Origin of the sequence: uncultured Tateyamaria sp., assembly GCF_947487805.1 — a bacterium.
Lineage (GTDB): Bacteria > Pseudomonadota > Alphaproteobacteria > Rhodobacterales > Rhodobacteraceae > Tateyamaria.
This window is the reverse complement of the sequence record NZ_CANKXW010000002.1, coordinates 396,354-450,866: the sequence shown is the minus strand read 5'-3', so window position 1 is coordinate 450,866 and position 54,513 is coordinate 396,354. Positions and strand designations below refer to the sequence as shown.

The following is a 54,513-nucleotide window of genomic DNA, read 5'->3' as shown; positions in this document are numbered from 1 at the left end:
CCGAGGTAGGCATTGATGCCGCCCTCGCCGTACTGCGCCACGGGCGTTTGCACCGCTATAACACCGCACCGGATGAAACCTCCGAAACCGCGCTGCTGGAACAGGAATTCGCGGCCTATGTGGGGTCGCAATACTGTCTTGCCGTGGCTTCGGGTGGCTATGCCATGGCGACGGCCCTGCGTGCGCTGGACGTGCAACCGGGCGACAAAGTCCTGTCCAACGCCTTCACACTGGCGCCTGTGCCGGGCGCCATTTCGTCCGTTGGGGCGGTGCCGGTCTTTGTCGGTGTCACGCCGGATCTGACCATCGATCTGGACGATCTCGAGGCCAAGGCCGGGCAGGCCAAGGTACTACTGCTCAGCCATATGCGCGGTCATATCTGCGACATGGACCGGCTGATGGCGATCTGCGACGCGGCAGGCATCGCGGTGGTCGAGGACTGCGCGCACACGATGGGGGCCACGTGGAATGGCGTGCCGTCGGGCCGCTTTGGCGTGATCGGCTGCTATTCCTGCCAGACCTACAAACACGTCAACTCGGGCGAGGGCGGCTTCATCGTCACCGACGATCCCCATCTGGCGGCCAAATCGGTGATGCTCTCGGGCAGCTACATGCTCTTTGAACGCCACCTCGCCGCCCCGCCCAAAGAAGCATTCGACGACATCAAATACCACACGCCCAACATCTCGGGCCGCATGGACAACCTGCGCGCCGCCATCCTGCGCCCGCAGGTGGCCGATCTGGCCGCGCAATGCGCACGCTGGAACGAACGCTATTACGCGTTGGAGGACGGCCTGCGCGGCACGCCCGGCCTGACACTCATCGAACGCCCGCCCCAAGAGGTGATCGTTGGCTCTTCCATCCAGTTCCTGCTGCTCGACTGGGCCGCATCCGCGGTGCAGGACGTGATCGCCCGCTGCGGCGCGCGCGGGGTCGAACTGAAATGGTTCGGCGCGCCCGAACCCGTGGCCTTCACCAGCCGCTATGACAGCTGGCGCTATGCCCCGTCCGAACCCATGGCCGCCAGCGACCGGGTCCTCGCAGGGATCGTCGACATGCGCGTGCCCCTGACCTTCAGCCTCGACGACTGCCACCTGATCGCCCGCATCATCCGGAGCGAGGTAAGCGCGGTCTATCAAGTGGCGACCTAGGGAACGCCCGGCGGGCTGGTAAGATGTCCGCAGCGCGGACGAAGCCGACCTTCGCCGCTTTTGCACCAATGGCTGGTCTTGGAGTTCCTAGATTCGGCAGTGCTTTAGGACAGCGAATCTATCCAGCCCAAAAAATCATTCAACAGAAAACGAACGCCCTCATCCTGAATAACCAAGTCGGCCTTGGACTCTGTGAACCAAAGCGAACCAAGATCAGTCTCGCTATCAGCCAAAAGTTCTTCGCAATATGTGGCTAGTTCCCGTACAGCTTGATCGCCATAGCCTTGTCGAAAGTCTTCATAGATTTGGATGCGCCCGTCTAGGGTTTCGGCCCAACCAGGATAAACGACATCTAAGTCTTGATGAAATTGCAAGGTGAAGTCGTAGAATGATTTCGGCGGCGTCATGTCAGTCAATCCTTGGATAGGATGTGATAATGATAAATCCATCTGGCATGTCTGGGTCGTACTCTATGACGGATCCTACGCCAAATGTCTGCCTGAGCCGTATAGGGGATGAGGCACGCTGTGCGGTTCGGTATGCTTCAAAGCCTGTTACCGATCCGAAATCACTTGTAATGAAAGCTCTACGCAGCCTCCCGCTGGCAATTTCATTCACAACATCCGCGTTGCTAGCCAAGTTAGAGTTTGTCAACCTCTGTGCGGCTTCCAAAGATGGAAATGTTCCATGTCGCCACCGATACAGGGTGCCAAAAAGTGATCTCCCGCGTGGAGTGCTAACCGACCCAATGAGGAAAGCTTCACTTTTCCCGACATGTAGGCCAATGGTATGGCCCCCATTCGCTTCATGGATTGAAAGGTCTTGTGGGGGAACGCTGCCGTCAAAATCGGCTAGAATTACGTTGTCTTGAAGGGCTGGCGCAACTGGTTCCGCATAGCACCGGCAATTGTGCGCTTCGCCCGGATGCCCGCCTTCCGGCGGGTCGTCCCAGCGGAATACGCGGTCGTCATATGACGCATGGCTGTCACGCACTTTGGCATCGTCTTGTGAGCGCCAGATGTACTGTACAATCCCGAGGTCTTCCTGCCGGAGCTGGTTGATCAACCCTGCGAAAGCACGCAGAAGGCGATCTTCCATCGCAGTTCGGAGCGGATGCAATCGCTGCTGGTGGTTCTGGTATTCGCCGAAAATGCTCTCAAGGCGCACGTCCCACGCGTTAAGCGCCTCTGCCTTTGCATCCGATACATCCCGCAGATCACTTTCACTGACAGTTGGCACTGTATCGGGCAGGGTCAACGCGTTCAGGAGCATCCGGCTGTTTTGGGAAATCACCAGATCGAGGCGCTCGCCAAAATCGGCCCGCAAGGTGGAGTAGTTTGGGAACGTCGATTTGAGTGCCAGCCCTAGTTGGCGACCAACGATAAGGCCATCGCGCTTGGCAATAACATACTGGCCGTTGCCGCCATGCCTGAGGAAGTCTCCGAAACTGTTTTGCATGGAACCTCCGCGTATTTGCGGAGCAGTTTCCATTTCTACTTGGTTAAGGAAACCTGAGGTCACCGTTCGCCACGCTGTTACCGCAAGCAAGTCACCAAGTTCGCGTCGGAAACAGACCTTCATGCGATCCGCAGCATCCGTCGTTTTGGGCTCAAAGCGGACTTTCGCCGCGCTTGCTACCTGCTCAAACACGACAAGCAAACTCGCGCGACACATCAGCGCTGGACACACTCCGTCACGCGCTCTATAAAATGAACAAGTGTTCAATAAGTGCAGGGGAGGCACCAGAATGTTCACCCACTCCATGACCTTCGATCTGGGGGAGGACGCGAATGCGCTGCGCGAGATGGTGCATCGCTGGGCGCAAGACCGGGTCAAACCACTTGCCGCCGAAATCGACACGTCCAACACGTTCCCGCCAGAGCTTTGGCGCGAAATGGGCGAGCTGGGCCTTCTGGGTATCACGGTGGACGAAGACTATGGCGGGGCGGGCATGTCCTATCTCGCCCACACCGTCGCCGTCGAGGAAATCGCCCGCGCCAGCGCCTCGGTCTCACTCAGCTATGGCGCGCATTCCAACCTTTGCGTCAACCAGATCAAGCTGAACGCCACGCCCGCGCAAAAGGAAAAATACCTGCCGGGCCTTGTCAGCGGCGCCCATGTCGGCGCGCTCGCCATGTCCGAGGCCGGGGCGGGGTCGGACGTGGTGTCGATGAAACTGACCGCGCAAAAGCGCAACGACCGCTATATCCTGAACGGCACCAAATACTGGATCACCAACGGCCCCGACGCCGACACGCTGGTGGTCTATGCCAAGACGGACCCGGATGGCGGCCCGCGCGGCATTACCGCCTTTCTGATCGAAAAGTCGATGGCCGGGTTCTCGACCTCGCTGCATTTCGACAAGCTGGGCATGCGCGGTTCCAACACGGGCGAGCTGATCTTTGAAGATGTCGAGGTCCCCTTCGACAACGTGCTGGGCGAGGAAGGGCGCGGCGTTGCCGTGCTGATGTCTGGCCTTGATTACGAACGCGTGGTGCTGGCGGGGATCGGGCTGGGGATCATGGCGGCCTGCATGGATGAAATCATGCCCTACATGGCCGAACGCCGCCAGTTCGGGCAGCCCATCGGGTCCTTCCAGCTGATGCAGGGCAAGATCGCGGACATGTACACCGCGATGAATTCGGCGCGCGCCTATGTCTACGAGGTCGCCCGCGCCTGCGACCGCGGCACGGTCACCCGGCAGGATGCCGCCGCCTGTTGCCTCTATGCGTCCGAGGCCGCCATGACCCAGGCCCACCAGGCTGTGCAGGCCATGGGCGGGGCCGGGTTCCTCAATGACGCGCCCGTCGCGCGTCTTTTCCGCGACGCCAAGCTGATGGAGATCGGGGCCGGCACCTCCGAGATCCGCCGCATGCTGGTGGGGCGCGAACTGGTCACGGCGATGGGCTGATGCCTCGGTCCGTTCTCATCACCACGGCCACGCTTGTGCTGATTGCAGCACTTGGTGGCTATTGGCTGGGCCAGCGCCAGATCACGGCGGATGCGGCCGGGGTCATCGCGGCCGTCGCGCGCGTGCATGGGGGCGATCCTGCGGCCTGCGTCGGCTGGCCGGGCGAGGGCGCGGTGGTGATGCACGTCAACTGCGCAGGCGTGGTTTACGTGGTCGACCGCTTTGGCCGTATCACCCGCATGGCGGAGGAGGGCATATGAATATGGCCGCCCAATGCCTCGCCCATCCTGCCGACCAGACCGCGATCATCGACGTCACGGGCGCACGCCGCGACACCACCTATGGCACCTTGGCGCAGATGACCGACGGGCTGGCCCGTGCGCTGATGGCACGGATCGGCCCCGGCGACCGTGTCGGCGTATTGCTCAGCCAGACCCCATGGTGCGCCGCCGCCCATCTCGCCATCTGGAAAATCGGCGCGATTTCAGTGCCTTTGTTCAAGCTCTTCAAGCATGACGCGCTTGCCTCGCGCATCAATGATGCGGGACTGTCACTGGTTTTGACCGACGCCGAAGGTACCGCGCTGGTTGATGATCTGGCGACCTGCTGGGAGGCCGCGACTGCGGGCACCCCGGGCGATTACCTTCCCTATTTCGACGCCCAAACCGACACGCCCGCCGTTCTGATCTACACCTCCGGCACGACCGGCACCCCCAAAGGCGCGCTGCACGGGCACGGGGTTCTGGACGGACACCTGCCCGGCGTCACCATGAGCCATGATGCACTGGGCCAACCCGGCGACTGCCTGTGGACCCCTGCGGATTGGGCGTGGATCGGCGGGCTTTTCGACGTGCTGATGCCGGGCCTCGCCCTTGGCGTGCCCGTGGTGGGTGCGCGCATGGCGAAATTCGACGTCACCGACTGCGCCCGCATCCTGCGCGACGGCGGCGTGCGCAACGTGTTCTTTCCGCCGACAGCCCTGCGCATGCTGCGTGCTGCGGACGCGCATCTGCCCGGTTTGCGCAGCGTGGCCAGCGGGGGCGAGCCGCTGGGCGCGGAAATGCTCGACTGGGCCAGGCGCGCGCTGGGTGTCACCATCAATGAATTCTACGGCCAGACCGAATGCAACATGGTCGTCTCGAACCAGGCCTCAGCCTTTGCGCCGCGGCCGGGCTGCATGGGGCAGGCGGTGCCCGGCTTTGACGTGCAGGTCATCGACCGCGCGGGCAACATCACCGATGCCGAGGGCGACATCGCCGTGCGGCGGGGTGCGCCGTCTATGATGCTGGGCTATTGGAACCGCCCCGAGGACACGGCGCAGAAATTCCGGGGCGACTGGATGCTGACCGGCGACCGGGGCGTGCGCGAGGGTGACTTTCTGCGTTTTGTCGGGCGCGATGACGATGTGATCACGTCGTCGGGCTACCGCATCGGTCCGGCGGAAATCGAAGACTGCCTTCTGACCCACCCGGATGTCGCAACGGTCGGCGTGGTGGGCAAGCCCGACGCCCTGCGCACCGAAATCGTCAAAGCCTATGTGGTGCCCAAACCGGGCGCGCGCCCGGATGCCGACGCCTTGCGCGCACATGTCAAAGACAGACTGGCCCATTATTCCTATCCTCGTGAAATCAGCTTTGTGGATGCGCTGCCCATGACCGTGACGGGCAAGGTCATCCGCAAGGCGCTCAAGGCGCGCGCGGCGTCTGAAATTGGAGAACAGACATGAAACTGGCCTCACAGGCATTGCCATCCTCCGACGCGTTTCGCGCCAATCAGGCGGCCCATCTGGCGGCCCTGGACGAGGTGCGCGCCGCCGCCGACATGGCCGCAGCGGGCGGCGGTGAGGGGTCGCGCGCGCGACATCTGAGCCGGGGCAAGATGCTGCCCCGCGACCGTGTCGCCAACCTGCTCGACCCCGGTTCTACCTTTCTCGAAGTGGGAGCGACGGCGGCCCATGGCCTCTATGACGGCGCGGCCCCCTGTGCGGGCGTGATCGCGGGCATCGGGCAGGTCATGGGGCAGGACTTGATGGTCATCTGCAATGACGCCACGGTCAAGGGTGGGACGTATTATCCCATGACCGTCAAGAAACACCTGCGCGCCCAAGAGATTGCCGAACAGAACCACCTGCCATGCGTCTACCTCGTGGACAGTGGGGGCGCGAACCTGCCCAATCAGGACGAAGTGTTCCCCGACCGCGACCACTTTGGCCGCATCTTCTTCAATCAGGCCCAGATGAGCGCCAAGGGCATCCCCCAGATCGCCGTGGTCATGGGGTCCTGCACCGCCGGCGGCGCTTATGTGCCCGCGATGTCGGATGTGACGATCATCGTGCGCGAACAGGGCACGATCTTTCTGGCCGGGCCACCCCTGGTCAAGGCCGCCACCGGCGAGGTGGTCAGCGCCGAGGATCTGGGCGGCGGCGACGTACATACACGCTTGTCGGGCGTGGCCGATTATTTGGCCGAGGATGACGCCCACGCGCTGGCGCTCGCACGCAGAAGTGTCGCAAACCTGAACCTTTGCAAACCCAGCACCGTCACTTTGCAAAGCCCCGAAGACCCCGCCTACGACCCCGAAGAGATCCTGGGCGTCGTGCCGGGCGATCTGCGCACGCCCTATGACATCCACGAGGTCATCGCCCGCATCGTCGACGGCAGCCGCTTTGACGCGTTCAAGGCCCGGTTCGGCGAAACGCTGGTCTGCGGGTTTGCCCATATCAAGGGGGTGCCCGTGGGCATCATCGCCAACAATGGCGTGCTGTTCTCCGAGGCCGCGCAAAAGGGCGCGCATTTCATCGAGCTGTGCAGCCAGCGCAAGATCCCGCTGGTGTTCCTGCAAAACATCACCGGGTTCATGGTCGGCCAGAAATACGAAAACGAGGGCATCGCGCGCCACGGGGCCAAGATGGTGACCGCCGTGGCAACCACGTCCGTACCCAAGGTCACGATGCTGGTCGGCGGGTCGTTCGGCGCGGGCAACTACGGCATGGCGGGGCGCGCCTATTCCCCGCGCTTCCTGTGGTCCTGGCCCAATTCACGTATCTCTGTCATGGGCGGCGCGCAGGCCGCGGGCGTGCTGGCCACGGTCAAGCGCGACGCCATCGAACGCCAGGGCGGCAGCTGGTCCGCCGACGAAGAGGCCGCCTTCAAACAGCCCACCATCGACATGTTCGAGGAACAGGCCCACCCGCTCTATGCCAGCGCGCGGCTCTGGGATGACGGCATCATCGACCCCCGCCGCGCCCGCGACGTCCTCCACCTCAGCCTCACCGCCGCCTTGAACGCCCCCATAGAAGAGACACGCTTTGGCGTGTTCCGGATGTGACGGCGATGTTCAGAGGCAAGATCACCGACATGTTTACACTGCAAGACAAGGGCCACGTGCCGCAATTCACGCAAGTGGTCGGCGAGCCTGCCAAGGGAATGACATTGACGATCGCTCATCTGTCCTCCCGGGTGCTGGAGGTCGGCAAGAATTTCACTGACGGCCAAGTCGTCTCCGACCGGTCCTGCCTGACGGGTCAAACCATTGCCCCGTACTGCGTGGCACTGGTTGAATGGGCAGGCGCCAGACCGGACCCGAAAACAGTATGTGGCTCTTGGGCCGAGGGGGACACAGACCATGTTTGACAAAATCCTGATCGCAAACCGGGGCGAGATTGCCTGCCGGGTCATGGACACCGCCCAGGCCATGGGTGTGCGCTGTGTGGCGGTGTACTCGGACGCCGACGCAGGCGCCAAACATGTCGCGATGGCGGACGAGGCCGTGCATATCGGGGCCAGCCCGCCGGGCCAAAGCTACCTGCGTGGCGACGTGATCATCCAGGCCGCCCTCGACACAGGCGCGCAGGCGATCCACCCCGGTTATGGCTTTCTGTCGGAAAACCCCGATTTCGTCGATGCGGTCGCCACCGCCGGTCTGACCTTCATCGGCCCCTCTGCGCAGGCCATCCGCGCCATGGGCCTCAAGGACGCGGCCAAGGCGCTGATGGTCGAGGCGGGCGTGCCGGTCGTGCCCGGCTATCACGGCGCTGACCAATCCGACGATCTGCTCGCTACAGAGGCCGCGCAAATCGGCTACCCCGTGCTGATCAAGGCCGTCGCGGGCGGCGGCGGCAAGGGGATGCGGCTGGTCGAGACGCCGGGCGCCTTTGCCGACGCGCTCGACAGTGCCCGCAGCGAGGCGCGCAACGCCTTTGGCAATGCGGACGTGCTGATCGAGAAATTCGTGACGCACCCCCGCCATATCGAGGTGCAGGTGTTTGGTGACGGCTCCCGCGCGGTACACCTCTTTGAACGTGACTGCTCGCTCCAGCGTCGCCATCAAAAGGTGATCGAGGAAGCCCCCGCACCGGGCATGACGCCCGAGATGCGCGACGCCATGGGGCAGGCGGCGGTCAAGGCCGCCGAGGCCATCGGCTATGCCGGGGCGGGCACGGTCGAGTTCATCGTGGATGGCTCTGGCCCGCTGCGCACCGACGGGTTCTTTTTTATGGAGATGAACACCCGCCTTCAGGTCGAACACCCGGTGACCGAGGCGATCACCGGCGTCGATCTGGTGGAGTGGCAGTTGCGCGTGGCCGCAGGCGAAGGCCTGCCCATGAACCAGGACGCGCTGACCATCACCGGCCACAGCTTTGAGGCGCGGCTATATGCCGAGGACGTGCCTGCCGGGTTCCTGCCCGCCACGGGCACGCTGACGCAACTGGCCTTTCCACAGGCTGCGCGCGCCGACAGCGGGGTGCGACCGGGGGACGAGATCAGCCCGTTCTACGACCCGATGATTGCCAAACTGATCGTGCACGGGCCGTCCCGCGCCGTGGCGCTGTCGCGGTTGCGCCGCGCGCTGGCGGAGACTCAGGTGGCGGGCACGGTCACGAACCTCGCCTTTCTGGGCGCGCTTGCGGGCCATGCGGGCTTTGGCCGGGGCGAGGTCGACACCAGCCTGATCGCCCGTGACATCGATGCGCTGACCGCCGCACCGCAGGTCCACGCCGCCCACGCCGTGGCCGCGGCGATGGCCGCATCAGGCCTCGATCAACCGGGTCCCGCCGCCGGGTTCTCGCTCTGGCAGCCTCTGCGCCGTGCGGTGCCGCTGATGCGCGGTGACACGGTGCTTGACATACAGGTCGCGGTCGCAGGCCCCGACCTGCAACACTGGACCGTGGACGGCACCACAGTCGAGGCCCACCGCCGTCAGGGGCGCTGGTCGGTCGGCGGACAGCCGATGCCGGACGTGGCGGTGTCGGGCGGGGTCGCCACCGTCTTTGACGGCTATGGCATCGCCTTCGACATCGTCGACCCGCTGGATGTGGCCGCAACCGCCGCGGGCGACGGCAACGTGATCGAGGCCCCGATGCCCGGCCTCGTGCGCGCCGTCTTTGCCAAACCGGGCGATACGGTTGCGGCAGGCGACCGCCTCGCCGTGCTCGAAGCGATGAAGATGGAGCACGCCTTGCTCGCCGCGCGCGATGGCACCGTGGCCGAAGTGCTGGCGCAGGTCGGCGATCAGGTCACCGCCGGGGCCGCCCTGATCCGGTTGGAGGACGCCGCATGATCACCCTGCATCACTGTCCCCAGTCGCGGTCGATGCGCACGCTTTGGCTTTTGTTGGAACTGGACGTGCCGTTTCAGGTCGTCGAACACCCGTTCGACAAATCCCTGCGGCGGCCCGAGTTTCTGTCGCTCAGCCCCGCAGGTCGCGTGCCCGCGCTGGAAATTGACGGCGAACGCATGTTCGAAACCGGTGCCATCACCGAATATCTCTGCGAACGGTTCAGCCCGGACCGTCTGGGCCGGAGCGCATCCAGCCCCGACCGGATGGCGTGGCTGGTCTGGGTGCATTTCGCCGAAACCATCAGCCAGCACGCCGCGGCCCTGACCCAACAGCACGTGGTTCTCTACGAGGACCACATGCGCAGCCCCATCGTGATGAAGCTGGAAGCCGCGCGCCTTGCCAAATGCTACGACGCGATCGAGGCCCGCCTGTCCACCCCGGTGGAACAGCGCGATTACCTGCTGACCTCCGGATTTTCCGCCGCCGATATCAGCGTGGGGCAGGCGGTCTACATGGCCCGCCATTTTGCCAGGTTGGACAACCATCCCGCCACCGCGCGCTGGTTTGACCGGATCAGCGAACGCCCCGCCTTCCAAAGCAGCTTGCCCACAGCGGAAAGCAGGCTCTACGATCAGGACTATTATCCAGCCTGGGAGGCATAGATGTCAGACGCGGTCGAAATCTACGAGGTGGGCCCGCGCGACGGCCTCCAGAATGAACAGCACGAGATCCCGGTGGCCGACAAGGTTGCCTTTGTCGATGCCCTGTCCCGCGTGGGATTTGGCCGGATCGAATGCGCCAGCTTTGTCAGCCCCAAATGGGTGCCACAGATGGCAGGCAGCGATGCGGTGCTGGCGGGAATCACCCGCGCGCCGGGCGTGCGCTATGCCGCACTCACCCCCAACATGCGCGGGTTTTCCGATGCGCAGGCCGCAGGCGCCGACGAGGTCGCGGTGTTCGGATCGGCCAGCGAAGGGTTCTCGCGCGCCAATGTGAACGCAGGCGTGGACGAGGCCATCGACCGCTTTGCCCCGGTGATCGAGGCCGCGCGCAGCATTGACCTGCCGGTGCGCGGCTACGTGTCCTGCGTGGTCGACTGCCCCTATGACGGCCCCACGGATCCGGCGGCGGTGGCGCGCGTGGCCGACCGTCTCTTTGCCATGGGCTGCTACGAGATCAGCCTCGGGGATACGCTGGGTCACGGCACGCCCGACGCCATCGCCCGCATGGTGCTGGCCGTGCGCGAGGTCGTCCCGGTGGGGCGGCTCGCGGGCCACTACCATGACACCGGCGGGCGCGCGCTCGACAATGTCGACGCCTCGCTCAGCCTGGGCATCCGCGTGTTTGACGCGGCTGCGGGCGGCTTGGGGGGGTGTCCCTACGCGCCTGGTGCCGCCGGCAACGTCGCGACCGAGGCGCTGGCGGCGCATCTTGAGCGGCTGGGCTATGCCACCGGTCTCGATCTGGCCGCACTCAATGACGCGGCGGCCATGGCACAGCGAATGCGCAGCGCGGCGGGGCAGGGATGATGGGCGACACGATCCGCATCGACACTGACCCGCGCGGGGTGGCCACGCTCACCCTGAACCGGCCCGACAAGCACAACGCGATGAGCGCGCAGATGCTGCAAGAACTGACCGAGGCCGCGGCCATGCTGGGCGCGGATGACAGGGTGCGCGTCGTGGTGCTGACGGGGGCTGGCAAGAGCTTTTGCGCCGGTGGCGATCTCGACTGGATGCGCGCCCAGATGCAGGCCGATCCCGCCACCCGCGCCCGCGAGGCGGGCAAGCTCGCGCATATGCTCCAGGCGCTGAACACCCTGCCCAAACCGCTGATCGGCGCGGTCCAGGGCAACGCGTTCGGCGGCGGGGTCGGCATGGCGTCGGTCTGCGACGTGACCATCGGCGTGGACCACCTGAAAATGGGTCTCACCGAAACCCGTCTCGGCATCATCCCCGCCACTATCGGGCCTTATGTGCTGGCCCGCATGGGCGAGGGGCGCGCGCGTCGCGTGTTCATGTCTGCCCGTCTTTTTGATGCGGCCGAAGCGGTCGATCTGGGCCTGCTGGCCCGCGCCGTGCCCGCCGCCGATCTGGCCACGGCGGTCGAGGCCGAGGTCGCCCCCTATCTTGCCTGCGCGCCCGGTGCGGTGGCCGCGGCCAAGGCACTGGCCCGCAGGCTCGGCCCGCGCATCGACGAAGATACCATCGCCATGACCATCGACCAGCTGAAAACCCGCTGGGAAACCGAAGAGGCCCGCGACGGCATCGCCGCGTTTTTCGAAAAACGCCCCGCGCGCTGGATGCAGGGTTAGCCGCCCGTACCCGCGAAAAGGCCGCGCTGCGCACGCAGCGCATCCGACACGAACCGCGTGAACGCCGCAATGCGCGGCACCGCGCGCAAATCCGCATGGGTCAGCACCCAGATCGGCGCATAGGGAAAGAGCGGCAGCCCCGGCAGCCGACCCAAAGCGGGATTGGTATCGCCCAGAAAACAGGGCATCCGCGTGGCCCCGATCCCGGCTTCCACCGCGCCCAGCATGGCCACCATATCGTCCAGATGCATCACCACCTGCACATTCGGATAGGCGGCCCGCACCGCCTTGCCCGGCGGCTCCCAATGCACAAACCGCAACCAGCGCAGCCGCTTCTCCGGGTCCACGGCCAGCGCGGCAAGATAGTCGCGATGCGCAAACACCGCAGAGGCCTGCGCGGCCACCTGCCGCCCCACCAGATCGGGGTCGGGCGTGTCCGATATGCGGATCGCGACATCCGCCTCACGCTCGGCCAGGTTCAGCGCGGAATTGGCCCCGATCACCGTGATCTCGACCTCCGGGTAGGCGGCGACAAAATCCCCGAGAATCGCGGCCAGCCCCGCCTGGATGAGCAATTGCGGTGCCGTCACCGTCAGCGGCCCGGCTATGGACGCGTCGCGCGCAGCGATCGCACGGTCCAGCGCCGCACTTTCCGTCTCAAACGTCCGTGCAGTCTGGGCCGCATCCAGCCCCGCCTGCGTCGGCACATAGCCAGACGGGCGACGGTCAAAAAGCTGCGTCCCCATCGCCGCCTCCGCCGCCGAAATCCGCCGCGCCACCGTGGCATGGTTCACACCAATGGCGCGCGCTGCACCGCTCAGGCCGCCCTGCCGGACCGTTTCCAGCACGTATCGCAAGTCTTCCCAGTCCAGTTGCGCGGCCATCGCATCCCCTTGCTTGATCGTTTTTGCACAGGTGGGGTGATCATATCATCTATTTTTGGTCAGGTGCCAGACGCATAGCTTCACGTCATTCACAGTGAAACAAGGAGACGTGAAATGACCACGCACGCCGTTGCAATCCTGCAAGTGACCAACCCCGACAGCCTCGCCCAGTACCGGGACAAGGCCGCAGATGCGCTCGCCAAACACGGAGGGTCAGTGGTGCAGGCTTCGGCGGATCTGAAACAGATCGACGGAACCGCAGCCGCGCCGACGGTCATGGCGGTCCTGCAATTTCCCGATCGCGATGCCGCCGATGCCTGGATCAACGATCCCGATCTCGCCGACGTCCACGCGCTGCGGCGCAACAGCGGCAATTCGGACATTTACGTGCTCTGATCCCGGGCCCATCGCTTCGGATTTTCGCGGGCGCCGCCAACAATTGGTGCCCGCGTCAGGCCTCCTGATCCCGCCCTCACACGCCATCTGCGCAATTTTGTTTTGAAAAGACGCTAAATTAAGTTACTTTTGCTAACGTTGATAGGGCAACCATCCCGAAAAGCATACTTAACTTGATTGTGAGCGGCGCGCATGGCCTTGCATTCCATTGAATTCAGCAACCTCGCAGAATTTGACGCCTTGGCGCAGTCCATCGCGGCGCGGCTCAACTGTCAGGCCAGCCTGATCAGCGTGATCCATGACGACGCACTCTTTGCGCTGGGGCACTCGATGCCCGCCACGGCCGTCGCGAACCGGTCACTGCCCATGAGCGATACGGTCTGCGCCCGCACGATGGAGGCGGGGCATCCGCTGCGCATCGCAGACGTGATGGGCGATCCGCAATTCGCACGCCTACCGGCGGTCAAGGCGCTGGGCATCGGCTCTTATATCGGCGTGCCGCTGCGTCTGGAATCGGGCTCCGTGGTGGGCGCGCTCTGCGCCGTGTCGTCGGAACCACGGATCTGGCAGGATGCAGAGGAACAGTACCTCATAGCGGTCTCCGATCTGGCTGAAAGCAAGATAGAACGCCACGTGCTGCGCTATGAACAAAAGGCGCTCAGCGCCGCATTGGCCGAAAACGACGCGATTCTCAGCACACTGGCCGAACTTCAGGGCCGCGCCATGACCGTGCACAACAGCGATTGTGAACTGGTCTTTGCGAACGCCACCATGCGTGCCGATCTGGGCCTCAGCTATCAGGAATTGCTGGCCTTGCCCTGTGCGGCACAGCGCATCGTCGACAAAGGGCGCTGCGGCGGCGAGATCACGCTCCACCTGCCGGGCCGGGCCGAACATGTGCTGCATGTGGACATCGCACGCGAGAAAGACGGGCTGACATTGGCCGAATGGCGGCGATAGGGCGGCGCTGCGTCGAAATCACCCGGTCTTTTCCGCGACTTCACCCTTTCGCTTTATTGACCCTGCCGGATGGCGGGCGTAAACCCATGTCCAGTCAATCTTGCCACTTGACCTGGCGCGCCAGTGCCCGCGCCAAGAAAAGGAGCCCATCGTGGAAGAGATGTTGCGGGAGTATCTCCCCATTCTCGTGTTTCTGGCCGTCGCCATCGGCCTCGGTCTGGTCCTGCTGCTCGCAGCTGTCGTGATCGCCGTTCGCAACCCTGACCCGGAAAAAGTGTCCGCCTACGAATGCGGGTTCAACGCATTTGACGATGCGCGGATGAAGTTCGATGTCCGGTTCTACCTGGTGTCGATCCTCTTCATCATCTTCGATCTGGAAATCGCCTTTCTGTTCCCCTGGGCCGTCGCGTTCAAGGACATCAGCATGGTGGGCTTCTGGTCGATGATGGTCTTCCTCGGGGTCCTGACCATCGGCTTTGCCTATGAATGGAAGAAAGGGGCGCTGGAATGGCAATGACGGACACCTCCGGTCCCGCCTATGCAGGCGGCGACAAGGATCACGCGACCCAGGCGCTCAACGCCGAATTGCAGGACAAGGGGTTCCTGCTCACGTCCACGGACGACCTGATCAACTGGGCGCGCACCGGCTCGCTGCACTGGATGACCTTTGGTCTGGCCTGCTGCGCGGTCGAGATGATGCACACCTCCATGCCGCGCTACGACCTCGAACGGTTCGGCACAGCCCCCCGCGCTTCCCCGCGCCAATCCGACCTGATGATCGTCGCGGGCACGCTGACCAACAAGATGGCGCCCGCCCTGCGCAAGGTCTACGACCAGATGCCCGAGCCACGGTACGTGATCTCCATGGGCTCTTGCGCCAATGGCGGCGGCTACTACCACTACAGCTACTCCGTCGTGCGCGGCTGTGACCGGATCGTGCCCGTAGACGTCTACGTCCCCGGCTGCCCACCCACAGCCGAGGCGCTGCTTTACGGCATCATGCAGCTGCAGCGCAAAATGCGCCGCACCGGCACCATCGTACGCTAAGAGGACGCCATGACCGAAGCCCTGAACGAACTTGGCACCTATATCGAAGCCAAGCGCCCGGACTGCGTGTTGGCCTGGGACGTCACCCACGCAGAGCTGAACATCGACGTGGCCCCCGCCAATATCGTGGGCTTCGTCGACTTCCTGACCAGCGATTCCAGCTGCCGTTTCTCCACCCTCGTGGACATCACCGCCGTGGACTATCCCGGCCGGGCAAAACGGTTCGACGTCGTCTACCACTTCCTGTCGATGTACCAGAACCACCGCATCCGCCTGCGCCTGTCGATCCGCGAGGATGAAATGGTGCCCTCGATCGTGGACGTGCACCCGTCGTCCAACTGGTTCGAACGCGAGGTGTTCGACATGTTCGGCATCCTGTTCTCGGGCCACCCGGACCTGCGCCGCATCCTCACCGACTACGGCTTCCGCGGCCACCCGCTGCGCAAGGACTTCCCTACCACCGGCTATACCGAAGTCCGCTATGATGAGGTCGAAAAACGCGTGGTCTACGAACCCGTCAGCCTCGTGCAGGAATACCGCCAGTTCGACTTCATGTCGCCCTGGGAAGGGGCCGAATACATCCTGCCCGGCGACGAGAAAAAAGAAGCGGAGGCGAAGTAGTGGACATGCTCTGGTGGCTCTTGATCGCCGCGGCCAGCATCATCCCGATGTTCAAGCTGCTGCCCCATTTCGGGCTCAACCAATACTGGGCCGTGTTCTGCATCCTGCCCGTGGGTACCATCGTGCTGCTCTGGGTCATGGCGATGAAGTTGCAAGAGCTGGAGAAGCGGTGATGTGGTTTGAACTGATCGATACTGCGATTGCGGCTGCTGGCTTGGGGGTGGCGACGATCCCACTTTTTAAAAAAAACCTGCTGAGGTGCCGATTGGCACCGATTGAGGAGATGGACACATGATGGACGGCTCCAAATTCGACGACGCCCTCACGGGCGAACAGAAAATCCGCAACTTCAACATCAATTTCGGCCCGCAACACCCTGCGGCGCACGGGGTTCTTCGGCTTGTGCTCGAACTCGACGGCGAGGTCGTGGAACGCTGCGACCCGCATATCGGCCTCCTGCACCGCGGCACCGAAAAGCTGATGGAAAGCCGGACGTACCTGCAAAACCTGCCCTATTTCGACCGGCTCGATTACGTGGCCCCGATGAACCAGGAACACGCCTGGTGTCTGGCCATCGAAAAGCTCACCGGCGTCGAGGTGCCGCGCCGCGCGTCCCTGATCCGCGTGCTCTATTCCGAGATCGGGCGCGTGCTCAACCACCTGCTGAACGTCACGACACAGGCCCTCGACGTGGGCGCGCTGACACCGCCGCTCTGGGGCTTTGAAGAGCGTGAAAAGCTGATGATCTTCTACGAACGGGCTTGCGGCGCGCGTCTGCACGCGGCCTATTTCCGGCCCGGCGGGGTGCATCAGGATCTGCCCGACGACCTGATCGACGACATCGAGCAATGGGCGCATGAATTCCCCGACCTGCTCAGCGATATTGACGGGCTGCTGACCGAAAACCGCATCTTCAAACAGCGCAATGTCGATATCGGCGTCGTGACCGAAGAAGAGATCCAGCAATATGGTTTCTCCGGTGTGATGGTGCGCGGCTCCGGCCTCGCCTGGGACCTGCGCCGCGCGCAACCCTATGAATGCTATGACGAATTCGACTTCCAGATCCCGGTGGGCAAGAATGGCGACTGCTACGACCGCTACCTCTGCCGCATGGAAGAGATGCGCCAGTCGGTGTCGATCATCAAACAGGCCATCGCCAAGCTGCGCGAAGCCACCGGCGACGTGCTGGCGCGTGGCAAGATCACGCCGCCTTCGCGCACCGACATGAAAACGTCGATGGAATCGCTGATCCACCACTTCAAGCTCTACACCGAAGGCTTCCACGTCCCCGAGGGCGAGGTCTATTGCGCGGTCGAGGCCCCCAAGGGCGAGTTCGGCGTCTATCTCGTCGCGGACGGGTCCAACAAACCCTACCGTTGCAAGATCCGCGCACCGGGGTTCTTGCACCTGCAAGCGATGGACCACATCTCGACCGGCCACCAACTGGCCGACGTCGCCGCGATCATCGGCACGATGGACGTGGTGTTCGGGGAAATCGACCGCTGATCCGCTCTTTCATCTTGCCAAATAAACTCCCGCCGGAGGCTCCCGCAGTCTCCACGCTGATCAAGGGAAGACTTTAATGCTCCGCCGTCTCCACCCAGACCAACCCGACACTTTCGCCTTCACCCCGGCCAATCAGGCCTGGGCCGAGGCGCAGATCACCAAATACCCCGAGGGCCGTCAGGCCTCTGCGATCATCCCGCTTTTGTGGCGTGCGCAGGAACAGGAGGGGTGGCTGACCCGTCCGGCGATTGAACATGTGTCGGACATGTTGGGGATGGCCTATATCCGGGGTCTCGAAGTCGCTTCGTTCTACTTCATGTTCCAGTTGCAACCCGTTGGATCCGTTGCACATATTCAGGTTTGCGGCACCACGTCCTGCATGATCTGCGGCGCCGAGGATCTCGTGGCCGTCTGCAAGGACAAGATCGCCACGAAACCGCATCAGCTGTCGGACGACGGCAAGTTTTCCTGGGAAGAGGTCGAGTGCCTCGGCTCCTGCGCCAACGCGCCCATGGCGCAGATCGGCAAGGATTATTACGAGGATCTGACGGCGGCGCGCATGGGCGAGATTATCGATGAGCTGGCTGCCGGCCAGGTGCCCACGCCGGGCCCTCAAAACGGGCGCTATGCGGCCGAGCCTCTCAGCGGTCTGACCTCGCTCAAGGATTTCGACAGCGGCCACACCAAGTACAACGCCTCTGTCCAGCTGGCGACGGATATCGGCGACACGGTCAAGCGGATCGACGGCACCGAAGTGCCGCTGCTCGCCCCGTGGGGCAAGGCCAACGCCTCTCCCGAGCCGAGCAATGCCAATGACGCGCCTGCATCTGCGCCCGTGTCCAAGGCCCCGCCCAAAGAGGCGAAGTCGAAGGCCAAGCCCAAGCGCTCGGCCCCTCCGGCCGAAGAAAAGGTTGAGGCAAAACAGACGGATACGGCTGTCCCCGCGGGGACAAAGCCCGCATTGCTGACCGAGGCCCGCGCCGGTGGCGCCGATGATCTGAAGATGATCAAGGGCATCGGGCCGGGTCTGGAAAAGGAATTGAACGCGGCGGGCGTCTACCATTTCGACCAACTCGCGTCCTGGACGCCAGAGGAAGTTGCCTGGGCTGATCAGCACCTCGTGCGCTTCAAGGGGCGGGTCAGCCGTGACAATTGGGTCACGCAGGCGCAGGCTCTGGCCAGCGGGACCGAGACAGAATTCTCCCAACGTGCGAAAAAAGACGGTATCTATAAAGAGTAATAACCTCAAAACGGGAGAGGGATACCGATGGACAATAAACAGGGATCGATCAGCTGCGCACTCGGATGCTGGCTGGTTGCGGTGCTGGGCGGCGTGTTGGCCGCAGTGCTGTTGTGGGTTCTGGGCGGCTGGACATTCATGCAGGGCGTCTTCGCCGCTGTGGTGGTCGCGGCTGTGGCAGGGCTGCTGTTGAGCTGGATCATGTGCCGTCCGCTGCCTGCGGCGGGCACGGCGTCCGTTGGTGACAAGGACGACGCGACAGCGCGGGCGGATGCCTCGCGTGCCGCGGCAGAGGCGCGATCGGCAGAGGCGGCCGAAGCAGCGGCTGCGCAACCTGCGGCGGCGGCACCCGTGGCGGCACAGGCCCCCAAAGCAGAGAAGCCGACACCGAAAGCCGCCGAAGCAAAGGCCGAAACGCCTGCGGCACCTGCCGTGACCGCGTCCAAGCCGCTGGCCGGACAGGAAGAGCTGGCTGCGCGCAAGGGCGAGTGGAAATACGAAGGCGAGGCCGCAGAGCCCAAGGCCGAAGCGCCGAAAGCCAAGCCAAAGGCAAAAGCCAAACCCAAAGCCAAGGCCAAGGAGACCGCGCCCGCCGCAGCGGAAGGCGCGGGCACCAAGCCCGAGACGCTGGCCGCGGCCCGCGAGGGTGGGCCCGACAACCTCAAGCAGATCAAGGGCGTTGGTCCCAAGCTCGAGGCGCTGCTGCACTCGATGGGCTTTTACCACTTTGACCAGGTTGCCTCGTGGGGCGCGGACGAGGTGGCGTGGGTCGATCAGAACCTCGAAGGGTTCAAGGGCCGCGTGACCCGTGACGAATGGGTGGCACAGGCCAAGATCCTCGCCGAAGGCGGCACCACCGAATTTTCGAGCAAGGTCAAGAAAGGCGGCGTTTACTGACGCATGGCGGACCAGCTTGATCCAAAACTGGCCCGGCAGGGCCGTGTTGCGGCCCTCGTGATTGCGGGGGCCGCTTTGTTATCCATATTTTCACCGGTGATCGTGACCGGCCTGGGCCTGCCGCGCCGGTTCGAGATACTTTTGCTGCTTTTCGCACTGGCTGCGTTCATTTGGGCACTGGTGGTGGCCATCAGGATTTGGCAAAAGAGCCGGGACAACTGACGACCTGCGCGCGCAAGGTCAATTTGGCAAAGGAACATGTCGATGCTGGCTGACAAGGATCGTATCTTTACCAACATCTATGGGATGCACGACCGCACGCTCAAGGGCGCGCAGGCGCGTGGGCATTGGGACGGCACCGGCAACCTGATCAAGAAGGGCCGCGACTGGATCGTTCAGGAGATGAAGGACAGCGGGCTGCGCGGACGTGGCGGCGCGGGCTTTCCCACCGGTCTCAAGTGGTCGTTCATGCCCAAGGAAAGCGACGGACGCCCGAGCTATCTGGTTGTGAACGCAGACGAATCCGAGCCGGGCACCTGCAAGGACCGCGAGATCATGCGCCACGATCCGCACACGCTGATCGAAGGGTGCCTGATTGCCAGCTTCGCGATGAATGCCAACGCCTGCTATATCTATATCCGCGGCGAATACATCCGCGAGAAGGAAGCGCTGCAAGCCGCGATTGACGAGGCCTATGACGCAGGTCTGGTGGGCAAGAACGCCGCCGGGTCGGGCTGGGATTTCGAGATTTACCTGCACCACGGGGCAGGGGCCTATATCTGCGGTGAGGAAACCGCATTGCTGGAATCGCTTGAGGGCAAGAAGGGGATGCCGCGGATGAAGCCGCCATTCCCGGCGGGTGCGGGCCTTTATGGCTGCCCCACCACAGTGAACAACGTTGAGTCCATCGCCGTTGTGCCGACGATCCTGCGCCGGGGGGCCTCGTGGTTCTCGGGCTTTGGCCGTCCGAACAATGCGGGGACGAAGTTGTTTGCCATTTCGGGCCATGTGAACAACCCGTGTGTCGTTGAGGAAGAGATGTCGATCAGTTTCGAAGAGCTGATCGAAAAGCATTGCGGCGGCATTCGCGGCGGTTGGGACAACCTCAAGGCCGTGATCCCCGGTGGATCGTCCGTTCCCTGCGTGCGCGGGGAAAAGATGAAAGACGCCATCATGGACTTCGACTATCTGCGGAATGATTTGCAGTCGGGTCTGGGCACGGCGGCGGTGATCGTGATGGATCAGAGCACCGATATCATCAAGGCGATCTGGCGCTTGTCCAAGTTCTACAAGCACGAGTCCTGTGGTCAGTGCACGCCTTGCCGCGAAGGCACGGGCTGGATGATGCGCGTGATGGACCGTCTGGTGAAGGGCGAGGCGGAGGTCGAGGAGATCGACATGCTGCTGGACGTGACCAAGCAGGTTGAGGGGCACACGATCTGTGCGCTGGGGGACGCGGCGGCATGGCCGATCCAGGGGCTGATCCGGAACTTCCGGGATGAGATCGAGGACCGGATTGCGGGCAAGCGGATCGCGGCGGAGTAATGTTACCCCGGCCGCTCAACAGCCGACCGAACGGCGGAATGTGCGGCACGTGTGGGCATCGGAATACCGCCAGTTTCGGCACGATGATGTGCGAAAAGTGCGGAAGCGACATAGACACAACGCACCACCCGGAAGATGAAATTCATCTGGGGTCAACTGCGACCGGGGGTGGGCCGTCAAAGGTTGTAATGATCGCGCTGATTGCGATTTTGCTGGTCTTGCTTGCAAAGAATTACCTTTGATTTCCGATGCCCCTCGCTGAATTCAACATAGGCACGCTGAAATACGACTGGGAAGATCCGCGCGTCGCGGATTTTCGGGACAACCTTGACCGGGTTTACGATATCGCGCGGCGCAGTCCCGGCTATGTCTGGCACATGGAAAACGAGGATATGGAGGCGGCACAGCTTGAAGCGGGCGGGCCGCTTGGGGGCAATCCACGCACGGCGTCCACCTTGTCCGTCTGGGCGGATGTCGACAGTTTCCGGCATTTCGTGTTTCAAACGGTGCACAAGCAGTTCTATGACCGCAAGGCGGAGTGGTACGATCTGGACCAACAGGGCACGCGCCTGGTGATGTGGTGGGTGGCCGAGGGGCACATCCCCACGGTCGGGGAGGCGATGGAACGCTTCCATCATCTTGAAAACCATGGCAATACGGATCACGCCTTTGGGTGGGACCACGTCCGCCCGTAAGTTTGTGTGCCGTGGAGGAGAAGACCGGTGACCAAGATCCTAGCCCGCCCTTTGACGGATATGCGCCCTGCGTTTTTGACGGGCCTTTTGCTGGTGGCGGCGCTGTTGCTGACCGCCTGCGTGGAGCGACGCGCGGACCGGATCGCCTTTGACGGGGTGTTTTTCCGGTCGACGGCCAAGAAGGTCGACAAGCAGCGGGACCAGATCGAGGTGACGGTGTCGCCGGTGTCGGCGTCGCTGGAGGGTGCGCGCGAGGCGGGGCGTTTCGAGGCGATCCGCTACTGTATCGAGAACTTTGGCACGTCGAATATCGATTGGATCAACGGCCCCGATGCCGAGGATGGCACGCTGAACATTTCGGGTGACAAGCTGCTGTTGCGCGGCACCTGTGCACCCGAGTGATCACAGCACAAGAAATGGCGACAATTTGCGTGCTAACGGGTTGTGTCAGCGCCTGTTATTGCATAGCACGACTATGCTTTCCCACCTTGCGTTGATCTGACGCGACATGTGGAGAAATAAAGATGCGCGCAATGACTATGGCCCTGATTTTCTGCCTCACTGCCGGGGGTGCCCTGGCGAAACCGCATTTGCGGGATGTGCCCGAGATTGACGGCACGATCCTTGCGGTGGGGATTGCCGACGAGATTCGCAAGAACTGTCCTGCGATCTCGGCGCGGATGGTGCAGGCCTATCGCACGGTGACCGGGTTGAAGGCGCGGGCGCGTGACATGGGGTATTCCGACGCTGAAATTGACGCCTACCGCAAGTCCGATGCGGAGAAGGCGCGGCTGAAGCGTGCGCGCGATGCCTATTTGCGGCAGGGTGGTGTGGCGGCGGGCCAGACGGCCAGCTATTGCGACCTGGGCCGTGTTGAGATTGAAAAAGGCAGCCAGATCGGCGCCCTATTGAGGATGAACTGACGTATGAGCAACCTCCGCAAAGTCATCATCGACGGGAACGAAGTTGAGGTCGACGGGGCGATGACCCTGATCCAGGCCTGCGAAGAGGCGGGGATCGAGATCCCGCGTTTCTGTTATCACGAGCGTCTGTCGATTGCGGGGAATTGCCGGATGTGTCTGGTCGAGGTTGTGGGCGGTCCGCCCAAGCCTGCGGCGTCCTGCGCGATGCAGGTCAAGGACTTGCGCCCCGGCCCCGAGGGCCAGCCGCCGGTCGTGAAAACCAACAGCCCCATGGTCAAGAAGGCCCGCGAGGGGGTGATGGAGTTTCTGCTGATCAACCACCCGCTGGATTGCCCGATCTGCGATCAGGGGGGCGAGTGCGACTTGCAGGATCAGGCGATGGCCTACGGGGTCGATTTCAGCCGGTTCCGCGAGGCCAAGCGCGCGACGGATGATCTGGATCTCGGCCCGCTGGTCGAGACACACATGACGCGCTGCATTTCCTGCACCCGTTGTGTGCGGTTCACCACCGAAGTTGCGGGCATCACGCAGATGGGCCAGACAGGCCGTGGTGAGGATGCGGAGATCACGTCCTATCTGGGCGAAACGCTCGAATCGAACCTGCAGGGCAACATCATTGATCTGTGCCCGGTGGGCGCGCTGGTGTCGAAGCCCTATGCGTTCACCGCACGCCCTTGGGAGCTGACCAAGACCGAGAGCGTGGACGTCATGGACGCGCTGGGATCGTCGATCCGCGTGGACACCAAGGGCCGCGAAGTGATGCGCTTTTTGCCGCTGAACCACGATGGCACCAATGAGGAATGGATTTCGGACAAGACGCGCTTTGTCTGGGACGGGCTGCGCCGACAGCGTCTGGACAAGCCCTATATCCGCGAGAATGGCAAACTGCGCCCCGCCACATGGCCCGAAGCCTTGGGCAAGGCCGCAGAGGCGATCAAGGGGGCCAGCAAACTGGCGGGCCTCGTGGGTGATCTGGCGCCGGTCGAGGCGACATTCGCGCTGAAACAGTTGATCGAAGGACAGGGCGGTACCGTCGAGTGCCGCACAGATGGCGCGAAACTGCCCAGTGGCAACCGCGCGGCCTATGTTGGCACCGCCACGATCGAAGACATTGATGATGCCCAGGCGATCATGCTGATCGGCACCAACCCACGCATTGAGGCGCCCGTGCTGAACGCGCGCATCCGCAAGGCGTGGGCGCGGGGTGCCAGCGTTGGCGTGATCGGTGAAATGGTCGATCTGACCTATGAGGCGAACCACATCGGCACGGAACCTGCCGTGATGACCGAACTGCTCAAGCGCGATCACAGCGCGGTGCAGGACAAGCCGTCGGTCATCATCGTGGGTCAGGGTGCGTTGACGCGCGGCGACGGTGCGGCGGTTCTGGCCGCAGCACAAGCGCTGGCGGAAAGCACGAAATCGGGCCTCTTGGTGCTGCACACGGCGGCGGCGCGCGTGGGCGCGATGGATGTGGGGGCCACGAACCCCGATGCCATGGCCGCAGTGGACGGGGCCGACGTGATCTATAACCTCGGCGCGGACGAGATCGAAATCGCGGACGGCGCGTTCGTGATCTATCAGGGCAGCCACGGGGATCGTGGGGCGCACCGCGCCGACGTGATCCTGCCCGGTGCCGCCTATACCGAAGAGCCGGGCCTGTTCGTGAACACCGAAGGGCGGCCGCAACTGGCGGCGCGCGCCAGCTTTGCCCCCGGAGAGGCCAAGGAAAACTGGGCCATTCTGCGCGCTTTGTCGGGCGAGATGGATGCGAAACTGCCCTATGACAGCATCGGCGCGCTGCGTCAGGCGATTGTGGCGGCGCATCCACATCTGGGTGACATCGACGTGGTGGCCGAAAACAGCGGCGAGACGCTGGAGATGGGCACGATGGAGGGTGGCACGCTGACCTCGAACATCGCCGATTTCTACCTGACCAACCCGATTGCACGGGCCAGCCAGTTGATGGCGGAACTGAGCGCCAACGCGAAGGCGCGCAAGACCGAGGCGATGGCTGCCGAATGAAGGCCGCGTGGCTCATAAGCTGCGTGCCTTTGGCCGCCTGTGACCCGGTCCCCACGGCCGAGCAGTTCATCCCCGATTATCGCGGGGTGGAAACGACGCTGCTGGCGGATGATCTGGTACAGTTCAACGTGTCCATGACCAATGCGCTGAGCGCGCAGGATGTGTCGAACTATGCCGAATGTGCCGCCGCCGGATATACGCTGATCCGGGGCTGGGGCTTTGCGCGTCATTTGCGCACAAATGTGGACGAAGAGGCTGGCGTGTGGACGGCGGATGCTGTTTACACCATCTCGCCAGCCCTGCCGCGGGGGATCAAGACAATCGACGCCGAAGTCGTGTCTGCATCCTGTGCGGAGAAGGGAATACCGACGGTGTGAGGACTGATGGCTGACTTTTTCTCAAATAGCCCGTTGGGCATCGGATTGCTGATCGTGGGTCAGGTCCTGTTGGTGGTTGTGCCGCTTTTGGTGGCGCTGGCGTTCCTGATGTATGCGGACCGCAAGATCTGGGCCGCCGTGCAGATGCGCCGTGGCCCCAACGTGGTCGGGTTCTATGGCCTGCTGCAAAGCTTCGCGGATTTCGGCAAGTACATCGTCAAGGAAGTCGTGGTACCTGCGGGTGCTGACAAGGCGGTGTTCTTCATGGCGCCGATGGTCAGCCTGGTGATGGCGCTGATTGCCTGGGCGGTGATCCCTTTCAATGACGGTTGGGTGTTGTCGGACATCAACGTGGCCATTCTCTATGTGTTCGCGGTCTCCTCGCTTGAGGTTTATGGCGTGATCATGGGCGGCTGGGCGTCGAACTCGAAATACCCGTTCCTTGGCTCGTTGCGGTCAGCGGCGCAGATGATTTCCTATGAGGTCAGCATCGGTCTGATCATCATCGGGGTGATCATTTCGACCGGGTCTATGAATTTCAGTGGCATCGTGACCGCGCAGGACGGCGATTGGGGCCTGTTCAACTGGTATTGGTTGCCGCATCTGCCGATGCTGTTCCTGTTCCTGATTTCGGCCCTGGCCGAGACGAACCGCCCGCCTTTTGACTTGCCGGAGGCCGAATCCGAGCTGGTGGCGGGCTATCAGGTGGAATATTCGTCCACGCCCTTCTTGCTGTTCATGATCGGCGAGCTGGTGGCTGTGGTGCTGATGTGCGCGCTGGTGTCGCTCTTGTTCTTTGGGGGCTGGTTGTCGCCGGTGCCGTTCCTGCCCGATGGGGTGCTGTGGATGGTACTGAAGATGCTGTTCGTCTTCTTCATCTTCTCGATGGTGAAAGCGATCACGCCCCGCTACCGCTATGACCAGCTGATGCGGATTGGGTGGAAGGTGTTCCTGCCGTTCTCGCTCTTCTGGGTGGTGTTCGTGGCCTTTGCGGCCAAGTTCGAATGGTTCTGGGGCGTCTATGCCCGCTGGCCGATGGGAGGATAATCCATGACGCAGATCGACTATGGACGCGCCGCGAAGTACTTCCTGTTGCAGGATTTCTATGTGGGTTTCAAACTGGGGCTGAAGCATTTCTTCCGCCCCAAGGCGACGGTGAATTACCCGCATGAAAAGGGGCCTTTGTCGCCCCGGTTCCGTGGCGAACACGCGCTGCGCCGCTATCCCAATGGCGAAGAACGCTGCATTGCGTGCAAGCTGTGCGAGGCCGTGTGCCCGGCGCAGGCGATCACCATTGATGCTGAGCCCCGTGAGGATGGCAGCCGCCGCACCACGCGCTATGACATCGACATGACCAAGTGCATCTATTGCGGGTTCTGTCAGGAGGCATGCCCGGTGGACGCCATTGTCGAGGGTCCGAATTTCGAATTCAGCACCGAGACGCGTGAAGAGCTGTACTATGACAAGGACAAGCTCTTGGCCAATGGTGAGCGTTGGGAAGCGGAGATCGCGCGCAACCTCGAACTGGATGCGCCCTACAGATGAGCCTTGATGAACCCACATATGCGCGCGGCAAAGAGCTGTCGGAGCAGGTGAACCCCGGCATGGAGGAGGCCCTGGCCGCCCGCTATGACGCGCTGGTGCCTGGTCTGTCGCGCATGGTGGTCGAGGTGCCTTATGGCACGTTCTATGCGCGCGGTGTGGTCGACGAAAAGACCCGGCTGCTGGCCACGGTCGCGGCGCTGACGGCGCAGGGCGGACAGACGCGTCCGCAGCTGAAGGTCAACATCGCAAGTGCCCGCGCGGTGGGCGCGAGCCGTGAGGAGATTTGCGAGATCATCTATCAGATGACGCTCTATGGTGGGTTTCCGGCCATGATCAACGGCATGAACGCCGCAATCGAAGTGTTCGAGGCCGAAGATGACTGACGCGCCGAACCCCTTTGCCGCGCTGATGGCGCAGATGCAGGAGATGGCAAAGGCCATGCCGCAGATGGCGGCGTTTGACCCGGCCAAGGGCTTTGACGCCAAGGCGATGGAGGCCCTGTGGCCGACCATGCCCAAAGAGGTGATGGAGACGTGGTTCGGCAATGCGCTGAACGAAAACGGGCTGGATGCCAAGACGCGGCTGCTGATCACCCTTGCCGGGCTGACCATGCAGGGCGCGCAGGCCGACAGTGCCGTGCGCCAGACGGTGCGCCACGCCCGCGAGGCTGGTGCCACCGATCAACAGATTACCGAGACATTGGGCATGATGGCGATGTTCGCCGGTGTGCCCGCCATGACCCGGGCCATGGAACTGGCCCAAGAGGTGATGGACGACGACAAGGACAAGACATGACTGTATTTGCCTTTTATCTCTTTGCGATTGCAGTGATCACCGGTGGCCTGTTCACGGTGATCAGCCGCAACCCGGTGCACTCGGTCCTGTGGCTGATCCTTGCGTTCCTCAGTTCGGCGGGCTTGTTCGTCCTGCTGGGCGCGGAATTTGTCGCGATGCTTTTGATCATTGTCTATGTGGGCGCGGTCGCCGTGCTGTTCCTGTTTGTGGTGATGATGCTGGACGTCGATTTTGCCGAGCTCAAGGCGGAGATGGCGCGGTATATGCCGCTGGCGTTGCTGATTGGTCTGGTGATCCTGATGCAATTCGTGCTGGCATTTGGCGCCTGGGAAAGCAACGCCGCTGCCGAAGGGCTTCGTGCACAGGTCACCCCGGTGGACCGTCACAACACCGAGGCCCTCGGCCTGATCCTCTATGACCAATATTTCCTCCTGTTCCAGCTGTCCGGCCTGATCCTGCTGGTTGCGATGGTGGGGGCCATTGTCCTGACCCTGCGCCACCGCGTCGACGTCAAGCGCCAGGATGTGCTGGCTCAGATGTACCGCGATCCGGCCAAGGCGATGGAACTGAAGGACGTCAAACCGGGGCAGGGGCTGTAAGTCTTGATCGCACGGTGCGCATATCTGGCGGCGGTTGTCGCGCTGATCGGGGGGCAGACTGTTGCGCTGACCCTGACCGATTGCGACCGAACCACGCATATCTCCCATGGGGGAGAGGCGGATCATGTGGATCTGGGTGAGGGCCGTGTGATGTGGCGCGACTGGTGGAGCCAGGAGGGCACGGCGACTTCGTTCACGGTTGTGGACTGTGGCCCCGGCACGGCGCTGACCTTTCGCGCAGCTGAGGACAACATGGGCACGCGCCTACCGTTTGACCGCACCGACAAGGCACTGGCCGTGATCAAGCGCCACGAAAGCGGCGCGCGCGCCTTTGCCACCTTTGACCGCATGGCCGCCGATCTGGACGGCATCGCGCGGGATATCGACATCATCACGCTGGATGCAGAGCCCTGTGCCTGCGCCGCACTCTACCCCGAGGCGCGGGGCGACAAGACAGAATTCATGCTGGGTTAACCGGCATCAGGCGACAAGCGGGGACAGCCCCGGAGGGACGACATGATAGGACTTGAACATTACCTGACAGTGGCGGCGACGCTGTTCGTCATTGGCATCTTCGGGCTATTTCTCAACCGCAAGAACATCATCATCCTGTTGATGAGTATCGAATTGATGCTGCTGGCGGTGAACATAAACCTTGTCGCCTTTTCTAGCTTTCTTGATGACCTCGTGGGGCAGGTGTTCACGCTGTTTGTCCTGACGGTCGCCGCCGCCGAGGCCGCGATTGGTCTGGCCATTCTGGTCTGTTTCTTCCGCAACCGCGGCACCATCGCCGTCGAAGACGTCAACGTGATGAAGGGCTAAAGACTTATGGAAACCATCATCCTCTTTGCCCCGCTGGTTGGCGCGCTGCTTTGTGGCTTTGGCTGGCGCATCTTTGGCGAGATGGCGGCCATGTGGATTGCCACGGGTCTGCTGTTCCTGTCGGCGATCCTGTCCTGGGTTGTGTTCCTGACTTTTGACGGCACGACCGAGCAGATCCAGATCCTGCGCTGGATCGAGAGCGGCTCTCTGAGCACCGATTGGGCGATCCGGCTGGACCGGCTGACCGCAATCATGCTGATCGTGATCACCACGGTGTCGAGCCTCGTGCACCTTTATTCCTTTGGCTACATGGCCGATGACCCGCAGTGGCGCGAAGGCGAAAGCTACAAGCCGCGCTTCTTTGCCTATCTGTCGTTCTTTACCTTTGCGATGTTGATGCTGGTGACGGCGGACAACCTTGTGCAGATGTTCTTTGGCTGGGAAGGCGTGGGCGTCGCGTCCTACCTGTTGATCGGGTTTTATTATCGCAAGCCGTCGGCCAATGCCGCCGCGATCAAGGCGTTTGTGGTGAACCGGGTGGGGGATTTCGGCTTTGCGCTGGGGATCTTTGGCCTGTTCTTCCTCACAGACAGCATCAATTTCGACGATGTGTTTGCGGCAGCGCCCGAGATTGCGCAGACGCAGCTGACATTCCTGTGGACGGACTGGAATGCGGCGAACCTGATTGCGTTCCTGCTGTTCATCGGGGCGATGGGCAAGTCGGCGCAGCTGTTCCTGCACACGTGGCTGCCGGACGCGATGGAGGGGCCGACGCCTGTGTCGGCGCTGATCCACGCGGCGACCATGGTGACGGCAGGCGTGTTCCTTGTCTGCCGCATGTCGCCGTTGATGGAATTCGCGCCCGAGGCGATGGCGTTTGTCACCGTGCTGGGTGCGCTGACCGCGTTCTTTGCCGCGACCGTGGGTCTGGTGCAGACGGACATCAAGCGCGTGATCGCCTATTCGACCTGCTCGCAGCTGGGCTATATGTTCGTGGCCGCCGGCGTCGGCGTCTATTCGGTGGCGATGTTCCACCTGTTCACGCACGCGTTTTTCAAGGCGATGCTGTTCCTTGGTGCCGGGTCGGTGATCCATGCGATGCACCATGAGCAGGACATGACCAACTATGGCGGTCTGCGCAAAAAGATCCCCTATACGTTCTGGGCCATGATGATCGGCACGCTGGCCATCACGGGTGTCGGTATCCCGCTGACGGGGTGGATCGGCTTTGCCGGGTTCGCGTCCAAGGATGCGGTGATCGAAAGCGCTTATATCGGGTCTACCTTTGCCTTCTGGCTCTTGGTGATCGCGGCGCTGTTCACGTCGTTCTATTCATGGCGCCTGATGTTCCTGACCTTCTATGGTGAGGCGCGGGGCGACAAGCACACGCATGATCACGCCCATGAAAGCCCGATGGTCATGTTGATCCCGCTGGGTGTGCTGAGCCTTGGCGCGATGTTTGCGGGTGCGATCTGGTACGGGTCGTTCTTTGGCAAGCCGAACGAGGTGGTCAAGTTCTTTGGCGGGGAGTACACGGCCCCGGCGGAAGAGATCAAAAAGGCCGTGGCCGAGCGCAGCCCGAAAGCCTCCGAGCTGAAATACGTGATGGAGAGCGCGCCGGGTGAGGCAGGCATTTACATGGCCCCCGGAAACACCGTGCTGCACGAGGCGCATTACGTGCCCACATGGGTCAAGCTGTCGCCCTTCGTGGCGATGCTGCTGGGGTTCATCGTGGCCTTCTGGTTTTATATCAAGAACCCGAGCCTGCCTGCGCGACTGGCAGAGAACCAGCGCCCGCTGTACCTGTTCCTCAAGAACAAGTGGTATTTCGACGAGCTTTACAACTTCATCTTTATCCAGCCCGCGCTGTGGATCGGCAGACAGTTGTGGAAGCGCGGCGACGGGGATGTGATTGACGGCACCATCAACGGTGTGTCCATGGGCATCGTGCCCTTCATCACCCGCCTCGCGGGCCGGGCGCAGTCGGGTTACATCTTTACCTATGCCTTTGCCATGGTGATCGGGATCGCGGTTCTGATCACGTGGATGACGCTGAGCGGGGGCGCGCAGTAATGTTGCAGGCCCTTCCGTTTGAATTCTGGGCGATGGTCACAGGCTGCATCGTGTTGATGGCCGTCGCCGCGTTCTTCCTGAGCGCGCCGCAGTGGTGGCAGCGGGGGCTGGCGCGGTCGGCGCTTGTCATCGCGGGGGCCGGGCTTTTTGTCGGCACGCTGACCTACCTGTCGCTCTTTGCTGCCATTCTCATCGTGGTGTTGCCAATGGTGCTGATCATCGCGTTCTTCTCCAACATTTTCGGGGGATTGTTCTAATGGACAACCTTCTTTCCATCGTCACCTTCATGCCCGCCCTTGCGGCGCTGATCCTTGCCGTGTTCCTGCGGGGCGAAGACGAGGCCGCGCAGCGCAATGCCAAGTGGGTGGCGCTGGCCACGACGGGCATCACGTTCATCGCGTCGCTTTTCATCCTGTTCGAATTCGATCCCAACGACACCGGGTTCCAGTTCGTGGAAGAAGGCACATGGATCATGGGCCTGACCTACAAGATGGGGGTCGACGGCATCAGCGTCCTGTTCGTGATGCTGACGACATTCATCATGCCGCTGGTCATTGCCGCATCCTGGTCGGTCACGGACAGGGTCAAGGAATACATGATCGCCTTCCTCCTGTTGGAGACGCTCATGCTGGGCGTGTTCATGGCGCTGGATCTGGTGCTGTTTTACCTGTTCTTTGAGGCCGGTCTGATCCCGATGTTCCTGATCATCGGCATCTGGGGCGGGGCGAACCGCATCTATGCGTCGTTCAAGTTCTTCCTCTATACCTTCCTCGGGTCGGTCCTGATGCTGGTGGCGATGGTAGGCATGTATGCCGATGCGGGCACCACGGATATCGAGGCGCTGCTGAACCACCAATTCGGCACCGAGGCGTTCAGCCTGCTGGGCATTCAACTGGTGGGCGGCATGCAGACGCTGCTGTTCCTTGCCTTCTTTGCCAGCTTTGCCGTCAAGATGCCGATGTGGCCGGTGCATACCTGGCTGCCGGATGCGCACGTGCAGGCGCCCACGGCGGGGTCCGTCGTTCTGGCCGCGATCCTGCTGAAGCTGGGTGGCTATGGATTCATCCGGTTCTCCATCGGCATGTTCCCGGTCGGGTCGGACGTGATGGCGCCGTTGGTTCTGTGGATGTCGGCAATTGCGATTGTCTATACGTCGCTGGTCGCCCTGGTGCAGGAAGACATGAAGAAGCTGATCGCCTATTCGTCCGTCGCGCACATGGGGTTCGTGACGATGGGTATCTTTGCAGCGAACCAGCAGGGTATTGACGGCGCGATTTTCCAGATGCTGTCACACGGCTTTATCTCGGGCGCGCTGTTCCTGTGTGTCGGCGTGATCTATGACCGGATGCACACGCGCGATATCGACGCCTATGGCGGTCTGGTGAACCGGATGCCGGCCTATGCGCTGGTGTTCATGCTGTTCACCATGGCCAATGTCGGCCTGCCGGGCACCTCCGGGTTCGTGGGTGAATTCCTGACGCTGATGGCGGTGTTCCAGGTCAACACCTGGGTGGCGCTGGTGGCGACGTCCGGTGTGATCTTCTCTGCCGCCTATGCGCTGTGGCTCTATCGTCGGGTGGTGATGGGTGATCTTATCAAGGAAAGCCTGAAATCCATCACGGACATGAGCCGCCGCGAGCGCGCGATCTTTGCGCCGCTGGTGGTGATGACGATCCTGCTGGGTGTCTATCCCGCGCTGATCCTTGACATCATTGGGCCCTCAGTGGCCGCCCTTGTGACCCAATACGACACGGCGCTGGCCGCGGCAGAGGCCGCAACCCAGTTCGCCGGGAACTAAGGACATGCATCAATGTCCGACCACTCTGTTTCTTGAGGACTGTACTCATGTCTGCTGATCTGACCATCATCCTGCCCGAAATCCTGCTGGCTGTGTTTGCCATGCTGGGTCTTGTGGTTGCGGTCTATACCACCAAGGACGGCATGGCTTCGGCCCTGCTGTGGGCGACGGCGGCGGTGTTCATCGCCGTGGGCGCGTGGATCGGGTTCACCGGAGAGGGCACGAATGTCGCCTTTAACGGCATGTTCATCGAGGACGCATTTGCACGCTTTGCCAAGGTGACGATACTGCTGTCGGCGGCGGCGGTGCTGTTGATGAGCGAAGGGTACATGACAAGCCGTGGGCTGTTGCGTTTTGAGTACCCGATGCTGGTAGTGCTGGCGGTGGTCGGCATGATGATGATGGTGTCGGCAGGCGATCTGATGGCGCTGTATATGGGGCTCGAGCTGCAATCGCTGGCGCTTTACGTGGTGGCGTCGCTGCGCCGGGAGTCGGTGAAGTCGACCGAGGCGGGCCTGAAGTATTTCGTGCTGGGCGCTTTGTCGTCCGGCCTGCTGCTTTATGGGGCGTCGCTGGTCTATGGCTATGCCGGGACCACGCTGTTTTCCGGCATCGTGCAGGTCGCCGAAGAGGGCGTGTCGCTGGGTCTGCTCTTTGGCCTCGTGTTCCTGATGGCGGGTTTTGCGTTCAAGGTGTCGGCGGTGCCGTTCCACATGTGGACGCCCGACGTCTACGAAGGTTCACCCACCCCGGTAACCGCGTTCTTTGCAACGGCCCCCAAGATTGCGGCCATGGCGCTGTTTGCGCGGGTGATGCATGACGCCTTTGGCGGTGCGGTGGCCGATTGGCAGCAGATCATGGCGATGCTGTCGGTGCTGTCGATGTTCCTTGGCGCCTTTGCCGCGATCGGGCAGACTAATATCAAACGTCTGATGGCGTTCTCGTCGATCGCCCACATGGGCTATGCCCTGATGGGGCTGGCCGCCGGCACCGTGCTGGGCGTTCAGGCGATGCTGGTCTATATGGCGATCTACGTGACCATGAACATCGGCACCTTTGCCTTTATCCTGATGATGGAGAAAGACGGCCAGCCGGTTGTCGATATCGCGTCGCTGAACATGTATGCCAAGCGCGAGCCGGGCAAGGCGTTGGCGATGCTGGTGCTGCTGTTCAGCCTGGCGGGTGTGCCGCCGATGCTGGGCTTCTTCGGCAAGCTTTATGTTTTGCGCGCCGCCTATGAGGGTGGTCTGGCGTGGCTGGCCGTGGCGGGCGTGATCGCGTCGGTGATCGGGGCCTATTACTACCTGCGCATCGTCTTTTTCATGTATTTCGGCGACGCGGATGAGGAACGCCTGAACGGCGGCCGATCCCCGGTTCTTTATGTCATGCTGATGGCCTCGGCGCTGATCATGGTGGTGGGCATCATCAATATGCTGGGTGTCGAAGGGGCCGCAGCCGCAGCGGCGGCAGCGCTGGTCAACTAGGGCCGCGTGACGGATCCGTTGTCGTGACCGGGTGGCCCGAAGGCTATGGGCGGCACGTGCTGGCGCGGGTCGATTCGACCCTTTCGGAGGCCGCGCGCATTGCCCCCGACCTCGGTGCGCCCACCTGGATCCTCGCCCATGAACAGACAGCAGCCCGCGGACGGCGCGGGCGGGCCTGGGCGATGCCGTCGGGCAATTTCGCGGCCACGCTGGTTCTGCCTCTGAGCGAGGCACCGGGGCAGGCGGCCTTGCGGTCCTTTGTGATGTCACTGGCGCTATTCGATGCCTGCGTGGCGGCGACGGGGCGCGCGGACGCATTTGCGCTGAAATGGCCCAATGACGTGCTGCTGCGCCGCGGCAAGATGGCGGGCATCCTGCTGGAAACCATCGGCAGTGGCGCACAGATTACGCATCTGGCCATCGGTGTCGGTGTGAACCTTGCCGCAGCCCCCGGCGCGGATGCGGTTGAACCCGGTGCGCTGGCCCCCGTGGCACTGGCCGTGGAACTTGGCACGCGGGTTGGCCCGGAGGCATTCCTGGACCTGCTGGCGCAGGCCTATGCCCGGCACGAGGACCAATTCCGCACCTTTGGCTTTGCCCCGATCCGCACCGCGTGGCTGGCCCGTGCCGCGCGTCTGGGCGAGGCTATCACCGCCCGCACCACCCGCGACACCTTTCAGGGCACGTTCGCGGATGTGGACGGCGACGGGCAACTTGTTCTAGAGACCGCCAAGGGCCGGGTCACCATCCCGGCGGGCGACGTCTATTTCTGACAGAGGAGAGCGCGCGATGCTCTTGGCGATTGACTGCGGCAACACCAACACCGTGTTTTCCATCTGGGATGGAGAGGCGTTCATCGGCACCTGGCGCACCTCGACCGAGTGGCAGCGCACGGCGGACCAGTACTATGTCTGGCTGTCCACGTTGATGAAGTTCCAGAACATCGACGTCGAGATCACCGATATGATCATCTCGTCCACCGTGCCGCGCGTCGTGTTCAACCTGCGGGTTCTGGCGGATCGCTATTTCAACACGCGGCCCATCGTGGTGGGCAAGCCCGACTGCCTGCTGCCTGTGGGCGTGCGGGTGGACGAAGGCACCCAAGTGGGGCCGGACCGTCTGGTCAACACCGTGGCGGGCTATGACCTTTATGGCGGTGACCTGATCATGGTGGATTTCGGCACGGCCACGACCTTTGACGTGGTGGACAGCGACGGGGCCTATATCGGCGGTGTGATCGCACCCGGCGTGAACCTCAGCCTTGAGGCGCTGCACAATGCCGCCGCCGCCCTGCCGCATGTCGATATCACCAAGCCGCAGGCCGTGATCGGCACCAATACCGTGGCCTGCATGCAATCCGGCGTCTTTTGGGGTTACGTCGGACTGGTGCGTGAGATATGTGCCCGAATTAAAGCGGAGCGCGCCCGTGACATGCGCGTGATCTCGACCGGGGGCCTGGCCCCGCTGTTTCAACAGACCGAGACCCTCTTTGACGCATTCCAGGACGATTTGACGATGCATGGCCTGACGGTCATCCATCGCTACAACAAGGAAAATAACTGAACTCATGAGCAGTGAACGTTTGATCTACCTGCCCCTTGGGGGGGCGGGTGAAATTGGCATGAACGCCTATGTCTATGGCTATGGCAAACCCGATCAGGAACGCCTGATCGTGGTCGACCTTGGCGTGACCTTTCCCGATATGGATGGCAGCCCCGGTGTGGACTTGATCCTGCCGGACATCGCCTGGCTGGCGGAACGCCGCGACCGGATCGAGGGGATTTTCATCACCCACGCCCACGAAGACCATGTAGGCGCCGTCGCCCACACCTATGAACAGCTGCGCGCGCCGATCTATGCGCGCCCCTTTACCGGCAATATCGCGCGTCGCAAGATGGGCGAACATGGCCACGACGAAGAGGCGGTGCAGATCGTTTCGGGCTGGCCCGATCAGGTGCAGGCGGGGCCGTTTCAGGTGGGTTTCCTGCCGATGTCGCATTCCATCCCGGAAAGTGCGGCGCTGATCATCGACAGCCCCGACGGCCGCGTGATCCATTCAGGCGATTTCAAGCTGGACGAGACACCGGTGGTGGGCGAGCCGTTTGATCCGGACCTCTGGGCCGAGGTGAGCAAGGACGGGGTCAAAGCCTTTGTCTGCGACAGCACCAACATCTTTTCGCCCAATCCCGGCCGGTCCGAAGAAACGGTTGGCCCCGAGATCGAAAAGCTGGTGCGCGGTCATACGGATGGCATCGTGGTTGCCACGACCTTTGCGTCCAACGTGGCGCGTGTCAAAACGCTGGCCGAGGCGGGCGCGCGGGCGGGGCGGTCGATCGTCCTGTTGGGCCGTGCGATGCGGCGCATGATCGAGGCGTCGATCGAGACGGGCGTGCTCAAAGACTTCCCCACCGTGGTCAGCCCAGAGGATGCGCGCAATATCCCGCGTGAGAACCTGATGCTGCTGGTGACGGGATCGCAGGGCGAGCGGCGCGCGGCGTCGGCGCAGCTGGCCAATGGCAAGTATATGGGGTTGGAGTTGAAAGAGGGCGATCTGTTCCTGTTCTCGTCCAAGACCATCCCCGGCAATGAACGCGGCGTGATCCGTATCATGAACCAGCTGTCGGAAAAGGGCGTGGATGTGGTAGACGATTCGTCCGGCCTCTATCACGTTTCAGGCCATGCGAACGGGCCGGATCTGGCGCGGTTGCAGGACATCGTGAACCCGCAGATCGTGGTGCCGATGCACGGCGAACACCGCCATCTGCGTGAACACGTCAAGCTGGCCGAGGGCAAGGGGCGTCGCGGCGTTCTGGCCGTCAATGGCATGATGATCGACCTCAGCGGCAATGCGCCGCGCGTGGCCGAGTATATCGAGACCGGGCGCACCTATCTGGACGGGTCGGTGCAGATCGGCGCGCTGGATGGTGTGGTGCGGGACCGGATTCGCATGGCCCTGAACGGGCATGTGCTGGTGACGCTGATCCTCGACGAGGAAGACGAGCCGCTGGGCGAGCCGTGGTGCGAGACAATGGGCCTGCCGGAAACGGGCCGGTCCAAGGCAGCGCTCGTTGAGGTGATGGAACATGACCTGAGCCAGTTCCTGGGCCGGGCCGATGCCAAGACGCTGCGCGACGACGATCCGTTGACCGAAGCGCTGCGCCGGATCGTGCGCAAGACAGGTCAGGACGAGATCGGCAAGAAACCCGAAGTGACGGTCGTGATCAGTCGCATGCACTGAGCCTGCGCAAGGGCGGAGATGAAAAAAGGCGGGCCGTGATGGCCCGCCTTTTTGTCGTTCATATGGGTGGTACGTCAGCTCGCGCGGCGCTGCTCAAAGCTGAGCTCGATAAAGCTGGGCGTGTGATCGCCGAGGCCCACGACCTTGTTGCCACGGTCATCGCGACTGCTGGAGCTGCGGCTGCGGCTGGAGGAGGACCGGCTGGACGACGACTTTGTGGAGGTCGACTTGCTGGCAGGCGCCTTTGCCGGTGCATCCTCTACCGGGGTTTCCGCGGGCGCTTGCGCGGCCTCGGCCGTCTTGGAGCTGGCGCGCGACGTCTTGGGCTTGGGGGCCTCTTCCGTCTCGGTCGCCTTCGCCGGTTTGGCCAGCGGGTTGGCGATGCGCGGGATCTCTTTCTGGATCAGCTTTTCAATGGCGTCGAAGTTCTTTTCGTCGCGCGGCACGCAGATCATCATCGCCTTGCCATCACGGCCCGCTCGGCCCGTGCGTCCGATCCGGTGCACATAGTCCTCGGCATGGCCGGGGACGTCAAAGTTGAACACGTGGCTGACCGACGGTACATCAAGCCCGCGCGCGGCCACGTCAGAGGCGACGAGAAAGCGCAATTCACCGTTGCGGAACCCGTCGAGGGTGCGCGTGCGCTGCGACTGGTCCAGATCGCCATGGATCGGGGCTGCGTCATATTTGTACTTTTTCAAGGACTTGGCGACAATATCCACATCCGTCTTGCGGTTGCAGAAGATGATGGCGTTGGTGCATTTCTCGCCCTCGGCATCGATCAGCATCCGCAGCACCTTGCGCTTTTCCGACGCCTCGCGGTCCTTGCGTGAGCCTTTGAACATCACGACCCCCTGTTCGATCGTCTCGGATGCGGTGGCCTGCCGGGCCACTTCGACGCGTTCGGGGTTGGACAGGAAAGTGTTCGTGATCCGCTCGATCTCGGGCGCCATCGTGGCGGAGAAGAACAGCGTCTGGCGGGTGAATGGCGTCAGGCCAAAGATGCGCTCGATGTCGGGGATGAACCCCATGTCCAGCATCCGGTCCGCTTCGTCCACGACCATGACCTTGACGTCGTTCAGGATCAGCTTGCCGCGTTCGAAATGGTCCAGCAAACGGCCCGGTGTCGCGATCAGGACGTCAACGCCCTTGTCGATCAGGATGTCTTGTTCCTTGAACGAGACACCGCCGATCAGCAGCGCTTTGCTCAGCTTGACGTACTTTGCATAGGTGTCAAAGTTTTCCGCCACCTGTGCGGCCAGTTCGCGTGTCGGGCACAAGACCAGACTGCGCGGCATACGGGCGCGTGCGCGGCCTCGGGCCAGTTGGGTGATAAGGGGCAGGGTAAAGCTCGCCGTCTTGCCGGTGCCGGTCTGGGCAATGCCCAGAACGTCCCGCCCTTCGAGGGCCGGGGGAATCGCGCCCGCCTGAATGGGTGTCGGGCTCTCGTAACCCGCTTCTTCGATGGCTTTGAGGACCTTGGAATTCAGGTTCAGATCAGAAAATTTTGTCATGTATGTCCGTAAGTTGCGGACACTGACTTGGCCCGCGGCATCTGGTGATGTCGGCCCGCACGGCCCAAGTGGAGGCGCGTGGCCCCGACATGCTGCGCGTCCATAGCAAAGGTGCCGGTTGGCGTCAAACCGCTGCGTCGGGGAAGTGTCGCCTCAAAGGCGCATCAAGGTCCAGATCGACCCGGCGCAAGAGGCCCTGCGCGGACAGGCGGGCGCGCATGTCCGGGCTGTCGCCGATCACTTCGTCATAGAAGGCACGCAAGCCGGCCTCGCCCTGTTCTGCCTCAAGCCACTGAAAGAGGTCGTGCAGGGTCATGCCGCCCTTGTCCGGTCCGGTCGCGGGTTTAAGCTCGGAGCGGTAGGACCCCTTGTCGAGCCTGTAGCCATAGGCCGCGCGCCACGCGTCCCAAGTTTTGGCGTGACAATGGGCGAGCGACAGGTCGCCCGGTTCCGCCGCACCCGCCAGCATCTGATCCCCCTGAAAGGCGTTGTGGATCTTGACTGTGATGTCATCAAGGCCGGTGCGCACGAACAGCTTGCCCGCCACATGGCTGACGAACCCGCCTTTGAGGTGTTTGCCAAAGGTTGGATAGAGCGCCGCGACCCTGGCCTGTCTGCTGCCGTCCGAGGGGATGAACGCCTTGAAGGCATCTGACGCGCCGCCCAGCTGTTCCATGGGTCGGACGCGGGCGGAAGTTGTGGTGGCGGGGACAGAGGACAGGGCCGCGGCCACGTTGTCCTCTGGCACCAGGAATTCGTCCACATCCATGTGGATCAGCCAGTCAACTTCGGACTTGCGGGCATAGGCGTGGGTGGCGTTCAGGGTCTGGCGGGCCTGATGCTTGTCCGGGCGGCGGCCCATCAGACGCTTCCAGTGCGCCGCGTCACAGGTTTGCACCCGCACCTTGGGATGGGCCTTGAGCGCGGCATAGGCATCCGGCGTGTCCGCATCGAGATAGAGGTAGAGCCGGTGCGCGCCCTGATCGAGGTGATAGGCGGCAAAGCGCAGGATGTCGGGTGTGGGTGCCAGGATCGTGGCGGTCAGGCCCCATGTTGTCACGGTTCAATGCTCCAGCTTGCCAAAGAACCGCGCGACCTTGGCATCAAGGTCGAGGCGGGCCGACACCAGCATGCCATGGGCGGCCATCAGGTCAAGCCGTTCCGGCGTGGCCCCGCACATTTCCGCATGAAACCGGCGCAGCGCGTCCGCGTCCGGATCATCCATCAGCGCGCGGATCAGGTGGCCCAGCGGGTTCAGGTGCCCCTTGCGGTCATGGTAGCTGCCCTTGGTGAGGCGATAGGCCAGATGCCGCTGAAATGTCTCGAAATCCGGCGCGTGGGCGTGGCCCAGGTCGAGGCGGGGTATGGTCGTGCCGCCGCGCACGATCTTGCCGCGCAGGCGCAGGGCATGGATGCCGAACCGGATGTCTTCCAGCCCGCGACGCGCGATCACCTTGGGGCTGAGCGTGCTGATGAACCCGCCCGGAACGTGTTCGCCGAATGTGGGATAGACGCGGCGTTTCGTGGCCCCGCCGACGGGGCGCTTGAAATGCCGCGTTGCGCCCCAGTCGTCCAGCATCTCGCACGGGTCCACCGAGACGTGGCTGGCCTGCGGATCGACGGCGGCCAGCAGGTCGGTCATGGGGGCGGGCGGCAACAGCAGCTCGTCCACGTCGATATGAGCCAGCCAGTCGAGCGCAATGATCCGGTAGACCCGCGTGGCGTTGAACGCCTGCCGCATCTGGTGCGTTTCGCGGGCGCGGTTGGGTTTGCCCTGCCAATAGGCGTCGTCGCATTGGGTGAACCGGACCTTGGGATGTGCCAGCCGTTCGGCGAGGGCCAAGTCCGGCACGTCCAGATGGATATGGATGCGGTGCGCGCCCAGATCGAGGTGATGGGCGATGAACTCGGCCACCTTGCGCAGGGGCGCCTTGACCGTCGACACGATGCCCCAACGCAGGTGGTCCGGTCTGGTTTCGACCGGCTGCGGCACGGGGACGATCAGCGGATCGGCCATCCCGTCAGACCATCATTTCCTTGGTCGCGGTCAGCGTCACGTCCGGGTAATCGCGGCCAACGCGGTCGATATCCCATTGCAGACGCGTCAGGTAAACGATGTCGCCATCGTGGTCATGCGCGATGTGTTGTTTGTTGCTTTCGGTAAACTTATCAACGGCTTGTTTGTCGCCGCTCACCCATCGGGCCGAGGTGAACTGCGATTGTTCGAACCGCACGGGCAGCCCGTACTCCAGCTCGATCCGGCTGGCCAGCACTTCGAATTGCAAGGCGCCCACGACACCCACGATAAAGCCCGATCCGATGGAGGGTTTGAATACCTTGGCGGCCCCTTCCTCGGCGAATTGCATCAGCGCCTTCTCGAGGTGCTTGGCCTTCATCGGGTCGCCCGCGCGCACGCCTTGCAGCAGTTCGGGGGCAAAGGAGGGGATGCCGGTGACGCGCAGCGCTTCGCCTTCGGTCAGCGTATCGCCGATGCGCAACTGGCCGTGGTTGGGGATGCCGATGATGTCGCCGGCCCAGGCCTCTTCGGCCAGTTCGCGGTCAGAGGCGAGGAACATCACCGGATTGCTGATCGCCATCGGTTTCTTGGACCGCACATGGGTCAGCTTCATGCCGCGTTTGAAATGCCCCGACGCCATCCGCAGGAAAGCAACGCGGTCGCGGTGCTTGGGATCCATGTTCGCCTGAACTTTGAAGACAAAGCCGGAAACCTTTGTTTCTTCTGGTAAAATCTGCCTTGGCTCCGCGCTTTGGATTTGCGGCTGCGGGCCGTAGGTGGCGATGCCGTCCATCAGCTCCTTGACCCCGAAGGAGTTGATGGCAGAGCCGAACCAGATGGGCGTCAGCGTGCCTTGCAGCATCGCCTCAGGGTCGAGCGGAGGCAGTAATTCCCGCGCCATTTCAAGCTCTTCGCGCAGTTGGTTCAACTGATCTTCGGGCACGTGTTCGGCCAGTTTTGGATCGTCCAGCCCATTGATCTCGATGCTTTCAGCGACCTTGTTGCGGTCGGCGCGGTCCATCAGCTCAAGGCGGTCGCGCAGGATGTCGTAGCAGCCGATGAAATCCCGACCCACCCCGATGGGCCAGCTGGCCGGGGTCACGTCAATGGCCAGGTTTTCCTGAATTTCGTCAATGATCTCAAAGACGTCGCGGCTTTCGCGGTCCATCTTGTTACAGAAGGTCAGGATCGGCAGGTCGCGCAGGCGGCACACCTCAAAGAGTTTTTGCGTCTGGCTTTCCACACCCTTCGCGCCATCAATCACCATGATTGCCGCATCGACCGCCGTGAGCGTGCGATAGGTGTCTTCGGAGAAGTCCGAGTGACCGGGCGTGTCCACAAGATTGAAGCGGAACGTGTTGGATTTGTTGGTAAAATCGAACGACATGGCCGAGGCGGACACGGAAATGCCCCGGTCCTTTTCCATGGCCATGAAATCCGACCGCGTGCGCCGCGCCTCGCCCTTGGCGCGCACCTGTCCGGCCATCTGGATGGCACCGCCAAAGAGCAGGAATTTCTCGGTCAGCGTCGTCTTGCCCGCATCCGGGTGCGAAATGATCGCAAAGGTGCGGCGACGGGCGATTTCGGGGGGCAGTTCGGGGCGATTGTCCAGCATGCCCGCCCTATAGCGGGGCCAGTGTTGCGGGGCAAGCGGCGGCATATCTCCGCGACGCCTGAGGCTCATGCCAAAAACTGTCAGCAGTGCCGCTTAGACCTGTCCGTGTCACACCGTAGGAGGGTATCATGACATTGAACGAGATTGCACAGGAACTGGTTGCAGGCTGCCGCGAGAACCGCGCCCATGAGAACCTTGACGCGCTCTATGCTGCGGACGCGGTGTCGGTGGAGGCGCTGGACAACGGGATGGGCCGCGAAGCGCAGGGGATCGAAGCGATCCGGGGCAAACATGCCTGGTGGGATGCCACGTTCGAGGTGATGGGCGGCCAGATTTCCGACCCGATGCCGCATGGCGATGACCGCTTTGCCGTGATTTTCGAGATGACGGCCAAGCACAAGGAATCCGGTGAGGTCAGCGACATGAAAGAGGTCGCCCTCTATACTGTCGGTGACGGCAAGATCGTGCGCGAAGAGTTCTTTTACGGGGCGTGAGCCTTTAGCGCGTACTGGCCCGGCGCAGGATTTCTGCGGCGTCGGGCCGGTCAAGCAGGGTTTCGGTCACGTCAAGGCCAGACAAGCCCGCGTCCGTGTGCTCTGTCAGGCGGTCAGACAACTCTTCGGGCACCACGGGTTTGGTGCGGGTGTCGATCAGCATGGATTCCGCGGCGATCCCTTCGGCATAGATGATCTGATGCGTGTCAAAGAGCAGTTCGAAATAGTCGACGAAGCCGCCGTCCTGCACCACCACGCTGTCGCCGTTCACGAGGTGGCGTGCCTTGATCAGCAATTCGGAGCGGCCCGCGCCAAGGCGGTCCTTGCGTTGGTAGATGAACAGGCGGTGGTCCGGCGACACGATCAGGTCGCGGTCATTGTTCAGGGTGCCTGCGCGGATGCAGATGGGGGCAAAATCGCCCACCGCACGCACGGTGCTTTGCCCGATCCAGCGGACTTCCTGCACGCCGTCATTGCGCGTCAGGATGCGGTCGCCGATGGTCAGATCCTCGATCGGGGTCTGCGCGCCGGAGGCCAGGGTGATATGGGTGCCGCGGGTAAAGCGGGCGCAGGCGAGATGCGCGAACTTGGTGCGCGCGCTATCCTGATCGGTGCCAACCAGCGCATAGGCGGTGCGCGGCGCAAGGCTGGCCAACGGCAGCAGGTAGATATCGGCGATGTCGCCCATCCCGTCGACTTCGACCAGCACGATGGCGTCGGTGATCTGCCCGTCGGGCGACATCAGCGTCAGCGCGCAATCGAGATGGATGGCGGCACCGGGTGTGCCGAGCCTGCTGGTTTCGGCCACGGTCAGGTGGCTGGCATCGGTCGCATGCAGGGTCAGGGGCTGCGTCAATGCGGACCCGTCCAGCATATAGACATCGTCAAGCATCAGGTCGTCCATGACCGACAGTGCATCGCCAAGGTTGGCGCCGTGGCTCACGCAGAACGCCTCGGCCCTGTAGACAGGCAGGCTTTGCGGTGGAGAATGGGCGGGCCGTGTCATGGGTATTGATGTCTTGCCTTGTTGCAGACCGACCTAACCTAGAATTGTGGCGGGCATCGGTCAACGGTTCGGTCTTTTGCTGGCGCATTGGTGAACAGGCCGTTACCTCTTGGAACATATCTGGACGGGAGAGACATCATGGATCTGGGAATTGCGGGCAAGCGGGCGGTGGTCTGTGCGTCGTCAAAGGGGCTGGGGCTGGGTTGTGCGGAGGCGTTGGCAGAGGCGGGAGTGCATCTGGTGATGAACAGCAGGGGCCCGGAAGCGCTTGAGGCTGCGGCCGACCGCTTGCGCGACACCTACGGGGTCGACGTGACGACGGTAGCGGCGGATGTCACCACGCCCGACGGACAGGCGGCCCTGATAGAGGCGGCGGGCGATGCGGACATTCTGGTCAACAACGCGGGCGGCCCGCCCCCCGGCATGTGGCACGATTGGGACCGGGATGATTTCATTGCGGCACTCGATGCCAACATGCTGACGCCCATTGCGCTGATCAAGGCGCTGGTGCCGGGGATGATGGAACGCGGCTGGGGCAGGGTGGTCAACATCACCTCGCAATCGGTCAAGGCGCCGATCCCCGTGCTGGGTCTGTCGAATTCCGCGCGTGCGGGTTTGACTGGCTATGTGGCGGGCACGTCGCGGCAGGTGGCGGGCAAGGGGGTGACGATCAACAACCTGCTGCCAGGCATCCATGCAACCGACCGGGCCGACGCGCTGGATGGCGGCGTGGTCGCGGCGCAGGGGATCACGTTGGAGGAGGCCCGCGCGGCCCGTTCCGCCACGATCCCCGCCGGGCGGTACGGCACGCGCGAGGAGTTCGGGGCGGCCTGCGCTTTCCTGTGTTCTCAGCATGCGGGGTTCATTGTCGGTCAGAACCTGTTGCTGGATGGCGGGGCCACGGTGGCCACGATCTGATGGCCAAGGCGGCACCGACATTTTCGTTGAAGGATCAGCTGTTTAACGCGGAAAGCCTGGGCGATCTGGCGGAGGAATACGCCCGTGCGGTCCCCGGGTTTGATGCCCGTGCTTTTCACAGTGCGGCCCTGTCCGGGGTGGCGGATCGGTCGTTGATGGACTGTTTGGATTGGTTTGCGGACTGTCTGGAGCCCTATCTTGCGCGGGATTTTCCCGTCATGGCGGACCAGATCGAAGCAGCGATGCCCGCGCCTCTGGATCCGTCCCTGCGCGATGATGATTTCGGGCGGTTCATTCATGCGGTGCCGGGCGTTCTGGCGGTGCGCCACGGGCTGGAGGATCACCGCGAACGGGCGCTGGATCTGCTATATGCGGCGACGCAGCGGTTCTCGATGGAGTTCTATATTCGCCCGTTTCTGAACCGGTGGCCGGCGGAGACGCTGGGGCGGCTGGATCAATGGGCGGGAGATTCGAATTACCACGTGCGGCGGTTGGTGAGCGAGGGGACACGGCCGAAATTGCCCTGGGCGCGCAAGATGACGCTGTCGCTTGCGCAGAGCCTGCCCTTGCTGGATCGGTTGCAGGCGGATGGCACGCGGTTCGTGACACGATCGGTGGCGAACCATCTCAATGACGTGGCCAAGACGAACGCGGACGCGGTTCTGGCGCGTTTGGCCGCGTGGGAGGCCCTGGGCACGCAAGCACCGAAGGAGCGCGACTGGATGCGCCGGCATGCTTTGAGGACCCTGATCAAGGACGGGCATCCGGGCGCGATGGAGATGCTGGGATATCGCGGAGACGCACCTGTCGAAGTGGTGCTGGAGGTGCCGCAGCCCCGAGTGGTATTGGGGGAAGCGCTGTCGTTCGAGGTGACATTGACTGCACCGGAGGTGGTGCCGGTGCTGGTGGACTACAGGATCCGGTTTGCCCGGCCAAACGGGCGCAGCGGCGAGAAAGTGTTCAAGCTGAAGGTCGGGCAAGTGGGGCCGGGCAAGCCGCTGGTACTGAAGAAGCTGCACAAGCTGAAAGCGAATGCGACCACGTTTGAATTGCATCCCGGTCGCCATGGACTGGTGGTGCAGGTGAACGGGGTGGACCGGGCGGAGACGTCGTTTGATATTGTGTGAGGTCGGGGGCGGGTCTGTTTTGCTGACGCAAAAGGCGCCCGCCCACCGACCCTGACAGCAGATCACAAAACTGTTTGTGGGCTGTTCGGGTGCGGGGTGGGCTGCTAGGTCGCGGTCACGACCACAGCGAAAGATCCGAGACCATGACACCTGCGCTTTTGATTGCCCTTTTGGCTTTGGTAGTGGGGGTCAGTGTTCTGGCCGCGCCGCGTCGGGCAACGGTCGAGGGGTTCTTTGCGGGACGCAGCGAGCGGGGTGCACCCGGTCTCTGGGTCCTGGTGTTGAGCCAAGTCACCACCTGGATTTTTGCGCGCAGTCTGATGAATGCGGCGATCCTTGGCTATTTCTACGGGATTGCGGGCACTTTGGCCTATGCCGCCTATTACGGCAGTTTCCTGTCCGGTGCCTTTGTCGTGGGACGGCTCCGGGCGCGGGGTGCGATGTCGGTGCAGGACTGGCTGTCGGTGCAGTTCGGGGCCTTGGGGACGGGGGCCTATAACCTCGTGATCGCGCTGCGGCTGCTGTCGGAGGTGTTTGCGAACCTGCTGGTCGTGGGGTTGATTGCGGGGGCGGTTCTGGAGGGCAGTGACACCGCCGCAATCGGTGTGGTTGCGGTGCTGGGGCTGGCCTATTCGGCCTGGGGCGGTCTGGGTGCGGCCTTGCGGACGGACGTGGCGCAGATGGTGCTGTTTCTGGCGGTGTTTGGCGTGGCGTTTGCCTATCTGGTGCTAAGCCCGGGGTTTTCACTGGGCGCGGTTTTGACCGCACCGGGGACGGCGGGGGCCTATAATGGGTGGGTATTGCTGGCTGTGGCCGCACTTCAGGTGTTTTCCTATCCGGTGCATGATCCGGTGATGATGGACCGGGGCTTTCTGGCTGATGCGCGCACCACGCGGGCGGCGTTTCTGCACGCGTTCTGGCTGTCGACGCTGTGCATCATCGGGTTCGGTTTTTTTGGCATTCAGGCGAGCCTTGTGGGGGCGGCCTATGGGGCGGAGCTGATCGGGACCTGGGGGCTGATGTTTCCGGCTTGGGTCTTTGCGCTGTTGATGTTGTCGCTGATCGTGTCGGCGGTGTCGACGCTGGATTCCGCGCTGGCCTCGGCCGCGCGTCTGGTGGTCGAGGAATTGCGCGGAGCGCCGCGGACCCTGTTCGGGGGGCGCGCCGTGATGGTGGTGTTCATGGCGCTTGGGGCCGGGTTGACGCTGTGGGGCAATGCGACGCTCTTTGATGCGGTGGCGGTGAGCGGCACGGCGTCGATGTTCCTGACGCCGGTGCTGGTTGTCGGGCTGGTCATGGGGCGCGTGGTGCCGGTCTGGTCCTATCTGGTGGCCTTTGGCGCGGCGGTTCTGGGGGCGGTGGCCTATTTCGGGCGCGGGTGGAGCGTGTTTGCCTCCCTGCTGCCGGAGGGGCATAAATACGAGCAGCTTCTGGTGATTTGCGTGGTGGTTCTGGCCGTTGGGTTTGCCGCGGTGCTTGCGGGCGCGCGCCGGGCCTGATACCTCCCGACTGTTTTGATCGGGAATGGGCGGAACGTGACGGCACCTCGGCTGGAAATTCGCAATCTGGTGCGCAGTTTTGGCGGCCGTCGTGTGGTCGATGGGGTCAGCCTGTCGATCCAGCCGGGGCAGGTGACGTGTCTCTTGGGGCCGTCGGGCTGTGGCAAGTCGACGACCTTGCGGATGATCGCAGGCGTCGAGATGCAGGACGCGGGCGAGATCTATGTGGACGGTGCCCTGATCTGTGACACCAAGTTCCGGGTGCCGCCCGAGCGGCGCGAAATTGGCCTCATGTTTCAGGACTTTGCGTTGTTTCCGCATCTGAGTGTGGCGGGCAATGTGGCTTATGGGTTGAGTGGCACGCGCGAGGAAAAGCGCGCCCGGGTCGAGGAAATGCTGGACCGGGTGCGCATGGGTCGGTTCATCGACATGTTTCCGCATCAGCTGTCGGGCGGCGAGCAGCAGCGGATTGCGCTGGCGCGGGCCCTGGCGCCGCGGCCGCGGATCATGCTGATGGACGAGCCGTTTTCTGGCCTCGACAACCGGTTGCGCGACGGGATCCGCGACGAGACGCTGGCGATCCTCAAGGAAGAGGACACCGGTGTTTTGCTGGTCACCCATGAGCCGGACGAGGCAATGCGCATGGCCGACGAGATTGCGTTGATGCGCGACGGGCGGATCGTGCAGCGGGGCGCGCCCTATAACGTCTATACCCGCCCCGCGGATCGGGCATCGGTGGCGTTTTTCAGTGATGCGAACCGGTTGGCCTCCGTGGTGGAGGGCGCGCTGGCGATGACGCCCTTTGGCCGGTTTCTGGCGCCGGGGGTGCCGGATGGGACAGAGGTGGATATCGTGTTCCGACCTCAGCATGTGAAGATCGATTTCGACCGGGCCGGTGTCGGTCCGGGGCCCACGGCGGCCGAAGGGACGGCGGCGCGGGCGCAGGTTATGCGCGCGCGGTTCATGGGCAACGAGAGCCTGGTGGAGTTCCGCCTGGATGATGACGGGCCGGTGATCAAGGCGACGGTGCCGGGGGTGTTTCTGCCGCAGGCGGGCACGGTCATGTGGCTGCGGATCCGGCGCGACAAGTGTTTTGTCTTTGCAAATGAGGAGCGCACATGAGTGGGCCGATGATTGTGGAATTTGGTCTGGGCACGTCGTTGCGCAGGGGCAGTTATACCGAAGCCGCGGCCCGCGCCGTGCGCGCGGCTTTGTGGCGCAATTCGATCAACCTTGCCGAATATATGGGTGTCGGCAAGGAGGACATGGTGATCGAAGTGCATGTGGGCTGTGCGCGGCCCGATCTGGTGGATACGTCCGTGCTGGCCGAGGTGTTTCCGTATGGGCGGACGTCCTTTGTCGTGGGGCACGGGGGGCTTGATGTGGTGCGACCCGAGGGGGTCGGCAATCCGACGGTGATGGCGCAGGCGGCGCTGGTCGTGTCGGTGGAGGGCGCGTGATGGCAGAGCAGCGTTTGATCATCGAGATGGCGCAAGGCGTCGATCTGCACGGGCGGGATGATACCAAGGCCGCGCGGCGCGCGGTGGAGCAGGCCATGCAGGGGGCGTCGCTGCCGATCTTTGGCACGTTGGGTGTGGATCGCGAGAGCATGCGCATTGTGGTGCATATCGGCGTGCCGCGGCCTGAGGCGGTGGATTTGGAGTTGATTGCTGGCCTGTTGCCTTACGGTCAGGTTGAGGTTGTGGCGGAAGCCGGGGGCCTTGATGTGCCTGTGGCGGGGGATGTGGCCGTGATGGCCGTGGCCGCGATTGAGGTGTTCCTGCCTGTACGCTAGGGTGTCGGGTGCTCTGTTTTGCGCCTCTGCGGCGCAAAAGGCGCCCACCCGCCGACCCTTGGGGCGTCAGAGCGTTGGATCATAGTCTTGCAGGCGCTTGCCGGGCTCGTCCGTGAAGAGTTCGGGCAGTGCTTCGGCGGTCTGGATGAGGTCTACGCGGAACACGCGGAAATCGTGTCTGAGTTCACACCATGTGGTCAGCGTCCAGACGCGCCCCCAGTATTCCATATGCAGCGGGCGCACGGTGCGCGTGGTGATGCGGTCGCCCTTGGAGTGATAGGTCAGTTTCAGCTTTTGGCGGGCGCGTATCGCAGCGCGCAGGGTGGGCATCTGGGCAAAGCCGCGCACTGCATCGGCAAAGGGGTACACCGCGAATTTCCACTTGTCGGCGTCCGCCACGGTGCGTTCGGGCAGGACCGCGTCGATCTTGTCGGCCAGTGTGCGTGCGGCGGTTTTGAGCGTGTCATCGGCGGCCTCGGCCACGATGGCCATGCCGAGGTTGAGGGCCTCGAGTTCTTCGGTGGTGAGGGTGAGGGGGGGCAGGCTGATCGCCTGGGTGATCATGTAGCCCACGCCGCGTTCGCCCTGCACAGGTACGCCGGAGGCCACCAACGTGTCCATGTCGCGGTAGATGGTGCGCACCGACACCTCGCAGTTCTCTGCCATCTCCTGCGCGGTGTGCAATTTGCCGTCGCGCAGGATCTGGATCAGGTCAAAGAGGCGGTCGGTGCGGCGCATGTCACTCCTGTTGCAACTGGATCGCGGCGTGGCGCATGTCCATGCCGTCGGGTGCGATCATCGCCATGAAGGGGCCCGCCTCGGGGCGTTCGAACATGGCGGCGGCGGCGGACTTGGCGGCGTCCAGCGACGTCCAGACGATGTGATCGGTCCAGAGCCCGGTGTCATCGACCGACAGGGTGCGTGTGACCATCGCGCCCGTGCTGCGCAGGAATGGGCCCATGTCATCAGCGGCCTCGATAAAGGCCTGCGTGCTGGTGCCTTCGACCAAGCGGAAGGTCACAATTTCTGACACAGGGCCCGACGGACCGGCGCCCTCGGCGCTCGCGGCATGGGCGATGGTGAGGGCAAAGAGGGAAGTGGTCAGGACGCGCATCGGTTGGTCTCCTTCTTGATTCATGCGTGATGCGGCCGGTTTACCGGGGTCCAACTGACATTAACCTGTCAGTTGGATGCAGACCATCGGAAATTTCAACGATTTTTCGCGTCACGGATGCGTGCGAGGCGTGCTCCGGGCTTTCGACCAACCGGGGCATTGCATAGACCTGATCGCGACAGGCGGCATTCCGTCGCCAATGACATGGGAGAGACCAATGGGAATTGGAAACATCGGACTTCCGGGCCTGCTGCTGATCGCTGTTGTGGTGCTGGTGCTGTTTGGGCGGGGCAAGATCTCGAGCCTGATGGGTGAGGTCGGCAAGGGCATCACAAGCTTCAAGAAGGGCGTGAACGAAGGCAAGGAAGAGCTGGAAGCGGCAAGCGCCGACGAGGCCAAGGACATCACGCCCGAGACTGAAAAAGACAAGGTCTGATCCATGTTCGATCTGGGCTTTGCCGAGCTGCTGATCATCGGGATCGTGGCGTTGATCGTGATTGGCCCCAAGGACCTGCCCATGGTGTTTCGCCAGGTGGGTCGGTTTGTGGGCAAGGCCCGCGGCATGGCGCGCGAGTTTTCGACCGCCATGAACCAGGCCGCGGACGAGGCGGGTGTCAAGGACATCCAGCGCACGATCAAGACCGCAACCAACCCGGTGGGCAGCGCCATGGACGGGGTCAAGGACGCCGCCCGTGATGTCACCTCGTCTCTGTCGGATCTCGATCCGGACAGCGAGACCGGCAAACTGGCCGCCGAACGCGCGGAAAACGCCCGCAAGATCCAGGCCGCCACCGCGCGCGCCCAGGCCGAGCGCAAGGCCAAGGAAGCGGCCGATGCGCTGAAAAAGGCCGAAGAGTTGGAAGCGCAGGCCCCGAAAGAGAGCTAGATGAGCCAAACTGACAATATGGACGACAGCACCGCGCCGCTGATCGAGCATCTGGCCGAGCTGCGCACGCGGCTGATCCGGTCCGTGATCGCGTTCATCATCGCCATCACGATCTTCTTTGTGCCGATCCAGGGCGAATTCATCGCGGCCCATGTGCTGGAATTCCTGCTGGCCCCGATCGAAAGCACGCTGCGCGCGCTGGGTGATCCGTCGCCCACGTTCCAGTATACCAGCCCGCAGGAATACCTGTTCACGCTGTTTCGCGTGTCGATGGTGTTCGGGTTTGGCATCGCCTTTCCGGTGATCGGCTACCAGATGTGGCGGTTTGTGGCACCGGGTCTGTACAAGCAGGAAAAGAACGCCTTTCTGCCATTCCTGATCGCATCGCCGCTGATGTTCATCCTTGGTGCCAGCTTTGCCCAATTTGTGGTCACGCCGCTTGCGATGCGCTTCCTGCTGGGCTTTGCCGACGCGTCGTCGATGTTTGCTTCGATCCTTGGCACGGCCACCGAACCTGGCGATGGCCCGACCATCGTGTTCAACGGCAAGGTCAACGAAAGCCTTGATATCACGTTGAAATTCATCATGGCCTTTGGACTGTGCTTTCAATTGCCTGTGCTTTTGACGCTGATGGGCAAGGCGGGGCTGGTCAGCTCCGAGGGATTGGGCAATGTGCGCAAATACGCGATGGTGGGGATTCTCGTGCTGGCCGCCGTGGTCACACCGCCCGATGTCATCACGCAATTGATTCTGTTCACCGTGGTTTACGGCCTATACGAGATTTCGATCTGGCTCGTGGCCCGTGTGGAACAGAAACGGGACGATAAACTCCGCGAAGAGGGCTATTTCGACGACGAGGATGATCTGGGTGATCTGCCCGAGGACGAGTTGAAGTAAGATGATCGACGACCCCATGGACCGCATTGCCGCGGCGCTGGAGCGGATGTCTCCGGCGCCTTTGGCGGCCCCCGATTTCGACGCGGCGCAGGCCTTTGTCTGGCAGACGGGCCCGGACCGGTTGGAGCCTGTGACGCAGGTCTCGCGGGTGCCTCTGGATCTGCTCTTGGGCGTGGACCGGTCGCGGGATACGCTTTTGGCCAACACCCGCCAGTTTGCCGCCGGACTGCCCGCGAACAACGCGCTGCTCTGGGGTGCACGGGGCATGGGAAAATCCAGCCTTGTCAAGGCGATCCACGGCGCACTTGAGGCAGAGCATAAAGATCTGAAGATGGTGGAACTGCACCGCGAGGATCTGCCATCAGTCGGGCGGTTGCTGAACCTTTTGCGCGCGGCAGACAACGCCCGCTTTATCCTGTTCTGCGATGATCTGTCATTCAGCCACGATGACCAGCATTACAAATCGCTCAAGGCGGTGCTGGATGGCGGGATCGAAGGAAGGCCCGACAACGTCATTCTTTATGCGACGTCGAACCGCCGCCACCTGATGCCCCGCGACATGATCGAAAACGAACGGGGCAGCGCCATCAACCCGTCCGAGGCGGTCGAGGAAAAGGTGTCGCTGTCTGACCGGTTTGGTCTTTGGCTGGGCTTTCACGCCTGCGATCAGGATCAGTACCTCGCGATGATCCGCGGCTATTGCGCGGCCTACGGGGTCGAGATCGATGACGACACCCTCTGGGCCGAGGCCATCGAATGGCAGGCCACGCGCGGGTCCCGGTCGGGGCGCGTGGCATGGCAGTATTTCTGTGATCTGGCCGGTCGGCGGGGTGTCGCGCTCTAGGCGGCCAGCAGTTGCGCCTCGTAGCTTTTGAGGCAAGGCGCATACATCTGACCATAGCGCGTCAGATCGGGGAACAACCTGTCGATCTCTGTCCGTGCGTCATCTCCCACAGCACCCATGGCTATCGCGCCGGGAAAAAGGGTTTCGCTCCAGATCCCATAGCTTTGCACGACGTTGTGCGCCTCCAGCAGGATGTGGTGATAGGTCACGCGCCCGCCTATCTTGCGGTAGACCCCGTCCATGCACAAAAGGTCCTTGGCCCGCACCAGCACCTCGTCCTGACCAAAGAGCATCTCGGCCCGCCAGTCGGACAGCAGGATTGCGTGCTGCGGCGATACGGTAAGGTCCCGGTCGTTGCCCAACGTGCCTGCCGAAATCACGATGGGGGCCAGGTCTCCGGTCGCCAGAACTGTTGTGCACCCGGCCCACAGGACCGGCTGTGGTCCAGATCCCGCCGTCGTCACCAGATCCCCCTCGCGCAGGTCCTCTACCGCGCGCGGCCCTTCAGGTGCTTCGATCATCGTGCCGGAGGTGAAACAGACAACCGTGCCGCCAAGCGACACGTGCGGGACCAGTTCACCATTGTCCACGATCCCGCCGATGGTCAGATCGGTGTTGGGCGGCGGCATTCCGTCAGGGAACACCAGGTAATACCCGTCCTCATCCGTCGCGGTTGCATCCGCGCCGTCGTTTAGGTCGTTGTCGTTGTTCAGGTCGACATCGATGACCGCGACTTGCCACGTTGTGGTGCCGTCCGTGACGGTGAACGTATAGTCCCAGATGATCTGGCGCTCGATGCCGCCGATGAACACTGTCTGCTCGCCAATCGCGCCAAACCGTTCCTGGGCCTGCACCGTTTCGTTATTGGCACCATCGCCGTTGAAGTTCGTTGCCCCATCGTTCTCGTTCACGACGAAATAGGTGGTGTCACCAGTATATCGCCACGTGCCCGAAGGTGCGAAGGCATAGTTGTTGGCCACCCCGTTGACGGTGGTCTGGGTGCCGAACAAGGCAAATGTGTAACCATAGAAAACTGGCATGATGCGAATTCAATCCAACTCGTTTCGTTGAATTGTTTCTGATCGCGCAACAGGGCAGGGTTAGGGCCATACGCTGCCGTTTGAGATAAATCAGAGGTCATTTTTAGGCAAATCGGGCGCACCTACCCGTGCAGGTAGGTGATGCGCCGCAATTGCCGTAGTCGTGCCTTATTTCAGGAACGGCCCGGGATCGACGCTGTCGAACCCGTCGCGCACCTCGAAATGGACAAAGGCGTTGTCGTCGCTGTCCCGCAGCCGCGCGATGGATTGGCCGCGCCGCACGCTGTCGCCTTTGGCCACCTGCACCTGATCGACATTGGCATAGACTGTCAGCAGGTTGCCGGG

Annotated in this window: 64 protein-coding genes (2 of these 64 running past the window's edge); 52 read left to right on the top strand and 12 right to left on the bottom strand. The window is 62.8% G+C overall.

Going from position 1 to position 54,513, the window contains the following annotated elements; translation table 11 throughout:
• Positions 1–1,151, top strand: partial view of an aminotransferase class I/II-fold pyridoxal phosphate-dependent enzyme gene (locus Q0949_RS07820; RefSeq protein ID WP_299370261.1) — the 3' portion only. Its footprint begins 46 nt before the window's first position; the window shows 1,151 of its 1,197 coding nt (coding positions 47–1,197); its start codon lies beyond the left edge, outside the window; the stop codon is at positions 1,149–1,151.
• 104 nt (positions 1,152–1,255) lie between these two features.
• On the opposite strand, the gene Q0949_RS07815 is transcribed toward Q0949_RS07820, so the two are convergent.
• Positions 1,256–1,558 (bottom strand): hypothetical protein, encoded by a 303-nt coding sequence (locus Q0949_RS07815; protein WP_299370259.1) that lies wholly within the window; start codon positions 1,556–1,558, stop codon positions 1,256–1,258.
• 1 nt (position 1,559) lies between these two features.
• Positions 1,560–2,915, bottom strand: a complete 1,356-nt coding sequence (locus Q0949_RS07810; RefSeq protein WP_299370257.1) for an RNase A-like domain-containing protein — start codon at positions 2,913–2,915, stop codon at positions 1,560–1,562.
• On the opposite strand from Q0949_RS07810, the gene Q0949_RS07805 reads away from it, so the two are divergent.
• From Q0949_RS07805 to Q0949_RS07765, 9 genes are read left to right on the top strand one after another with little or no spacing between them, the layout of a single operon-like run.
• Positions 2,899–4,062 carry an isovaleryl-CoA dehydrogenase gene (locus Q0949_RS07805; RefSeq protein WP_299370255.1) on the top strand — a complete coding sequence of 388 codons (1,164 nt, stop codon included), beginning with the start codon at positions 2,899–2,901 and terminating at the stop codon, positions 4,060–4,062. The two genes, Q0949_RS07810 and Q0949_RS07805, sit on opposite strands and share 17 nt — an antisense overlap.
• The gene (locus Q0949_RS07800; protein ID WP_299370254.1) at positions 4,062–4,322 is read left to right on the top strand and encodes a hypothetical protein; all 261 of its coding nucleotides are present in this window, start codon (positions 4,062–4,064) and stop codon (positions 4,320–4,322) included. Before Q0949_RS07805 ends, Q0949_RS07800 begins: the two co-directional genes overlap by 1 nt.
• Positions 4,319–5,788 (top strand): AMP-binding protein, encoded by a 1,470-nt coding sequence (locus Q0949_RS07795; RefSeq protein WP_299370252.1) that lies wholly within the window; start codon positions 4,319–4,321, stop codon positions 5,786–5,788. The genes Q0949_RS07800 and Q0949_RS07795 overlap by 4 nt, the downstream gene beginning before the upstream one ends.
• Positions 5,785–7,389, top strand: coding sequence for a carboxyl transferase domain-containing protein (locus tag Q0949_RS07790; RefSeq protein WP_299370250.1), 1,605 nt, complete (start codon positions 5,785–5,787; stop codon positions 7,387–7,389). Before Q0949_RS07795 ends, Q0949_RS07790 begins: the two co-directional genes overlap by 4 nt.
• A gap of 5 nt (positions 7,390–7,394) precedes the next feature.
• The gene (locus tag Q0949_RS07785) at positions 7,395–7,694 is read left to right on the top strand and encodes a hypothetical protein (protein ID WP_299370248.1); all 300 of its coding nucleotides are present in this window, start codon (positions 7,395–7,397) and stop codon (positions 7,692–7,694) included.
• Positions 7,687–9,621 carry an acetyl/propionyl/methylcrotonyl-CoA carboxylase subunit alpha gene (locus tag Q0949_RS07780; RefSeq protein ID WP_299370246.1) on the top strand — a complete coding sequence of 645 codons (1,935 nt, stop codon included), beginning with the start codon at positions 7,687–7,689 and terminating at the stop codon, positions 9,619–9,621. The genes Q0949_RS07785 and Q0949_RS07780 overlap by 8 nt, the downstream gene beginning before the upstream one ends.
• Positions 9,618–10,283: a glutathione S-transferase family protein gene (locus tag Q0949_RS07775; protein WP_299370244.1), complete on the top strand. Its 666-nt coding sequence runs from the start codon at positions 9,618–9,620 to the stop codon at positions 10,281–10,283. Before Q0949_RS07780 ends, Q0949_RS07775 begins: the two co-directional genes overlap by 4 nt.
• Complete coding sequence (locus Q0949_RS07770) at positions 10,284–11,150, top strand: hydroxymethylglutaryl-CoA lyase (protein WP_299370242.1); 867 nt, start codon at positions 10,284–10,286, stop codon at positions 11,148–11,150.
• On the top strand, positions 11,150–11,935 hold the full coding sequence (locus Q0949_RS07765; RefSeq protein ID WP_299370848.1) for a crotonase/enoyl-CoA hydratase family protein: 786 nt from the start codon (positions 11,150–11,152) through the stop codon (positions 11,933–11,935). Before Q0949_RS07770 ends, Q0949_RS07765 begins: the two co-directional genes overlap by 1 nt.
• Here the strand turns inward: Q0949_RS07765 and Q0949_RS07760 are convergent.
• Entirely contained in the window at positions 11,932–12,819 is an 888-nt protein-coding gene (locus Q0949_RS07760; protein ID WP_299370240.1) for a LysR family transcriptional regulator, read from the bottom strand. The two genes, Q0949_RS07765 and Q0949_RS07760, sit on opposite strands and share 4 nt — an antisense overlap.
• Before the next feature lie 114 nt (positions 12,820–12,933).
• Here Q0949_RS07760 and Q0949_RS07755 point away from each other — a divergent pair, with 114 nt between their 5' ends.
• The 31 genes from Q0949_RS07755 (at position 12,934) to Q0949_RS07605 (ending at position 37,402) form a co-directional block, all read left to right on the top strand.
• The gene (locus Q0949_RS07755) at positions 12,934–13,215 is read left to right on the top strand and encodes a DUF1330 domain-containing protein (protein ID WP_299370238.1); all 282 of its coding nucleotides are present in this window, start codon (positions 12,934–12,936) and stop codon (positions 13,213–13,215) included.
• Between the two features lie 192 nt (positions 13,216–13,407).
• A complete protein-coding gene (locus Q0949_RS07750) occupies positions 13,408–14,175 on the top strand; it encodes a GAF domain-containing protein (RefSeq protein ID WP_299370236.1) in 768 nt (255 codons plus the stop codon).
• 151 nt (positions 14,176–14,326) lie between these two features.
• Positions 14,327–14,692, top strand: a complete 366-nt coding sequence (locus Q0949_RS07745; RefSeq protein WP_299370234.1) for an NADH-quinone oxidoreductase subunit A — start codon at positions 14,327–14,329, stop codon at positions 14,690–14,692.
• Positions 14,689–15,222, top strand: coding sequence for an NADH-quinone oxidoreductase subunit B (locus Q0949_RS07740; protein ID WP_299370846.1), 534 nt, complete (start codon positions 14,689–14,691; stop codon positions 15,220–15,222). The genes Q0949_RS07745 and Q0949_RS07740 overlap by 4 nt, the downstream gene beginning before the upstream one ends.
• 9 nt (positions 15,223–15,231) lie before the next feature.
• Positions 15,232–15,843 (top strand): NADH-quinone oxidoreductase subunit C, encoded by a 612-nt coding sequence (locus Q0949_RS07735; protein WP_299370232.1) that lies wholly within the window; start codon positions 15,232–15,234, stop codon positions 15,841–15,843.
• Between the two features lie 5 nt (positions 15,844–15,848).
• Positions 15,849–16,016, top strand: coding sequence for a hypothetical protein (locus tag Q0949_RS07730; RefSeq protein ID WP_299370863.1), 168 nt, complete (start codon positions 15,849–15,851; stop codon positions 16,014–16,016).
• Entirely contained in the window at positions 16,016–16,138 is a 123-nt protein-coding gene (locus Q0949_RS07725; RefSeq protein ID WP_299370230.1) for a hypothetical protein, read from the top strand. Before Q0949_RS07730 ends, Q0949_RS07725 begins: the two co-directional genes overlap by 1 nt.
• Positions 16,138–17,349, top strand: a complete 1,212-nt coding sequence (locus Q0949_RS07720) for an NADH-quinone oxidoreductase subunit D (RefSeq protein ID WP_299370845.1) — start codon at positions 16,138–16,140, stop codon at positions 17,347–17,349. Before Q0949_RS07725 ends, Q0949_RS07720 begins: the two co-directional genes overlap by 1 nt.
• A 76-nt stretch (positions 17,350–17,425) precedes the next feature.
• Entirely contained in the window at positions 17,426–18,589 is a 1,164-nt protein-coding gene (locus Q0949_RS07715) for an NADH-quinone oxidoreductase subunit E (RefSeq protein ID WP_299370228.1), read from the top strand.
• A gap of 27 nt (positions 18,590–18,616) precedes the next feature.
• Entirely contained in the window at positions 18,617–19,486 is an 870-nt protein-coding gene (locus Q0949_RS07710) for an endonuclease (protein ID WP_299370226.1), read from the top strand.
• Between the two features lie 3 nt (positions 19,487–19,489).
• A complete protein-coding gene (locus tag Q0949_RS07705) occupies positions 19,490–19,708 on the top strand; it encodes a DUF5337 family protein (protein ID WP_299370224.1) in 219 nt (72 codons plus the stop codon).
• Between the two features lie 42 nt (positions 19,709–19,750).
• Entirely contained in the window at positions 19,751–21,031 is a 1,281-nt protein-coding gene (gene nuoF, locus Q0949_RS07700; protein WP_299370222.1) for an NADH-quinone oxidoreductase subunit NuoF, read from the top strand.
• A gap of 248 nt (positions 21,032–21,279) precedes the next feature.
• Positions 21,280–21,726, top strand: a complete 447-nt coding sequence (locus tag Q0949_RS07695) for a DUF3291 domain-containing protein (protein ID WP_299370220.1) — start codon at positions 21,280–21,282, stop codon at positions 21,724–21,726.
• A 27-nt stretch (positions 21,727–21,753) separates the two neighbouring features.
• Positions 21,754–22,128, top strand: coding sequence for a hypothetical protein (locus tag Q0949_RS07690; RefSeq protein WP_299370218.1), 375 nt, complete (start codon positions 21,754–21,756; stop codon positions 22,126–22,128).
• Between the two features lie 131 nt (positions 22,129–22,259).
• Positions 22,260–22,649: a DUF5333 domain-containing protein gene (locus Q0949_RS07685; RefSeq protein WP_299370216.1), complete on the top strand. Its 390-nt coding sequence runs from the start codon at positions 22,260–22,262 to the stop codon at positions 22,647–22,649.
• A gap of 3 nt (positions 22,650–22,652) precedes the next feature.
• Complete coding sequence (gene nuoG / locus Q0949_RS07680) at positions 22,653–24,671, top strand: NADH-quinone oxidoreductase subunit NuoG (protein ID WP_299370214.1); 2,019 nt, start codon at positions 22,653–22,655, stop codon at positions 24,669–24,671.
• Positions 24,668–25,048 (top strand): hypothetical protein, encoded by a 381-nt coding sequence (locus Q0949_RS07675; protein WP_299370212.1) that lies wholly within the window; start codon positions 24,668–24,670, stop codon positions 25,046–25,048. The genes nuoG and Q0949_RS07675 overlap by 4 nt, the downstream gene beginning before the upstream one ends.
• 6 nt (positions 25,049–25,054) lie before the next feature.
• Complete coding sequence (gene nuoH / locus Q0949_RS07670; protein ID WP_299370210.1) at positions 25,055–26,095, top strand: NADH-quinone oxidoreductase subunit NuoH; 1,041 nt, start codon at positions 25,055–25,057, stop codon at positions 26,093–26,095.
• Positions 26,096–26,098: 3 nt separating this feature from the next.
• Positions 26,099–26,593, top strand: coding sequence for an NADH-quinone oxidoreductase subunit NuoI (gene nuoI / locus Q0949_RS07665; protein ID WP_299140578.1), 495 nt, complete (start codon positions 26,099–26,101; stop codon positions 26,591–26,593).
• Complete coding sequence (locus tag Q0949_RS07660) at positions 26,590–26,976, top strand: carboxymuconolactone decarboxylase family protein (RefSeq protein WP_299140580.1); 387 nt, start codon at positions 26,590–26,592, stop codon at positions 26,974–26,976. The genes nuoI and Q0949_RS07660 overlap by 4 nt, the downstream gene beginning before the upstream one ends.
• The gene (locus Q0949_RS07655) at positions 26,969–27,388 is read left to right on the top strand and encodes a carboxymuconolactone decarboxylase family protein (protein ID WP_299370208.1); all 420 of its coding nucleotides are present in this window, start codon (positions 26,969–26,971) and stop codon (positions 27,386–27,388) included. The genes Q0949_RS07660 and Q0949_RS07655 overlap by 8 nt, the downstream gene beginning before the upstream one ends.
• Complete coding sequence (locus tag Q0949_RS07650) at positions 27,385–27,987, top strand: NADH-quinone oxidoreductase subunit J (RefSeq protein WP_299370206.1); 603 nt, start codon at positions 27,385–27,387, stop codon at positions 27,985–27,987. Before Q0949_RS07655 ends, Q0949_RS07650 begins: the two co-directional genes overlap by 4 nt.
• 3 nt (positions 27,988–27,990) lie before the next feature.
• Entirely contained in the window at positions 27,991–28,461 is a 471-nt protein-coding gene (locus tag Q0949_RS07645) for a hypothetical protein (protein WP_299370204.1), read from the top strand.
• Between the two features lie 42 nt (positions 28,462–28,503).
• On the top strand, positions 28,504–28,809 hold the full coding sequence (gene nuoK / locus Q0949_RS07640) for an NADH-quinone oxidoreductase subunit NuoK (protein WP_011569388.1): 306 nt from the start codon (positions 28,504–28,506) through the stop codon (positions 28,807–28,809).
• A 6-nt stretch (positions 28,810–28,815) separates the two neighbouring features.
• Positions 28,816–30,882, top strand: a complete 2,067-nt coding sequence (nuoL, locus tag Q0949_RS07635; protein WP_299370202.1) for an NADH-quinone oxidoreductase subunit L — start codon at positions 28,816–28,818, stop codon at positions 30,880–30,882.
• Positions 30,882–31,139, top strand: coding sequence for a hypothetical protein (locus tag Q0949_RS07630; RefSeq protein WP_299370200.1), 258 nt, complete (start codon positions 30,882–30,884; stop codon positions 31,137–31,139). The genes nuoL and Q0949_RS07630 overlap by 1 nt, the downstream gene beginning before the upstream one ends.
• The gene (locus tag Q0949_RS07625; RefSeq protein ID WP_299370198.1) at positions 31,139–32,680 is read left to right on the top strand and encodes an NADH-quinone oxidoreductase subunit M; all 1,542 of its coding nucleotides are present in this window, start codon (positions 31,139–31,141) and stop codon (positions 32,678–32,680) included. Before Q0949_RS07630 ends, Q0949_RS07625 begins: the two co-directional genes overlap by 1 nt.
• A gap of 47 nt (positions 32,681–32,727) precedes the next feature.
• On the top strand, positions 32,728–34,164 hold the full coding sequence (nuoN, locus tag Q0949_RS07620) for an NADH-quinone oxidoreductase subunit NuoN (protein ID WP_299370196.1): 1,437 nt from the start codon (positions 32,728–32,730) through the stop codon (positions 34,162–34,164).
• Between the two features lie 23 nt (positions 34,165–34,187).
• The gene (locus Q0949_RS07615) at positions 34,188–34,937 is read left to right on the top strand and encodes a biotin--[acetyl-CoA-carboxylase] ligase (RefSeq protein WP_299370194.1); all 750 of its coding nucleotides are present in this window, start codon (positions 34,188–34,190) and stop codon (positions 34,935–34,937) included.
• Positions 34,938–34,953: 16 nt separating this feature from the next.
• Positions 34,954–35,727, top strand: coding sequence for a type III pantothenate kinase (locus Q0949_RS07610; RefSeq protein ID WP_299370192.1), 774 nt, complete (start codon positions 34,954–34,956; stop codon positions 35,725–35,727).
• Positions 35,728–35,731: 4 nt separating this feature from the next.
• Entirely contained in the window at positions 35,732–37,402 is a 1,671-nt protein-coding gene (locus tag Q0949_RS07605; RefSeq protein WP_299370190.1) for a ribonuclease J, read from the top strand.
• Positions 37,403–37,476: 74 nt separating this feature from the next.
• Here the strand turns inward: Q0949_RS07605 and Q0949_RS07600 are convergent, their stop codons facing one another.
• The 4 genes from Q0949_RS07600 to Q0949_RS07585 form a co-directional block, all read right to left on the bottom strand.
• Complete coding sequence (locus Q0949_RS07600; RefSeq protein WP_299370188.1) at positions 37,477–38,916, bottom strand: DEAD/DEAH box helicase; 1,440 nt, start codon at positions 38,914–38,916, stop codon at positions 37,477–37,479.
• A 124-nt stretch (positions 38,917–39,040) separates the two neighbouring features.
• Positions 39,041–39,976 carry a glycosyltransferase family 2 protein gene (locus Q0949_RS07595; protein WP_299370186.1) on the bottom strand — a complete coding sequence of 312 codons (936 nt, stop codon included), beginning with the start codon at positions 39,974–39,976 and terminating at the stop codon, positions 39,041–39,043.
• Positions 39,977–39,979: 3 nt separating this feature from the next.
• A complete protein-coding gene (locus tag Q0949_RS07590; protein WP_299370184.1) occupies positions 39,980–40,933 on the bottom strand; it encodes a glycosyltransferase family 2 protein in 954 nt (317 codons plus the stop codon).
• Between the two features lie 4 nt (positions 40,934–40,937).
• A complete protein-coding gene (locus Q0949_RS07585) occupies positions 40,938–42,548 on the bottom strand; it encodes a peptide chain release factor 3 (RefSeq protein WP_299370182.1) in 1,611 nt (536 codons plus the stop codon).
• A gap of 128 nt (positions 42,549–42,676) precedes the next feature.
• On the opposite strand from Q0949_RS07585, the gene Q0949_RS07580 reads away from it, so the two are divergent.
• Entirely contained in the window at positions 42,677–43,042 is a 366-nt protein-coding gene (locus Q0949_RS07580; protein ID WP_299370180.1) for a nuclear transport factor 2 family protein, read from the top strand.
• Positions 43,043–43,046: 4 nt separating this feature from the next.
• On the opposite strand, the gene Q0949_RS07575 is transcribed toward Q0949_RS07580, so the two are convergent.
• Positions 43,047–44,048: a Hint domain-containing protein gene (locus tag Q0949_RS07575; protein ID WP_299370178.1), complete on the bottom strand. Its 1,002-nt coding sequence runs from the start codon at positions 44,046–44,048 to the stop codon at positions 43,047–43,049.
• Positions 44,049–44,186: 138 nt separating this feature from the next.
• On the opposite strand from Q0949_RS07575, the gene Q0949_RS07570 reads away from it, so the two are divergent.
• The 6 genes from Q0949_RS07570 to Q0949_RS07545 all read left to right on the top strand — a co-directional run bounded on the left by Q0949_RS07570 (position 44,187) and on the right by Q0949_RS07545 (position 49,387).
• Positions 44,187–44,966 carry an SDR family oxidoreductase gene (locus tag Q0949_RS07570; RefSeq protein WP_299370176.1) on the top strand — a complete coding sequence of 260 codons (780 nt, stop codon included), beginning with the start codon at positions 44,187–44,189 and terminating at the stop codon, positions 44,964–44,966.
• Positions 44,966–46,093, top strand: coding sequence for a DNA alkylation repair protein (locus Q0949_RS07565; RefSeq protein WP_299370174.1), 1,128 nt, complete (start codon positions 44,966–44,968; stop codon positions 46,091–46,093). Before Q0949_RS07570 ends, Q0949_RS07565 begins: the two co-directional genes overlap by 1 nt.
• 143 nt (positions 46,094–46,236) lie before the next feature.
• Entirely contained in the window at positions 46,237–47,592 is a 1,356-nt protein-coding gene (locus tag Q0949_RS07560) for a sodium:proline symporter (RefSeq protein ID WP_299370172.1), read from the top strand.
• Positions 47,593–47,628: 36 nt separating this feature from the next.
• Entirely contained in the window at positions 47,629–48,714 is a 1,086-nt protein-coding gene (locus Q0949_RS07555) for an ABC transporter ATP-binding protein (RefSeq protein ID WP_299370170.1), read from the top strand.
• Positions 48,711–49,052 (top strand): Lin0512 family protein, encoded by a 342-nt coding sequence (locus Q0949_RS07550; protein ID WP_299140633.1) that lies wholly within the window; start codon positions 48,711–48,713, stop codon positions 49,050–49,052. The genes Q0949_RS07555 and Q0949_RS07550 overlap by 4 nt, the downstream gene beginning before the upstream one ends.
• Complete coding sequence (locus tag Q0949_RS07545; protein WP_299370168.1) at positions 49,052–49,387, top strand: Lin0512 family protein; 336 nt, start codon at positions 49,052–49,054, stop codon at positions 49,385–49,387. The genes Q0949_RS07550 and Q0949_RS07545 overlap by 1 nt, the downstream gene beginning before the upstream one ends.
• 66 nt (positions 49,388–49,453) lie before the next feature.
• On the opposite strand, the gene Q0949_RS07540 is transcribed toward Q0949_RS07545, so the two are convergent.
• Together Q0949_RS07540 and Q0949_RS07535 are read right to left on the bottom strand one after the other, a co-directional pair.
• Entirely contained in the window at positions 49,454–50,125 is a 672-nt protein-coding gene (locus tag Q0949_RS07540) for a YafY family protein (RefSeq protein ID WP_299370166.1), read from the bottom strand.
• A 1-nt stretch (position 50,126) separates the two neighbouring features.
• On the bottom strand, positions 50,127–50,501 hold the full coding sequence (locus tag Q0949_RS07535) for a hypothetical protein (RefSeq protein WP_299370164.1): 375 nt from the start codon (positions 50,499–50,501) through the stop codon (positions 50,127–50,129).
• 217 nt (positions 50,502–50,718) lie between these two features.
• Between Q0949_RS07535 and Q0949_RS07530 the strand changes: the two genes are divergently transcribed.
• Genes Q0949_RS07530 through Q0949_RS07515 form a run of 4 tightly spaced genes read left to right on the top strand, consistent with a single transcriptional unit; the run spans position 50,719 to position 53,128 of the window.
• Entirely contained in the window at positions 50,719–50,937 is a 219-nt protein-coding gene (locus Q0949_RS07530) for a twin-arginine translocase TatA/TatE family subunit (RefSeq protein ID WP_299370162.1), read from the top strand.
• A gap of 3 nt (positions 50,938–50,940) precedes the next feature.
• On the top strand, positions 50,941–51,387 hold the full coding sequence (gene tatB / locus Q0949_RS07525; protein WP_299370160.1) for a Sec-independent protein translocase protein TatB: 447 nt from the start codon (positions 50,941–50,943) through the stop codon (positions 51,385–51,387).
• Entirely contained in the window at positions 51,388–52,284 is an 897-nt protein-coding gene (gene tatC, locus Q0949_RS07520) for a twin-arginine translocase subunit TatC (protein WP_299370158.1), read from the top strand.
• Between the two features lies 1 nt (position 52,285).
• Complete coding sequence (locus Q0949_RS07515) at positions 52,286–53,128, top strand: ATP-binding protein (RefSeq protein WP_299370156.1); 843 nt, start codon at positions 52,286–52,288, stop codon at positions 53,126–53,128.
• Here the strand turns inward: Q0949_RS07515 and Q0949_RS07510 are convergent.
• A complete protein-coding gene (locus Q0949_RS07510; protein ID WP_299370154.1) occupies positions 53,125–54,168 on the bottom strand; it encodes a Hint domain-containing protein in 1,044 nt (347 codons plus the stop codon). The genes Q0949_RS07515 and Q0949_RS07510 overlap by 4 nt on opposite strands.
• A 168-nt stretch (positions 54,169–54,336) precedes the next feature.
• Positions 54,337–54,513, bottom strand: partial view of a peptidoglycan DD-metalloendopeptidase family protein gene (locus Q0949_RS07505; RefSeq protein WP_299370152.1) — the 3' end only. The gene runs 1,011 nt beyond the window's last position; 177 of the gene's 1,188 nt are visible here — the last part of the coding sequence; its start codon lies off the right edge, out of view — the gene reads right to left on this strand; the stop codon is at positions 54,337–54,339.

Excerpts from the sequence above, each read along its gene's own strand:
- Q0949_RS07775 (WP_299370244.1), top strand. The coding sequence starts at position 9,618 with ATGATCACCCTGCATCACTGTCCCCAGTCGCGGTCGATGCGCACGCTT.
- Q0949_RS07765 (WP_299370848.1), top strand. The coding sequence starts at position 11,150 with ATGGGCGACACGATCCGCATCGACACTGACCCGCGCGGGGTGGCCACG.
- Q0949_RS07585 (WP_299370182.1), bottom strand. The coding sequence starts at position 42,548 with ATGCTGGACAATCGCCCCGAACTGCCCCCCGAAATCGCCCGTCGCCGC.
- Q0949_RS07530 (WP_299370162.1), top strand. The coding sequence starts at position 50,719 with ATGGGAATTGGAAACATCGGACTTCCGGGCCTGCTGCTGATCGCTGTT.
- Q0949_RS07685 (WP_299370216.1), top strand. The coding sequence starts at position 22,260 with ATGACTATGGCCCTGATTTTCTGCCTCACTGCCGGGGGTGCCCTGGCG.
- Q0949_RS07810 (WP_299370257.1), bottom strand. The coding sequence starts at position 2,915 with ATGGAGTGGGTGAACATTCTGGTGCCTCCCCTGCACTTATTGAACACT.
- Q0949_RS07590 (WP_299370184.1), bottom strand. The coding sequence starts at position 40,933 with ATGGCCGATCCGCTGATCGTCCCCGTGCCGCAGCCGGTCGAAACCAGA.
- Q0949_RS07750 (WP_299370236.1), top strand. The coding sequence starts at position 13,408 with ATGGCCTTGCATTCCATTGAATTCAGCAACCTCGCAGAATTTGACGCC.
- nuoG (WP_299370214.1), top strand. The coding sequence starts at position 22,653 with ATGAGCAACCTCCGCAAAGTCATCATCGACGGGAACGAAGTTGAGGTC.
- Q0949_RS07625 (WP_299370198.1), top strand. The coding sequence starts at position 31,139 with ATGGACAACCTTCTTTCCATCGTCACCTTCATGCCCGCCCTTGCGGCG.
- Q0949_RS07735 (WP_299370232.1), top strand. The coding sequence starts at position 15,232 with ATGACCGAAGCCCTGAACGAACTTGGCACCTATATCGAAGCCAAGCGC.
- Q0949_RS07720 (WP_299370845.1), top strand. The coding sequence starts at position 16,138 with ATGGACGGCTCCAAATTCGACGACGCCCTCACGGGCGAACAGAAAATC.
- nuoN (WP_299370196.1), top strand. The coding sequence starts at position 32,728 with ATGTCTGCTGATCTGACCATCATCCTGCCCGAAATCCTGCTGGCTGTG.
- Q0949_RS07580 (WP_299370180.1), top strand. The coding sequence starts at position 42,677 with ATGACATTGAACGAGATTGCACAGGAACTGGTTGCAGGCTGCCGCGAG.
- Q0949_RS07805 (WP_299370255.1), top strand. The coding sequence starts at position 2,899 with ATGTTCACCCACTCCATGACCTTCGATCTGGGGGAGGACGCGAATGCG.
- tatC (WP_299370158.1), top strand. The coding sequence starts at position 51,388 with ATGAGCCAAACTGACAATATGGACGACAGCACCGCGCCGCTGATCGAG.
- Q0949_RS07565 (WP_299370174.1), top strand. The coding sequence starts at position 44,966 with ATGGCCAAGGCGGCACCGACATTTTCGTTGAAGGATCAGCTGTTTAAC.
- Q0949_RS07755 (WP_299370238.1), top strand. The coding sequence starts at position 12,934 with ATGACCACGCACGCCGTTGCAATCCTGCAAGTGACCAACCCCGACAGC.
- Q0949_RS07660 (WP_299140580.1), top strand. The coding sequence starts at position 26,590 with ATGAGCCTTGATGAACCCACATATGCGCGCGGCAAAGAGCTGTCGGAG.
- Q0949_RS07535 (WP_299370164.1), bottom strand. The coding sequence starts at position 50,501 with ATGCGCGTCCTGACCACTTCCCTCTTTGCCCTCACCATCGCCCATGCC.
- Q0949_RS07650 (WP_299370206.1), top strand. The coding sequence starts at position 27,385 with ATGACTGTATTTGCCTTTTATCTCTTTGCGATTGCAGTGATCACCGGT.
- Q0949_RS07510 (WP_299370154.1), bottom strand. The coding sequence starts at position 54,168 with ATGCCAGTTTTCTATGGTTACACATTTGCCTTGTTCGGCACCCAGACC.
- nuoK (WP_011569388.1), top strand. The coding sequence starts at position 28,504 with ATGATAGGACTTGAACATTACCTGACAGTGGCGGCGACGCTGTTCGTC.
- nuoL (WP_299370202.1), top strand. The coding sequence starts at position 28,816 with ATGGAAACCATCATCCTCTTTGCCCCGCTGGTTGGCGCGCTGCTTTGT.
- Q0949_RS07730 (WP_299370863.1), top strand. The coding sequence starts at position 15,849 with ATGCTCTGGTGGCTCTTGATCGCCGCGGCCAGCATCATCCCGATGTTC.
- Q0949_RS07540 (WP_299370166.1), bottom strand. The coding sequence starts at position 50,125 with ATGCGCCGCACCGACCGCCTCTTTGACCTGATCCAGATCCTGCGCGAC.
- Q0949_RS07560 (WP_299370172.1), top strand. The coding sequence starts at position 46,237 with ATGACACCTGCGCTTTTGATTGCCCTTTTGGCTTTGGTAGTGGGGGTC.
- Q0949_RS07675 (WP_299370212.1), top strand. The coding sequence starts at position 24,668 with ATGAAGGCCGCGTGGCTCATAAGCTGCGTGCCTTTGGCCGCCTGTGAC.
- Q0949_RS07800 (WP_299370254.1), top strand. The coding sequence starts at position 4,062 with ATGCCTCGGTCCGTTCTCATCACCACGGCCACGCTTGTGCTGATTGCA.
- Q0949_RS07780 (WP_299370246.1), top strand. The coding sequence starts at position 7,687 with ATGTTTGACAAAATCCTGATCGCAAACCGGGGCGAGATTGCCTGCCGG.
- Q0949_RS07740 (WP_299370846.1), top strand. The coding sequence starts at position 14,689 with ATGACGGACACCTCCGGTCCCGCCTATGCAGGCGGCGACAAGGATCAC.
- tatB (WP_299370160.1), top strand. The coding sequence starts at position 50,941 with ATGTTCGATCTGGGCTTTGCCGAGCTGCTGATCATCGGGATCGTGGCG.
- nuoH (WP_299370210.1), top strand. The coding sequence starts at position 25,055 with ATGGCTGACTTTTTCTCAAATAGCCCGTTGGGCATCGGATTGCTGATC.
- Q0949_RS07710 (WP_299370226.1), top strand. The coding sequence starts at position 18,617 with ATGGACAATAAACAGGGATCGATCAGCTGCGCACTCGGATGCTGGCTG.
- Q0949_RS07715 (WP_299370228.1), top strand. The coding sequence starts at position 17,426 with ATGCTCCGCCGTCTCCACCCAGACCAACCCGACACTTTCGCCTTCACC.
- Q0949_RS07630 (WP_299370200.1), top strand. The coding sequence starts at position 30,882 with ATGTTGCAGGCCCTTCCGTTTGAATTCTGGGCGATGGTCACAGGCTGC.
- Q0949_RS07785 (WP_299370248.1), top strand. The coding sequence starts at position 7,395 with ATGTTCAGAGGCAAGATCACCGACATGTTTACACTGCAAGACAAGGGC.
- nuoI (WP_299140578.1), top strand. The coding sequence starts at position 26,099 with ATGACGCAGATCGACTATGGACGCGCCGCGAAGTACTTCCTGTTGCAG.
- Q0949_RS07760 (WP_299370240.1), bottom strand. The coding sequence starts at position 12,819 with ATGGCCGCGCAACTGGACTGGGAAGACTTGCGATACGTGCTGGAAACG.
- Q0949_RS07790 (WP_299370250.1), top strand. The coding sequence starts at position 5,785 with ATGAAACTGGCCTCACAGGCATTGCCATCCTCCGACGCGTTTCGCGCC.
- Q0949_RS07815 (WP_299370259.1), bottom strand. The coding sequence starts at position 1,558 with ATGACGCCGCCGAAATCATTCTACGACTTCACCTTGCAATTTCATCAA.
- Q0949_RS07545 (WP_299370168.1), top strand. The coding sequence starts at position 49,052 with ATGGCAGAGCAGCGTTTGATCATCGAGATGGCGCAAGGCGTCGATCTG.
- Q0949_RS07610 (WP_299370192.1), top strand. The coding sequence starts at position 34,954 with ATGCTCTTGGCGATTGACTGCGGCAACACCAACACCGTGTTTTCCATC.
- Q0949_RS07705 (WP_299370224.1), top strand. The coding sequence starts at position 19,490 with ATGGCGGACCAGCTTGATCCAAAACTGGCCCGGCAGGGCCGTGTTGCG.
- Q0949_RS07770 (WP_299370242.1), top strand. The coding sequence starts at position 10,284 with ATGTCAGACGCGGTCGAAATCTACGAGGTGGGCCCGCGCGACGGCCTC.
- Q0949_RS07575 (WP_299370178.1), bottom strand. The coding sequence starts at position 44,048 with ATGACACGGCCCGCCCATTCTCCACCGCAAAGCCTGCCTGTCTACAGG.
- Q0949_RS07655 (WP_299370208.1), top strand. The coding sequence starts at position 26,969 with ATGACTGACGCGCCGAACCCCTTTGCCGCGCTGATGGCGCAGATGCAG.
- Q0949_RS07605 (WP_299370190.1), top strand. The coding sequence starts at position 35,732 with ATGAGCAGTGAACGTTTGATCTACCTGCCCCTTGGGGGGGCGGGTGAA.
- nuoF (WP_299370222.1), top strand. The coding sequence starts at position 19,751 with ATGCTGGCTGACAAGGATCGTATCTTTACCAACATCTATGGGATGCAC.
- Q0949_RS07570 (WP_299370176.1), top strand. The coding sequence starts at position 44,187 with ATGGATCTGGGAATTGCGGGCAAGCGGGCGGTGGTCTGTGCGTCGTCA.
- Q0949_RS07600 (WP_299370188.1), bottom strand. The coding sequence starts at position 38,916 with ATGACAAAATTTTCTGATCTGAACCTGAATTCCAAGGTCCTCAAAGCC.
- Q0949_RS07550 (WP_299140633.1), top strand. The coding sequence starts at position 48,711 with ATGAGTGGGCCGATGATTGTGGAATTTGGTCTGGGCACGTCGTTGCGC.
- Q0949_RS07515 (WP_299370156.1), top strand. The coding sequence starts at position 52,286 with ATGATCGACGACCCCATGGACCGCATTGCCGCGGCGCTGGAGCGGATG.
- Q0949_RS07795 (WP_299370252.1), top strand. The coding sequence starts at position 4,319 with ATGAATATGGCCGCCCAATGCCTCGCCCATCCTGCCGACCAGACCGCG.
- Q0949_RS07725 (WP_299370230.1), top strand. The coding sequence starts at position 16,016 with ATGTGGTTTGAACTGATCGATACTGCGATTGCGGCTGCTGGCTTGGGG.
- Q0949_RS07695 (WP_299370220.1), top strand. The coding sequence starts at position 21,280 with ATGCCCCTCGCTGAATTCAACATAGGCACGCTGAAATACGACTGGGAA.